Annotated in this window: 52 protein-coding genes (1 of these 52 running past the window's edge); 37 read left to right on the top strand and 15 right to left on the bottom strand. The window is 46.9% G+C overall.

Going from position 1 to position 57,671, the window contains the following annotated elements; all coding sequences use genetic code 11:
- The 4 genes from JNC77_RS14520 to JNC77_RS14505 form a co-directional block, all read left to right on the top strand.
- On the top strand, window positions 1-333 hold the final stretch of the coding sequence (locus JNC77_RS14520) for an ABC transporter permease (RefSeq protein ID WP_374833751.1). The gene continues 1,464 nt to the left of window position 1, outside the view; 333 of the gene's 1,797 nt are visible here — the last part of the coding sequence; its start codon lies off the left edge, out of view; its stop codon occupies window positions 331-333.
- On the top strand, window positions 333-1,418 hold the full coding sequence (locus JNC77_RS14515; RefSeq protein ID WP_374833749.1) for an ABC transporter ATP-binding protein: 1,086 nt from the start codon (window positions 333-335) through the stop codon (window positions 1,416-1,418). The genes JNC77_RS14520 and JNC77_RS14515 overlap by 1 nt, the downstream gene beginning before the upstream one ends.
- Before the next feature lie 47 nt (window positions 1,419-1,465).
- Entirely contained in the window at window positions 1,466-2,611 is a 1,146-nt protein-coding gene (locus JNC77_RS14510; RefSeq protein ID WP_374833747.1) for an ABC transporter substrate-binding protein, read from the top strand.
- A 221-nt stretch (window positions 2,612-2,832) separates the two neighbouring features.
- The gene (locus tag JNC77_RS14505; RefSeq protein WP_374833745.1) at window positions 2,833-3,882 is read left to right on the top strand and encodes an LLM class flavin-dependent oxidoreductase; all 1,050 of its coding nucleotides are present in this window, start codon (window positions 2,833-2,835) and stop codon (window positions 3,880-3,882) included.
- 54 nt (window positions 3,883-3,936) lie between these two features.
- On the opposite strand, the gene JNC77_RS14500 is transcribed toward JNC77_RS14505, so the two are convergent.
- The 4 genes from JNC77_RS14500 to JNC77_RS14485 all read right to left on the bottom strand — a co-directional run bounded on the left by JNC77_RS14500 (window position 3,937) and on the right by JNC77_RS14485 (window position 7,479).
- The gene (locus tag JNC77_RS14500) at window positions 3,937-4,860 is read right to left on the bottom strand and encodes a LysR family transcriptional regulator (protein ID WP_374833743.1); all 924 of its coding nucleotides are present in this window, start codon (window positions 4,858-4,860) and stop codon (window positions 3,937-3,939) included.
- A 24-nt stretch (window positions 4,861-4,884) separates the two neighbouring features.
- Window positions 4,885-6,069, bottom strand: coding sequence for a M20 aminoacylase family protein (locus JNC77_RS14495; RefSeq protein ID WP_374833741.1), 1,185 nt, complete (start codon window positions 6,067-6,069; stop codon window positions 4,885-4,887).
- An 84-nt stretch (window positions 6,070-6,153) separates the two neighbouring features.
- Window positions 6,154-6,669, bottom strand: coding sequence for a hypothetical protein (locus JNC77_RS14490; RefSeq protein WP_374833739.1), 516 nt, complete (start codon window positions 6,667-6,669; stop codon window positions 6,154-6,156).
- A 15-nt stretch (window positions 6,670-6,684) separates the two neighbouring features.
- The gene (locus JNC77_RS14485; protein ID WP_374833770.1) at window positions 6,685-7,479 is read right to left on the bottom strand and encodes a DUF3100 domain-containing protein; all 795 of its coding nucleotides are present in this window, start codon (window positions 7,477-7,479) and stop codon (window positions 6,685-6,687) included.
- A 328-nt stretch (window positions 7,480-7,807) separates the two neighbouring features.
- On the opposite strand from JNC77_RS14485, the gene JNC77_RS14480 reads away from it, so the two are divergent.
- Together JNC77_RS14480 and JNC77_RS14475 are read left to right on the top strand one after the other, a co-directional pair.
- Entirely contained in the window at window positions 7,808-8,698 is an 891-nt protein-coding gene (locus JNC77_RS14480) for an NAD(P)-dependent oxidoreductase (protein WP_374833737.1), read from the top strand.
- Between the two features lie 14 nt (window positions 8,699-8,712).
- Window positions 8,713-10,251 (top strand): aldehyde dehydrogenase family protein, encoded by a 1,539-nt coding sequence (locus tag JNC77_RS14475; protein ID WP_374833735.1) that lies wholly within the window; start codon window positions 8,713-8,715, stop codon window positions 10,249-10,251.
- A 47-nt stretch (window positions 10,252-10,298) separates the two neighbouring features.
- On the opposite strand, the gene JNC77_RS14470 is transcribed toward JNC77_RS14475, so the two are convergent.
- The gene (locus JNC77_RS14470) at window positions 10,299-11,240 is read right to left on the bottom strand and encodes a sugar-binding transcriptional regulator (RefSeq protein ID WP_374833734.1); all 942 of its coding nucleotides are present in this window, start codon (window positions 11,238-11,240) and stop codon (window positions 10,299-10,301) included.
- A 136-nt stretch (window positions 11,241-11,376) separates the two neighbouring features.
- Here JNC77_RS14470 and JNC77_RS14465 point away from each other — a divergent pair, with 136 nt between their 5' ends.
- The 6 genes from JNC77_RS14465 to JNC77_RS14440 are packed head-to-tail and all read left to right on the top strand — an operon-like array spanning window position 11,377 to window position 17,130.
- Window positions 11,377-12,702 (top strand): extracellular solute-binding protein, encoded by a 1,326-nt coding sequence (locus tag JNC77_RS14465; protein WP_374833732.1) that lies wholly within the window; start codon window positions 11,377-11,379, stop codon window positions 12,700-12,702.
- Entirely contained in the window at window positions 12,689-13,693 is a 1,005-nt protein-coding gene (locus JNC77_RS14460) for an ABC transporter permease subunit (RefSeq protein WP_374833730.1), read from the top strand. Before JNC77_RS14465 ends, JNC77_RS14460 begins: the two co-directional genes overlap by 14 nt.
- Before the next feature lie 2 nt (window positions 13,694-13,695).
- Window positions 13,696-14,616 carry an ABC transporter permease subunit gene (locus JNC77_RS14455; protein WP_374833728.1) on the top strand — a complete coding sequence of 307 codons (921 nt, stop codon included), beginning with the start codon at window positions 13,696-13,698 and terminating at the stop codon, window positions 14,614-14,616.
- Window positions 14,617-14,640: 24 nt separating this feature from the next.
- Window positions 14,641-15,381 (top strand): glycerophosphodiester phosphodiesterase family protein, encoded by a 741-nt coding sequence (locus tag JNC77_RS14450; RefSeq protein WP_374833726.1) that lies wholly within the window; start codon window positions 14,641-14,643, stop codon window positions 15,379-15,381.
- Window positions 15,378-16,082: an HAD family hydrolase gene (locus JNC77_RS14445; protein WP_374833724.1), complete on the top strand. Its 705-nt coding sequence runs from the start codon at window positions 15,378-15,380 to the stop codon at window positions 16,080-16,082. Before JNC77_RS14450 ends, JNC77_RS14445 begins: the two co-directional genes overlap by 4 nt.
- 1 nt (window position 16,083) lies before the next feature.
- Window positions 16,084-17,130 carry a sn-glycerol-3-phosphate import ATP-binding protein UgpC gene (locus JNC77_RS14440; protein ID WP_374833722.1) on the top strand — a complete coding sequence of 349 codons (1,047 nt, stop codon included), beginning with the start codon at window positions 16,084-16,086 and terminating at the stop codon, window positions 17,128-17,130.
- Window positions 17,131-17,238: 108 nt separating this feature from the next.
- On the opposite strand, the gene JNC77_RS14435 is transcribed toward JNC77_RS14440, so the two are convergent.
- Complete coding sequence (locus JNC77_RS14435) at window positions 17,239-19,596, bottom strand: helix-turn-helix transcriptional regulator (protein ID WP_374833720.1); 2,358 nt, start codon at window positions 19,594-19,596, stop codon at window positions 17,239-17,241.
- Window positions 19,597-19,732: 136 nt separating this feature from the next.
- Between JNC77_RS14435 and JNC77_RS14430 the strand changes: the two genes are divergently transcribed.
- From JNC77_RS14430 to JNC77_RS14385, 10 genes are all read left to right on the top strand, one after another.
- Window positions 19,733-20,761 (top strand): ABC transporter permease, encoded by a 1,029-nt coding sequence (locus tag JNC77_RS14430; RefSeq protein ID WP_374833718.1) that lies wholly within the window; start codon window positions 19,733-19,735, stop codon window positions 20,759-20,761.
- Window positions 20,761-21,642, top strand: a complete 882-nt coding sequence (locus JNC77_RS14425) for an ABC transporter permease (protein ID WP_374833716.1) — start codon at window positions 20,761-20,763, stop codon at window positions 21,640-21,642. Before JNC77_RS14430 ends, JNC77_RS14425 begins: the two co-directional genes overlap by 1 nt.
- A gap of 3 nt (window positions 21,643-21,645) precedes the next feature.
- Window positions 21,646-23,292, top strand: a complete 1,647-nt coding sequence (gene nikE / locus JNC77_RS14420; protein WP_374833714.1) for a nickel ABC transporter ATP-binding protein NikE — start codon at window positions 21,646-21,648, stop codon at window positions 23,290-23,292.
- A gap of 18 nt (window positions 23,293-23,310) precedes the next feature.
- Window positions 23,311-24,867: a hydantoinase/oxoprolinase N-terminal domain-containing protein gene (locus JNC77_RS14415; protein WP_374833712.1), complete on the top strand. Its 1,557-nt coding sequence runs from the start codon at window positions 23,311-23,313 to the stop codon at window positions 24,865-24,867.
- Complete coding sequence (locus JNC77_RS14410) at window positions 24,860-25,993, top strand: S-methyl thiohydantoin desulfurase family protein (protein ID WP_374833710.1); 1,134 nt, start codon at window positions 24,860-24,862, stop codon at window positions 25,991-25,993. The genes JNC77_RS14415 and JNC77_RS14410 overlap by 8 nt, the downstream gene beginning before the upstream one ends.
- Before the next feature lie 40 nt (window positions 25,994-26,033).
- Complete coding sequence (locus JNC77_RS14405; RefSeq protein ID WP_374833708.1) at window positions 26,034-27,629, top strand: ABC transporter substrate-binding protein; 1,596 nt, start codon at window positions 26,034-26,036, stop codon at window positions 27,627-27,629.
- A gap of 63 nt (window positions 27,630-27,692) precedes the next feature.
- Window positions 27,693-28,769, top strand: coding sequence for an S-methyl thiohydantoin desulfurase family protein (locus JNC77_RS14400; protein ID WP_374833706.1), 1,077 nt, complete (start codon window positions 27,693-27,695; stop codon window positions 28,767-28,769).
- A 211-nt stretch (window positions 28,770-28,980) separates the two neighbouring features.
- Window positions 28,981-29,514 carry an RNA polymerase sigma factor gene (locus JNC77_RS14395; protein ID WP_374833704.1) on the top strand — a complete coding sequence of 178 codons (534 nt, stop codon included), beginning with the start codon at window positions 28,981-28,983 and terminating at the stop codon, window positions 29,512-29,514.
- The gene (locus tag JNC77_RS14390; protein WP_374833702.1) at window positions 29,511-30,500 is read left to right on the top strand and encodes a FecR family protein; all 990 of its coding nucleotides are present in this window, start codon (window positions 29,511-29,513) and stop codon (window positions 30,498-30,500) included. Before JNC77_RS14395 ends, JNC77_RS14390 begins: the two co-directional genes overlap by 4 nt.
- A 127-nt stretch (window positions 30,501-30,627) precedes the next feature.
- Complete coding sequence (locus JNC77_RS14385; RefSeq protein WP_374833700.1) at window positions 30,628-33,048, top strand: TonB-dependent receptor; 2,421 nt, start codon at window positions 30,628-30,630, stop codon at window positions 33,046-33,048.
- Window positions 33,049-33,115: 67 nt separating this feature from the next.
- On the opposite strand, the gene JNC77_RS14380 is transcribed toward JNC77_RS14385, so the two are convergent.
- The 4 genes from JNC77_RS14380 to JNC77_RS14365 all read right to left on the bottom strand — a co-directional run bounded on the left by JNC77_RS14380 (window position 33,116) and on the right by JNC77_RS14365 (window position 36,763).
- The gene (locus JNC77_RS14380) at window positions 33,116-33,577 is read right to left on the bottom strand and encodes a copper uptake system-associated protein (RefSeq protein WP_374833698.1); all 462 of its coding nucleotides are present in this window, start codon (window positions 33,575-33,577) and stop codon (window positions 33,116-33,118) included.
- A 24-nt stretch (window positions 33,578-33,601) separates the two neighbouring features.
- Entirely contained in the window at window positions 33,602-35,209 is a 1,608-nt protein-coding gene (locus JNC77_RS14375) for a copper resistance CopC/CopD family protein (protein ID WP_374833696.1), read from the bottom strand.
- A 61-nt stretch (window positions 35,210-35,270) separates the two neighbouring features.
- Window positions 35,271-35,801 carry a YcnI family copper-binding membrane protein gene (locus JNC77_RS14370; RefSeq protein ID WP_374833694.1) on the bottom strand — a complete coding sequence of 177 codons (531 nt, stop codon included), beginning with the start codon at window positions 35,799-35,801 and terminating at the stop codon, window positions 35,271-35,273.
- A 581-nt stretch (window positions 35,802-36,382) separates the two neighbouring features.
- Window positions 36,383-36,763, bottom strand: coding sequence for a c-type cytochrome (locus tag JNC77_RS14365; protein ID WP_374833692.1), 381 nt, complete (start codon window positions 36,761-36,763; stop codon window positions 36,383-36,385).
- Between the two features lie 235 nt (window positions 36,764-36,998).
- On the opposite strand from JNC77_RS14365, the gene JNC77_RS14360 reads away from it, so the two are divergent.
- The 3 genes from JNC77_RS14360 to JNC77_RS14350 all read left to right on the top strand — a co-directional run bounded on the left by JNC77_RS14360 (window position 36,999) and on the right by JNC77_RS14350 (window position 39,839).
- Window positions 36,999-38,264 (top strand): ATP-binding protein, encoded by a 1,266-nt coding sequence (locus tag JNC77_RS14360; protein WP_374833691.1) that lies wholly within the window; start codon window positions 36,999-37,001, stop codon window positions 38,262-38,264.
- Window positions 38,254-38,787 (top strand): response regulator transcription factor, encoded by a 534-nt coding sequence (locus JNC77_RS14355; RefSeq protein WP_374833689.1) that lies wholly within the window; start codon window positions 38,254-38,256, stop codon window positions 38,785-38,787. Before JNC77_RS14360 ends, JNC77_RS14355 begins: the two co-directional genes overlap by 11 nt.
- Window positions 38,788-39,167: 380 nt before the next feature.
- Entirely contained in the window at window positions 39,168-39,839 is a 672-nt protein-coding gene (locus tag JNC77_RS14350) for a L,D-transpeptidase (protein WP_374833687.1), read from the top strand.
- A 120-nt stretch (window positions 39,840-39,959) separates the two neighbouring features.
- Here JNC77_RS14350 and JNC77_RS14345 read toward each other — a convergent pair whose 3' ends face one another.
- Window positions 39,960-41,078, bottom strand: coding sequence for a sterol desaturase family protein (locus JNC77_RS14345; protein ID WP_374833685.1), 1,119 nt, complete (start codon window positions 41,076-41,078; stop codon window positions 39,960-39,962).
- 10 nt (window positions 41,079-41,088) lie between these two features.
- Window positions 41,089-41,694, bottom strand: coding sequence for a phosphatase PAP2 family protein (locus tag JNC77_RS14340; RefSeq protein ID WP_374833683.1), 606 nt, complete (start codon window positions 41,692-41,694; stop codon window positions 41,089-41,091).
- Window positions 41,695-41,859: 165 nt separating this feature from the next.
- On the opposite strand from JNC77_RS14340, the gene JNC77_RS14335 reads away from it, so the two are divergent.
- Genes JNC77_RS14335 through JNC77_RS14320 form a run of 4 tightly spaced genes read left to right on the top strand, consistent with a single transcriptional unit; the run spans window position 41,860 to window position 45,979 of the window.
- The gene (locus JNC77_RS14335; RefSeq protein ID WP_374833681.1) at window positions 41,860-42,870 is read left to right on the top strand and encodes a 3-oxoacyl-[acyl-carrier-protein] synthase III C-terminal domain-containing protein; all 1,011 of its coding nucleotides are present in this window, start codon (window positions 41,860-41,862) and stop codon (window positions 42,868-42,870) included.
- A complete protein-coding gene (locus tag JNC77_RS14330) occupies window positions 42,870-43,847 on the top strand; it encodes an NAD-dependent epimerase/dehydratase family protein (protein ID WP_374833679.1) in 978 nt (325 codons plus the stop codon). Before JNC77_RS14335 ends, JNC77_RS14330 begins: the two co-directional genes overlap by 1 nt.
- Window positions 43,848-43,902: 55 nt before the next feature.
- Window positions 43,903-44,688: an MBL fold metallo-hydrolase gene (locus JNC77_RS14325; protein WP_374833677.1), complete on the top strand. Its 786-nt coding sequence runs from the start codon at window positions 43,903-43,905 to the stop codon at window positions 44,686-44,688.
- A gap of 1 nt (window position 44,689) precedes the next feature.
- Window positions 44,690-45,979 carry a F390 synthetase-related protein gene (locus tag JNC77_RS14320; protein WP_374833675.1) on the top strand — a complete coding sequence of 430 codons (1,290 nt, stop codon included), beginning with the start codon at window positions 44,690-44,692 and terminating at the stop codon, window positions 45,977-45,979.
- Between the two features lie 3 nt (window positions 45,980-45,982).
- On the opposite strand, the gene JNC77_RS14315 is transcribed toward JNC77_RS14320, so the two are convergent.
- Window positions 45,983-46,204, bottom strand: a complete 222-nt coding sequence (locus JNC77_RS14315) for a hypothetical protein (RefSeq protein ID WP_374833673.1) — start codon at window positions 46,202-46,204, stop codon at window positions 45,983-45,985.
- A 220-nt stretch (window positions 46,205-46,424) separates the two neighbouring features.
- On the opposite strand from JNC77_RS14315, the gene JNC77_RS14310 reads away from it, so the two are divergent.
- The 6 genes from JNC77_RS14310 (at window position 46,425) to JNC77_RS14285 (ending at window position 52,135) form a co-directional block, all read left to right on the top strand.
- Window positions 46,425-46,607, top strand: a complete 183-nt coding sequence (locus JNC77_RS14310; protein WP_374833671.1) for a hypothetical protein — start codon at window positions 46,425-46,427, stop codon at window positions 46,605-46,607.
- A 12-nt stretch (window positions 46,608-46,619) separates the two neighbouring features.
- A complete protein-coding gene (locus JNC77_RS14305; RefSeq protein WP_374833772.1) occupies window positions 46,620-46,985 on the top strand; it encodes a hypothetical protein in 366 nt (121 codons plus the stop codon).
- Window positions 46,883-47,452 (top strand): ATP-binding cassette domain-containing protein, encoded by a 570-nt coding sequence (locus JNC77_RS14300; RefSeq protein WP_374833768.1) that lies wholly within the window; start codon window positions 46,883-46,885, stop codon window positions 47,450-47,452. Before JNC77_RS14305 ends, JNC77_RS14300 begins: the two co-directional genes overlap by 103 nt.
- Window positions 47,453-47,707: 255 nt before the next feature.
- Window positions 47,708-48,235, top strand: a complete 528-nt coding sequence (locus tag JNC77_RS14295; protein WP_374833669.1) for an RNA polymerase sigma factor — start codon at window positions 47,708-47,710, stop codon at window positions 48,233-48,235.
- Window positions 48,236-48,340: 105 nt separating this feature from the next.
- Entirely contained in the window at window positions 48,341-49,279 is a 939-nt protein-coding gene (locus tag JNC77_RS14290; RefSeq protein WP_374833667.1) for a FecR family protein, read from the top strand.
- Between the two features lie 114 nt (window positions 49,280-49,393).
- Window positions 49,394-52,135 carry a TonB-dependent receptor gene (locus JNC77_RS14285; RefSeq protein ID WP_374833665.1) on the top strand — a complete coding sequence of 914 codons (2,742 nt, stop codon included), beginning with the start codon at window positions 49,394-49,396 and terminating at the stop codon, window positions 52,133-52,135.
- A 55-nt stretch (window positions 52,136-52,190) separates the two neighbouring features.
- On the opposite strand, the gene JNC77_RS14280 is transcribed toward JNC77_RS14285, so the two are convergent.
- Together JNC77_RS14280 and gad are read right to left on the bottom strand one after the other, a co-directional pair.
- On the bottom strand, window positions 52,191-53,339 hold the full coding sequence (locus JNC77_RS14280; RefSeq protein WP_374833663.1) for a linear amide C-N hydrolase: 1,149 nt from the start codon (window positions 53,337-53,339) through the stop codon (window positions 52,191-52,193).
- Window positions 53,340-53,762: 423 nt separating this feature from the next.
- Complete coding sequence (gene gad / locus JNC77_RS14275; RefSeq protein ID WP_374833661.1) at window positions 53,763-55,151, bottom strand: glutamate decarboxylase; 1,389 nt, start codon at window positions 55,149-55,151, stop codon at window positions 53,763-53,765.
- Between the two features lie 496 nt (window positions 55,152-55,647).
- On the opposite strand from gad, the gene JNC77_RS14270 reads away from it, so the two are divergent.
- Both JNC77_RS14270 and JNC77_RS14265 read left to right on the top strand, forming a co-directional pair.
- Complete coding sequence (locus tag JNC77_RS14270; protein WP_374833659.1) at window positions 55,648-56,715, top strand: mechanosensitive ion channel family protein; 1,068 nt, start codon at window positions 55,648-55,650, stop codon at window positions 56,713-56,715.
- A gap of 47 nt (window positions 56,716-56,762) precedes the next feature.
- Window positions 56,763-57,572 carry a hypothetical protein gene (locus tag JNC77_RS14265; RefSeq protein WP_374833657.1) on the top strand — a complete coding sequence of 270 codons (810 nt, stop codon included), beginning with the start codon at window positions 56,763-56,765 and terminating at the stop codon, window positions 57,570-57,572.
- The last annotated feature ends 99 nt before the right edge of the window (window positions 57,573-57,671 follow it).

The following is a 57,671-nucleotide window of genomic DNA, read 5'->3' as shown; positions in this document are numbered from 1 at the left end:
CTTGGTAAAGCACCGGAAGAAGCAGGCCAGATTGTGGGTGCCGGCTTCTGGAGACGCTTGGTTTCCATCGTTGCACCTATTCAAAAAGGTTCGCTTGTTTCCGGAATTCTGCTGCCATTTATCTCCGGCATCAAAGGTTTAAGCCTTGTTGTCGTGCTGGCCGTTCCGGGTACTGACGTTCTCACCACTTATGCATTGCGCCTTGTTGATTACAGCTATTCTCAGGCTGCCAATGCTGTCGTCTTGATGATTTGTGTGATCGCTTTTGGCGGCACGATCATCGTTCAAAAACTCACCAACAGTAAATTATCTGACGGATTGGGAGGCAAATAATGTCGAGTATTACACTTCGCGATATCAGAAAAAGCTACGGCAAAGCCACCCGCGCCGCAGTTGAAAAATTAACACTGGAAATTCCAAAATCTGAATTTCTGTGCCTGCTGGGCCCGTCCGGTTGTGGTAAAACCACCACCTTGCGGATGATTGCCGGATTGGAATTTCCAACCGAAGGCCAAATTCTGGTTGATGGCAAAAAGATCGTCTCGGTGGATGATGGCATTTATCTGCCGCCGGAAAAACGCGGTATGGGTCTGGTGTTCCAGAATTATGCGCTCTGGCCGCATATGACGGTGGAGGAAAATGTCGAATTCGGTTTGAAACTGCATAAAGTTGCAAAGCCTGAACGCGAAAAGATCATCAATGACGTACTGCAAAAACTTGGCATCGAGCGCTATCGTGATCGTTTACCTGCGCAGATGTCCGGTGGTCAGCAACAGCGCGTGGCTCTTGCCCGAATGCTCGCTTTGAAGCCTGAAATCATTCTGCTTGATGAACCACTTTCTAATCTGGATGCAAAACTGCGCCTTGAAATGCGTGCGGAGTTGAAGCGTATCCATCAGGAAATGGGTTCAACAGTTGTTTTCGTGACCCATGACCAGTGGGAAGCAATGACGCTTGCAACCACGATTGCGGTGATGAGTGAAGGCGAATTACAGCAGCTTGGTACACCAGACGATATTTATGAGCGTCCGGCCAATCGTTTTGTGGCGGAATTTATCGGTAACCTGCCGATCAATATCACCGAGCTGAATGATACCAACAAAGGCGCATTGGCAGCATGGGTTCGCAGCCTCTTGGCCGCACAAAAAATCGATGTGGCCAAGGTTGGCTCCGTTGGTATCCGTCCTGAATCCGTACGCATCAGTGCTCAAGCAATTGATGGTGGCTGCCTTGCCAAGATCGTGGATGTTGTGCCGACGGGCGGTAGCTGGATCGTTGAATTGTCCGCTGACGGCGAGCAATATTTTGCAATCATTTCAGAAGCACCCGTACAAAAGGCGGGTGAAGAGATCTGGATCACAGTTGAAGCAAACCACATTCATGTGTTCGACGGTGAAGGCAAACGCATAAGCGGTTGAGAACCGCGCAACTCTTTTCGAATTTACGTTTAACCCTGGAGGATAGAATGACTTTGACCATTCGTAATATCGCTGCTCTCTCATTGAGCGTAGCACTTTTGTCCGGCACAGCAGCATTTGCTGAGCCTGCTGGCGAAATCGGCATCAAAGATGCTGATTATTCACTCGAAGCTTTGATTGAAGCTGCGAAAAAAGAACCGGCGATTACCGTTGTTGATGCAACCGGTAAAATCGTTGCTATGGCTGATGCTTTCACCGAAAAATACGGTGTAAAAGCAACTGGCGTGAAAATGAACGGGCAGAACCAGGAACAGGTTATCCTGCGTGAAGCGGCAGCAAATAATGTGCGCACCGATGTTTTCAACATGAGCAACCTGCCATCGGTTACCTCTGAAATTATCGTTCAGGGTGCAGGTTTGAGCTGGCTGCCGCCGGATCTGAAAGATCAAATTCCGGCAGAATATCAAGATCCGGCTATCACCAGTCTTAATCCTTGGGTTTGGGCCTATAATTCTGATGTTCATGGCGATAAATGCCCGATTGATAATATCTGGGCGCTGACCACCGAAGACTGGAAAGGCCGTGTGGCTATACCTGATCCGTTGCTGCGCAATGAAACCATGTTCTGGTTCAACCAAATCGCAGAACATGACGATGCCGCAATGGCTAAAGCTTACGAAGATTTCTTCGGTGAGCCTTTGAAAACAGACGAGAAAAGCGCAACCGCTGAATGGGTCAAGCGTTTTGCCAAAAACCGTCCTAGTGTGACGCGTTCCGACACCGATGTTGGCCCGATTGTTGGTGCCAAGGGTCAGGAAAAGCCATTCATGGGCTTCTTGAGCACATCGATCTTCCGTGATGCTAAGAAAAACGACTACACAATGGGTATCTGCGCTGGAATGCAGCCATGGGCCGGTCAGTTGACTCCCCGTGTAGCCGTAATTGCAGCTGGCACCAAGAGCCCGAATGCAGCCAAGCTTTTCGTTCATTATATCATGACCGAAGAAGGTATGGCACCACAGTTGGCCGATGGTAAAATCTCCTCCAACAAGAATGCCAAAATTCCTGAAGGCGAAGTATCTGGTATCGTGAAAGTCATGGATCAGATGCATGTCCCGCATTCTGAAACAGCTGAAAGCGATTACGCGAAGCTTCAGGATTGGCAGGATTTTTGGACAATTCATTCCCGTTAATTGATAATGGCCCGTTAATTTAAATGGATCAATCAATCATCAAAAGGGCAGCTTGCTGCCCTTTTGGCGTTTTTATTCAAATTTATAAAATTGAAGAATATTTCTTGGATGACGAAATAGTGAACAATGCGTTCGCGTATCCATAGCTGTTGTAGTTACTTTTATATACTATATGTCATCCAACAGTGATGAAAGCCGCAAGAGGCGGCAGGAGATATTCCATGAGAGCTTTTGGTTTTTTAAGTTTCGGCCATTATATGAATTCGCGTGGGTCTCAGACCCGCACGGCTGGCGAAATGCTGAAGCAGGCTGTGGAACTTGGCGTTGGTGCTGATGAACTTGGCGTCAATGGTGCCTATTTCCGCGTTCACCATTTTGCACAGCAGCAAGCTTCACCAATGCCGCTATTAGCAACCATTGCCGCGAAAACCAAGCATATTGAAGTGGGAACAGGCGTTATTGATATGCGCTATGAAAACCCTCTTTATCTGGCGGAAGAAGCCGCAGCGCTTGATATTCTGGCTGATGGTCGTATTGCGCTTGGCATCAGCCGCGGCTCGCCGGAAACGGTTGTGCGTGGTTATGAAGCTTTTGGCTATACCGGCTCTAATGATCCACGCGGTGCCGACATCGCTCGTCCAAAATTTGACTTGTTCATGCGGGCAATTGATGGAGAACCGCTGGCATTGGGTGATCATTCGATGGGCTATCGTGGGCCGGTACCAATTGAGCCACGCTCCGGCACTTTGCGTAATCATATCTGGTGGGGCTCCGGCACACGCGAAACTGCTGAATGGACAGGTCGTCAGGGCTTGAATATGATGTCTTCAACACTTTTGACTGAAGATTCCAGCATGCCTTTTGACGAGTTGCAGGCAGAGCAGATTATTCGTTTTCGCGAGGCTTATCGTGAAGCAGGCCACAAAGGTGCGCCGCGTGTTTCAATCAGCCGCAGTGTTTTTCCGATCATGAATGATACCGACAGAGCTTATTTTGGCAGTGCGGCGGAAAAACATGATGCTATCGGGATGATTGACGGTTTCCGCTCCACCTTCGGACGAACCTATGCGGGCGAGCCTGATATACTGATCGAACAGCTTAAAAACGACAAGGCAATTGCTTTGGCGGACACGTTGATGCTGACGATTCCAAACCAGCTTGGGCCGGAATATAATCTGCATATTCTGGAATCTTTCATCAAGCATGTGGCACCAAGCTTGGGTTGGAAACCAAACTGGGAAGGCCCTGTCATTGGTGATCAGATCAACTGATTAAAATCCTTTAACCTCCCGGATCAGTAATGGTTCGAGAGGTTTTATATGCACTTAACGAAATGCAGTCATGTTGAATGCCAAAAAACTGCCCAAACGTTCAACTGATGCAGGCAAACGACGGCGCGCGCGTACCATCAGATGGGCACTGGCATCATTGAAAACAGGGTCGGATAATTCACGTATATTCACACTGCCGTTTTCCAGTTCGGTAGCAACCGTAAAGCGGGGCAGGAAAGTGACGCCAAGCCCTGCCATGACAAAATGTTTGAGCACATCAATGGAAGACGTTTCCAGTAATGTAATCAAAGCAATACCCTGATCAGCGGCAACGCGCGTGACAAGTTGGGTAATACCGTGCCCTTGGCTGAGCAGGCTGCAAGAAAGGCCGTTGCAATCGGCCATTTGCAGGTTTTCTTTTATTAAGAGTGGATGATGCGGCTGCGCGACCAGACATAAAGGCTGGCGGGAGATCGCAAGAGAACGTACACGCGTATCGATTGTCGGATTGTAGGCAATGCCGATATCCGCATCGCCATTGGCAATCGCATCCAGCACACCTTGCGTACTTCCAAGCTGCAAATCATAGCGGATTTCCGGATAGATTTTGACAAAAGCGCTCAACCCATGCTTGAGTACATCGGCCAGAAAACCTTCACCGCACCTTATCCTGACCCGTTGTTGCTGCACACCGCGTAAAAGCCCCAATTGCTCGGTGAGCAGGCTGCTCTCTTCCAAAATTCGCCGCCCGTAATCCAGCACCAATTCACCAGCCTCAGTCAGGCGCATGCCACGTGCAGTGCGTGAGAAGAGTGGAAGCCCTATAACGCGTTCGGTATCGGCAATCTGACGGCTGATAACCGAAGGTGCAACCTGCAAATATTCGGCCGCACCACGAATGGAGCCAATCCGCACCACTGCCATGAACATACGTAGTTCCTTGGCATCAAGGCTTTCCATTGCAGGTTGCTGTTTCAAAATGCTCCTACTTTATTTTATTGCTTAAGCACCGTTGAGTTCGCTTTTGACAAGCTCCACCCAGAAACGTGCACCAGTTGCCAAAATGGCATCATTGAAATCATAATAGGGTGAGTGAAGGCCAGGGTTGTTACCATCACGCCGCGCGCCGAGCCAGAAATAGCAGCCGGGTTTTTTCTGAAGCATAAAGGCAAAATCTTCTGCCGCCATACTCGGATCAACATCCAGCACTTTTAAATTCAATGCAGGCGACGCTGCAATTCTGCGGATGATTGCCGCCTCTGCCGGAGTATTAATAGTTGACGGGTAGCGCTCTTCATAAATGAGTTTGGCGTCACAGCCAAATCCTTCAGCAAGAGATGCCGAAATTGACTTGATGCGCTGTGAAATCATTTGACCAACTTCCGGCTTGAACCAACGTGTGGTGCCCCGGATAATCATGATTTCAGGAATGATGTTCCACGCATCGCCGCCATGCATTTGTGTCACTGATACGACGGCAGAATCGAGCGGTGAAATATTGCGACTGGCAATGGTTTGAAGGGCCGACACAATCTGGCTTGCAGCAATCACCGGATCAGCGCCTTCATGAGGCATGGCACCATGGGCGCCCTTACCGATAATGGTGATTTCAAACGTACCAAATGCCGCCATCATCGCATCGTCACGTGCAACGCATGTGCCGACATCCTGCCCCGGCCAGTTATGTAAACCGTAAATTGCATCAACCGGAAACTTGTCAAACAAGCCTTGATTGACCATCTCGCGTCCGCCACCCTCGTTTTCTTCGGCAGGCTGGAAAATGAAACGCACAGTACCATCAAAATCAATTTTTGTGCAGGCCTTGGCTGCCGCCAGTGCCATTGTGACATGGCCGTCATGCCCGCAGGCATGCATTTTTCCGATTGTTTCAGAAGAATATGCCACGCCGCTTTTTTCTTGTATCGGTAACGCATCCATATCGGCGCGAATGCCGATAACGTGCGTTGAAGTACCCCGTGTGAGACTGGCGATAATGCCCGTTTTGGCAAAGCCTTCCACTACATCATAGCCCCAGCTTTTCATTTTTTCAGCAATGAATTGTGCTGTATTATGTTCTTCAAAACCAAGCTCTGGATTGCGGTGCAGCTGATGGCGCCATTCAATGGCTTCAGTAATATCATCTGGTTCAACATAAGCGGTCAAGGTCAGTTCTCCGGAGCGTTTCATGCAGTCGGTTCCTGCTGATTGTGACAGCAGGCAGACAAACGGGCAAGTCTTAACCTGCCCGTTTTACTGGTTTTAAAGATGGAGTTAGCCCATGATGCGTAAGGTTAAATCGGCAATCACAACGGAGCCTAAATAGGTGCCGAGCATTACGCAAATGGCAATAATAACGATTTTCCAGCCTGAGTGACGTGCAATTTCAAATTCATTGCGGGTTAAAGCCAAGCCACCATAGGCGAGAGCAGGCGTTGCAAGCGATAGGAAGTTAAGTTTATCGACCTGAGCAACGACATATTCATTGCCGGGAACACCCGGAATGGTGATGATGATCGCAAGCAGCGATACCCAGGCGACACTTGGCAGATAAAATGGTGCATAACGCGCCAGAAACAGGCCGCCAAGTGAAGCCAGATATAAAATCGCCATGCCGGGGAAAGCTTCTATAATGCCCACACCGGTGCCGACCAGATTGGAAAACAGGCCCAACGCACAGGCAATCAGCAGCAAAACCGCATTTTCACCAATATTGATTTTACGCTCATCGGTTGATTCAACGGAGAGGGTCAGCTTATCGGCAGCTTTTTTAATGGATTGTGATGTCATAATTTTTTCTCCCCCTTAATTCTCTTCCCGGTATAAATCCGGCCGACATTTTTTAAACAGCCATTCAGTGAGTGGCAGAGCCACAAACAAGCCGACATAAAGTCCGGTTGCATAGGTGAGAATATTACTTGCTGCAGCAAGAGCGAGGATGATGTCTTTTTGTTCAGGCACAACACTCACCAATCCGCCTGTACAGGCGGCCAGCATACTGCCGGAACCAACACCGCAAGACATGGCCAGCGCACGAACATCAAAAATACCGAGTGCATGAACCATTGGTGGCATGATCGCAAAAATGAATGTGCCGATCAGGGTGCCGGTTGCGTAAACACCCATAACGCCAGCCCCTTCAGGGCTGTCCAGGCCATATTTATCAACGATGAGTGCCAGATTGGGTTCACGGTCGATGGAGTAGACGGCGCCGACGGTTTCACGTCCCATACGAAGTAAATACACTGCAATCGGAAAGGCTACAACAATAGTGCCAAGATTACCGATTTCCTGCAATACAAGCGCCGGACCCGCGGCGATAATGGCTTTGATCTGCGGGCCCACAGTGGTGCCGAATTTTGCAATAAACGGCATGATCGCTATGGTGATCATGGTGCCGGAAAGTTTAACTGAATCGGACTTGATGAATTTTCCTGTCGCTTTCAGAATATTGGGGTTCAAAAATATAGCCAATGCAAATGCATAAAGCATTGGCAGAAAAATAACGGCTCCAATACCGATATTGATACGTTGAACGCCAATCAATTCTGAAACCAGAATGATCAGTAATACCAAGCCATGTAACCACAGATGGTGCATACTAAAATTATTTTGCCCCTTCACGATGCCCTCCTTCAAATGCAATGCGTTATGTCGTTAACCGGCAACAGATCCCCCTCCGTTCCGGTGATAGGCGCATACATTACTATAGGGGTAATAAGAGTGATCTCCCGTCCCCTTTTGTAAAATGCAAGTATGATGGGATTTTAGTTCTATACCAGACCCATCATTGACAACATTGCGTTGCTTAAACAGCAACGCTTGAAGTGTTGCTGTAAATGTAACGCTTTGTTGCTGTCTGGCTGGCTATGCTGATGTGTTTGTTAGTGACAGGCTTCACCATCATGTCTTGGTGAAAGGAACCACTATGTCGGAGCAGAACAAAATCATTGTTGGTGTTGTTGGTCTGGGCAGTATGGGGCTGGGGATGGCAGCGACATTAGCCTCCAAAGGCTTTGAAACTTTAGGCTTTGATCTTTCAGCGGAACGTCTTGAATTATCAGCAAAAGTAGGGGTAACTGCCATTAAAGATCTGAGCGATTTGTTCAGAAAGTCAGATTTTCTTGTATTTTCATTACCAACAGCGCGTGACGTGGAAAATGTCGTCAATGACTATGGTCATCTGCTGGGCGCTGAGCGTCAGAACCGTGTAATTATCGTAGATACCTCGACCTCGGAGCCTGATGTTAGCCGCCAGTTGGCGGGTAAGCTCGATAAGATGGGGCACGGCTTTTTGGATGCACCTGTCAGTGGGGGACCGGCAGGGGCTGCAAGTGGCGCTTTGACCATGATGATTGGCGGCACTGATGCAGATTTAGCCTTAGCTCGCCCTGTCATTGAAGCGCTTTCGGCTAAAGCATTGCATGTGGGGCCAAGTGGTGCGGGTAATGTGGCCAAGCTTGTCAATAATATGTTGGCGGCCGCGCATATGATTACCACTGGTGAAGGACTTAAAATTGCTTTGGCTGCAGGCATCAGTCCTGAATCGGCACTGCGTGTCATTAATGCAGCTTCCGGCAAATCCATGATCAGCGAAGTTCATTTTCCGACATGGGTGATGAATGATCGCTTTGATAGCGGTTTTTCAATGGGGTTGATGCGCAAAGATGTGCGTTTGGCGCAAGCTCTGGCTGAAAAAAACAATGTTGAAAATCCGTTGACTGCCATGGTGGCCAAGCTTTGGGCGTGTTCAGAACACCTGAAAGACACCGATGATTTTACCCGTATGGGTGCTTATCAGTCCGATACGGCAAAGTAAGAAGGGAGAGAGTTATGACAGAAATTTTGGATAATCAATCCGAGCGGATTTCACAAATTTTTAAAAGCTTTTTCCCACAAGCTGAAATCGGTAGTTTTATCGCCGGAACCATTATCGCTGGCACCGGTGCTGAATTGAAGCTGACTGATCCGGCAACAGGAAAAACCTTCGCCAGTTTTAAAGATGCAGATCAGTCCGTAATCGATACCGCAATGGCAGAAGCTGCACGCGCTCAGGTAGAGTGGATGCAGTTGACTGCATCGCATCGTGGTCGTGTGATGTATGAAATCGCACGACGTATTCGTGAACATGCGCCATTGATTGCAGAAATTGAAAGCCGTTCTGCCGGACGCCCGATCCGTGATATTGGCGGCGAGGCCGTGCGTGTTGCCGAAATGTTTGAATATTATGCGGGCTGGTGCGACAAGCTTTATGGCGATGTCATTCCGGTGCCAAGTTCTCATCTCAATTATACACGCCATGAACCGATTGGTGTGGTTGCACAAATTACACCGTGGAACGCACCGCTCTTTACCGGTGGCTGGCAAATTGCACCGGCTATTTGCGCCGGTAATGCGGTGGTCATCAAACCATCCGAGTTAACGCCTCTAAGCACGCTTATTTTGGGTTTTCTATGTGAGCAAGGTGGGGCGCCGCGCGGTCTCGTCAATGTGATTGCAGGGGCCGGTTTAACCGCCGGACAGGCAATGGTTTCGCATCCGCGCACGTCTTTGGTGGTATTTGTCGGTTCGGCACAGGCAGGTTCAGCCATTGCTGCGACAGCTGCTAAAAATGTTGTGCCATGTATTCTGGAACTGGGCGGTAAATCGGCCAATATCGTCTTTGCTGACGCGCAGATGGATCGCGCGATTTTGGGTGCGCAATCCGCTATTTTCAGCGGAGCAGGGCAGTCATGTGTGTCAGGATCACGTTTGCTCGTCCATCGCTCAATCCATCAGCAATTCGTGGAACGTTATGCTGATGCTGCCAACCGCATTGTGGTGGGCGATCCTTATGACCAGAACTCGCATATCGGCCCTATCAACAATGAACGCCAATGGCAAAAAATTGATCAGATGGTGCGTGAAGGCGTAAAAGAAGGTGCGCAACTGGCCGCAGGTGGTTTAAAGCCGGCAAGCTTGGAAAAAACCGGTGGCTTCTATTATGCGCCAACTATTCTTGATGCGGTTAAACCATCAATGACAATTGCGCAGGAAGAAGTCTTCGGGCCTGTTGTGGCGGTGATGCCTTTTGACGATGAAGCTGAAGCCATAGAACTTGCCAATAGCACAGCTTATGGTTTGGCGGGTGCCGTCTGGACGCAAAATGTTGCACGTGCCCATCGCGTGGCAGGTCAAATCCGCGCCGGAACCTTCTGGATCAACAGCTATAAAACAATTTCGGTGATGTCGCCCTTTGGTGGTTTTGGCCGTAGCGGTTATGGCCGTTCCAGCGGACGCGATGCTTTGCTGGCCTATACGCAGACAAAAAGTGTTTGGGTCGAAACAGCAGAAAATCCTGCAATTACATTTGGTTATTCGCCAGAAGTTTAAATTTTGCTTTAACAAGCTTGGCTGGGAGTTGAGAAAGCTTCCAGCCGTCAGTTTTCTTGAGCAAGAATGGACTTTGCACTTTCGGCATCAATAGCCAAAATTGTTGGATAGCTGCCGCGTAAAACAGCTGTAACAATAGGCACTTTATGTGCTCCGCCACCGACAATCAGCCGGTGGCGGATTGTTTTCAAGCTAGTCAATTCCGGTGCCAGAACCTGTCGGTTAATCGTATGGTCAAGCTGCTTGCCTTCAGCATTCAAAAAGCGCCCTGCCAGATCACCAACGGCGCCATGTTCTTGCAATTCTTCAATATCTATCCCTTCCGGCAGACCATAGCGTACTTGTAATGAACGGTTGGAGGCATCGCCAACACTGAAATAAGCCAGATCAACATTACAGATCGTTTCATAGGTACGGCGGAAGACGGTTTGCGAAATGATTGCATCACGTGATTCAGGTGACTCCGCATAAATTGGTGCCACAAAATAACGGCACTTGGCCGAGAAAATTTGAGCAAAACCACGCACGATTTCAAATGTATTGATTTCAGTGCCTTGTGTCAGACCGCCGGTCATGGAGTGAACTTCCATATCAGCACGCGGTTGTGGTGTCATAAACTGGATGGTCTCACGCAATGTCGAGCCCCAAGCAACACCAAAAGAGCGAATATCATGCGCTGCAATGAAGCGTTCAAGATAGGCTGCAACAGCCCGCCCCATGATTTTATGGATCTGTGAAGCATCTTCCGGTGTTGGCACGACGATTGCATCTTCAAGGCCAAACCGCTGGCAAAGCTCTGCCTCCAATGCCACGCAATCGGCCAGCTTACTATTGAAAGATACCTTGACCACACCATCACGATGCGCTTGTGCCAGCATTTCATTGACCCGTCGTCGCGTTAAATGAAGGCGGTCGGCAATCTGCGCTTGGGTTAAACCTTCTACATGATAGAGCCACGATGCTCGCACAATCAGGTCATTTTGCTCCATCATATTTTCCTTAAGTTACATTTGTCATTTGAGTGTAACATATGTGCGTTAATCGTCATGCATCATCGCTGTGGCACGATTCTTCTGATGATAACCGTTTTACAGCTCATACAATCATGCGTCTTAAGGATCAAATATGACGTCGCTCTTTAAAAAAATCCTGACCAGTACAGCGGCAGGTAGTGTTCTGCTGGCAATGACAATGCCGGGCTTTGCCGCAGATCGGATAAAGGTTGAATGGTGGTATGCAATCAGCGGCAAACTGAGTGAAACCGTACAGGAGCTCATTGCTGATTTTAACGCTTCGCAGGATAAGTATGAAGTTGTCGGTATCCATAAAGGAAATTACGAAGAAACAATGGCTGCGATGGTTGCTGCATATCGCGCAGGCCAACACCCGACCATTTTGCAAGCGGCAGAGCGCGGTTTTCTAACCATGCTGAACTCCGGAGCCATTATTCCGGTCAACAAGCTGATGGCGGATCAGGGTTATAAAACCAATTGGGGTGAATTTATTGAACCAGTCGCCAGTTTCTATGTGGTGAATGGTGAACCGGCTGCATTGCCATTCAATTCTTCAACGCCAATCTTCTGGTTTAATGAAGACCAGCTGAAACAGGCTGGTTTTGATGGCCCAGGAGAAACATGGCAAGAGGTTGATGAGCGCCTTTACGTTTTGAAGGAAAAAAACATCACCCAGTGCCCGATGGCATTGGCTGCTGATTACCATTGGAGTTTGTTTGAAAATTATTCCGCCATCAACAATCAGCCGTTTGGCTCCAAGTCCAATGGTTTTGATGGTCTTGATACTGAATTTGTTTACAATAAAACGTCAGTTGTGCAGCAGACAGAACGTCTGAAACGCTGGATTGATGATGGTATTTTGCATGTAGCGGGTGAGGGCTTGAACCCGGCGCAAATGTTTACCTCTGGTACCTGTGCAACTTTGATCAACTCGACTGCGAGCCACTCAAGTGTTGAATCTTCGGCCGATTTTAAATGGAACGCGACTTATCTACCTTATGAAGAGGGTGTTGAGCCGCAAAACTCTACCATCGGTGGTGCAGCCCTTTGGGTGCTTGGTAATAAATCTCAAGAAGAGCAGGCGGGTGCCGCAGCATTCTTGGACTTTGTGGCTAAGCCTGAAACACAGGTTTGGTGGAGCAAGGCCACCGGTTATGTGCCCGTTACCACAGCTGCTTATGAAGCTTTGAAAGCAGAAGACTATTTCGAGAAAAATCCAACCCGTGAAATCGCTATCAAGCAGCTTTCACGTGGCACGCCAAATGAAAACTCACGAGGTTTCCGTTTTGGTAATCACAACCAGACCGGTGCCATCATGCTGGAAGAATTGCAGGCAGTTTGGACAGGTCAGAAATCCGTGCAGGATGCACTCGATTCGTCCGTCAAACGCGGCAATGAAGTTCTCCGTCAGTATGAGCGGATCAATGCCGGTAAATAATGATAGTATGACCATATCTGCTGGCGCTTTTTTGCGCCAGCAAAAGGCGGGCAAATTTAAGTTTTCGGGCTGGCTTACGAAATTGACGACGCCGTCGCTGACCGGTTTGAAACTTGCGCATTATAAACGAAATGGTGCCGGTTTTCTGCTGCTGGCACCTCAATTGCTGATCCTTTTATTTTTCTTCTACATCCCTGCTTATAAAGCTTTGTCACTGGCTTTTGTCGAAACAGACCCGTTCGGAATGAGTGTCATTTTTGTAGGGTTTAATAATTTTATTCGTCTCTTTGCCAGCCCTGAATATCGCTTTAGCGCAATGCTCACTCTTGTGCTTACCGTTGTGCAAAGTGTGATTACGCTTGGTCTTGCCGCAATGCTTGCTTTTGCGACTGATCGTGTAATCCGTGGCCGTGCTGTTTATCGTCGCATTATTTTGTTGCCCTATGCGATTGCGCCGGTTGCGTCCGGTACAATTTTTGCATTCATGTTTAATGCCAATGTTGGCCCTGTCGCCCATTTCTTGCATGATCTCGGCCTGCCGTGGAATCCGGCTTTGCGCCCAATGGATGCGCAAATTTTGGTGGTGCTGGCATCTGTATGGAACCACCTTTGCTACGATTATATTTTTCTGGTCGCAGCCATTCTGTCTGTTCCCAATTCATTGATGGAAGCAGCGGCTCTTGATGGTGCTCGTCCTGTGCGCAGATTTTTCACAGTGACTTTGCCGCTGATCATGCCGACCTTCTTCTTTTTGATGATCATGAATTTGATCTACGGCCTGTTTGAAACCTTTGGCCTTATCGACACCATGACGCGTGGTGGGCCTGCGGCTGCTACCAGTACGCTTGTTTATAAAGTTTATCAGGATGGTTTTGTGCAGCTTGATCTGGGAACCTCAGCCGCACAATCGGTTGTGCTGATGGGTATTGCCATTCTTTTCACAATTTTTCAGTTTCGCGCGGTTGAACGCCGCGTTAACTACGGGGGCTGATCATGGTTGAACGCTCACCCATTCTGACCTTCTTTTGTCACACAATCTTGCTGATCGGAGCGGTGATTGTCTGCCTGCCACTTTATATGGCTTTTGTCGCCGGTTCGCTTGATTTTGCCAGATTGCAACAAATGCCCTTTCCGTTGCTACCGGAAAGTGAGTTTTGGAATAATATGGTAACGGCATGGACAACGGTTGATTTTTCGCAGCTCTACATCAATTCCATCATCACCACGACGCTGATTGTTGTCGGCAAGGTGACGGTTTCGCTGATGGCAGCTTTTGCCATCACTTATTTCCGCTTTCCTTTCCGCATGACAATGTTCTGGATCATTTTTATCTCGCTGATGCTGCCGATTGAGGCGCGCATTATCCCGACCTATGAGGCGCTTGCCGATGTGGGCGGGCCATTGCGTGATTTTTTCCACGTCACGGGCATCAGTTGGCTGGTGGAATTGGCGACCGGATATCGGCTGGAACTTGGGCTGCAATGGAATTTGATCAATAGTTATAGCGGGCTCATCTTGCCGTTGATTGCCTCTGCTTCCGCTACATTTCTATTCCGCCAGTTTTTTCTAACAGTGCCGGATGAATTACTGGAGGCTGCAAAGATCGACAATGCGGGACCGCTGAAATTCTTCGTCGATATTCTGCTGCCCCTATCGGTGACAAATATTACTGCATTGGTGGTGCTGCTTTTTATCGGCAACTGGAACCAATATTTATGGCCGCTATTGTTCACCACCACACCGGATATGAAAACCGTTGTGCTTGGGTTGCGTAGCCTCGTGCCAGGGCCTGATGAGCCACCGGCATGGAACATTGCCATGGCTGCTTCTTTCTTCGTTATGCTGCCGCCGACGCTTGTGGTTATCTTCTTGCAGCGCTGGCTGACAAAAGGCGTGACGGATGTTGGCAAATAATCTTTTCTCATAGGAAAACTATAAATGACTTTTATTATCGGCCATCGTGGCGCCCGTAATCTCTGGGCAGAAAACTCCCTGACTGGATTTCGAAATCTGTTGGATTTGAATGTCGAGGGTGTCGAATTTGATGTGCATCTGACCAAAGACGGCGAATTGTTGGTGATGCATGATGCTTTGCTGGATCGTACCGCTGAAGCACAAGGGCCAGTTTCGGAATTATCAGACGGCGAACATCGTCAAATCCGCTTGAAAAACAGCACTGACACTATTCCAACCCTTGATGAAGTGCTGGCAATCTACGCAGAAACAAAGCTTGAGCTGCATATTGAACTGAAAAAAGACGCTAAAGGCCAAGCCTATCAAGGTTTGGAAGCAAAGGCTGCGGCCGCAATTGACAAGTTTGGGCTGGCAGATCGTGCTTATTTGACCAGTTTTTCCGTTGATGTGTTGAAAATCATTCGTGCTGTTGCTCCACATATTCGCACATTAAATTCTTACCATATGCCGGACGCTGAAGCAGAAGGCGTGGTGGAAGGATTGAAAACGCGCCTTGCGGTTGCCGACATTGTTGCTGTTGAAAAACAACTTTTGGGCAAATATTGGGACCAGATTACTGCTGACGCACCGTTATCGCGTCTGGGTGCTTGGGTGCCCAATGAACAAGCTGATCTTGAAAAATGGATGAATTGTGGGCTACGCCAGATAACCACCGACAACCCAGATACGGCTCTTGCAGTTAGAGGCTCCGGCAAAACAGTATGATGAATAAACCTGAACTTGTTATTTTCGATTGTGACGGGGTTTTGATTGACAGCGAGATTTTGTCGAGCAGAACCTTGTCCGAAGCACTCCGTCGTGCCGGTGTTGATCTGTCGCCGATGGATGTGCATCTGCACTTTACCGGAAAATCCGAACGCGACATCCGCCTTATTTGCGAAGATGAATATGGATTGACTAATACCGATGCGGTCTTCGCATCATGGCGTGAAACGATCTATCAAGCTTTTGAAAAAGATCTGCAACCGATGGCCGGCATGCCCGATTTGGTGCGTTCACTTCAGGTTAAAAAATCTGTGGCCTCCAACAGCCGCTATGAGCGCCTTTTATTAAGTCTGGGGCGAACCGTATTATGGGAAAATCTGGCACCCCATGTTTACGGTGCCGATAGTGTTAAAAATCCAAAACCTGCGCCGGACCTGCTGTTGCATTGTGCCGTGCTGCATGATGTGCGGCCTGAAGCGAGCGTCATGATTGATGATAGCCCGCACGGGATTAGCGCTGCGATTGCGGCCGGTATGATGCCGATTGGTTTTATTGATCTCAATGATCCGCGACCGAACCGTGAAATGATTTTGCGTAAGGCTGGTGCTGCCCATATCGCGAATGGCGCAGAAGAATTAGGCGATATTCTGCACATGCTTGGTTGTATGCGCGAATTTGTGCCGGATGAAATGAGTAGTTAGAATGGCTAGTATATACCTTCAAAATATACATAAAACATATGCCGGCGATGTCACAGCCATTCATGATTTAAACCTGAAAATTGAAGACAGCGAATTGCTGGTTTTGGTTGGACCTTCCGGTTGTGGTAAATCCACATTGCTGCGGATGATTGCAGGTTTGGAAAGTATTTCCGGCGGTTCCATCAGCATTGACGGAACGGTTGTGAATGACAAGGAACCGGCAGAACGTGACATCGCTATGGTGTTCCAAAATTATGCCCTCTATCCGCATATGACCGTGCGTCAAAACCTTGAATATGGCTTGAAAAACCGTGGCACTCCGCGCGCAGAAATTGATCGTCGCATTAACAATGCCGCGCAGATTTTGGAAATCTCGGCATTTTTAGATCGCAAACCACGCCAGCTTTCAGGTGGGCAACGACAGCGTGTAGCAATGGGACGTGCGATTGTGCGCGAACCTAAAGCCTTCTTGTTTGACGAGCCGCTTTCCAATCTGGACGCAAAACTACGTGGTCAGATGCGCATCGAAATCCGCCGTTTGCAGCGTGCACTTAAAACTACAAGCGTCTATGTCACCCATGACCAGTTGGAAGCCATGACTTTGGCCGATCGTCTAGTGGTGATGAATGGTGGGCGCATTGAACAAGTTGGCAAGCCGATCGAGCTTTATGACCGTCCGGCCACTGTTTTTGTGGCGAGTTTTATTGGTTCTCCGCCGATGAACTTGTTTACCGTCAATGAATTGGCAGCAATTGAAGGCATCCGGTTGCCATCCGGTTTACCTGCACAGGCAGGACTTGTCGGTTTCCGTCCTGATCATATCTCTCTTCATAAAGATGATGGTATTAATCTTTCTGGTCTGGTTGAACTGATCGAGCAAGTGGGTGGTGAGAGCCATGTCTATGTGCGCATGGAAGGTCTTGATAAACCATTGGTAACGGTGTTGCAGGGCAGACTGGTTTTAAACGAAGGTGATATACTGCGTTTCACAGTGCCATATGCCAACTTGCATTATTTCAATCAGCAAACCGGTTGCCGGATTGATTAAAAGAAACGACTGAGTGCTGGAAACCTGTATGCAATAAGGGTGATGCGCTTTATAAAATAGTAGCTAACCGACATTAAAAAATACCGGTTAGCTCATAGCATAACTCGATTAAATCCAGCCAAGAGCAAGTGCCGATTTAAGTGCTTCACTGCGTTTGCGGCAGCCCATTTTACGATAAAGATTGCTTAAGTGAAACTTAACAGTCACTTCCGAGATGCTTAATGTATGGGCTATGCGTTTGTTGGACATACCTGAACACAAAAGCTGCAACATTTGTATCTCACGTTGTGACAGCCCGCCTTGAATGGCGCGAGCCTGCGGGGAGTCAATGGCTTTGGTTAAAACGGTCAATGCCGTTTGTGCTTCAGGAGATGTTTCGATGAAACTACGAATGCGTTTTTCTTTTAAAAGCGGTGATAAAAATATCCGTTCTTCTGACAAGACACCGTAGCAGCCAAGGCGCTTGGTTGTTTGCAAGGTTGAGAGCAGACCGGCACGTGCTTCAGCAATCTCCCCGCGCCGAAAGGCTGCAAAGCTAAGCCATAACTGCAATGCCACTTTTTCACGGTTGGTCACTTTAGGATTGACCAATAAAGCATCCAGCTGTTTGGGCAAATAAGAACGTGGCGTCCATTGGTGTACGGCATCACGCAACCATGCCATGGCGAATGATATTTCATCGCGGCGGCTGATACGGCTTAATTCATCAATCGCACTTTCTACGCCGGTTCGCCCCATCGGCATACGCACGGCCGCAAGCGTCAAGGCTGCATCTTGCCAACGATTGGCATTTTGATAAGCAATTGCAGTGCGGATTTCCATCATCGCATTAAATTGCAAGCCCTCGGACAGGTGAATCCATAAATGATCCAGAAAGCCGGGGCGAATGGCAACCGGAAAATTGTCGGCCAGTATTTGTGATGCATAGTGAAGAGCAAATTGCATCAGGCTTGGCCATATTTCAGCAGCAGCAAAGGCTTCAAACTCATTATTTACAAATGCGAGAAGATCACCTGGTTGGCCTGCTTCATAGTCAAGGCAGGCTTCAGCCAAACGTAACATCCGAAACTCTTGGACTGCGGGATGCGAGACCTGTTCCAGCCTGCTTCTGGCTTCAATGGCCGCCTGACAGGCAAGCAAAACATCACCATTCATCAAGCGCAATACAATTTGATGTAAATGGATGAAAAAATCCAATAATGGCCGGTCGCCGCTACGTTTTAAATACATCAATGCACGCGCGGCGGCCGCCTCTGCTTCACGAAAATTTCGCCGTCGCACTTCGAACTCGATAATTGAGTTGTAATAGCCTGCCCATCGCCCATAGGCGCGCATTGGATAGTCAGCCATAAACTCACCAAGTCTGGATATCATCGTATCGCTTGGTGTTAAATCTTCAGAAATCATCAGCGTCAGTCGGAAAGTTTTAGCTGCGAATGAAAATCGTGATTTACGGGTCAGCACCTTAAGAGGATCGATATAATCAGCGCCCATATGGCGCATCAAAAGGTGGCGCACGCGCTGTAATTCCCCTTGTTTTAACAGTGTGCGGGCAACTGCAAAAAGTACGGTTTCATCATCCGATAACATCTGCGTGGAAAACCGCATGATGATGTCCTGAAATGACTCCAGATCGGACTCATAAATAAGCTCGCGGCCTTGTGCACGTTTTAAAATTTGCGCAGCATTATGCTCATGATTTTCATCAAGCAAAAGCCGCATAGCCTCAAGCGGTTGCCCGGCTTTTTCCAAAGCTTTTGCGATCTCAAAAAGATTTTCATCCTTGCGGTAACCTTCCAGTTTTTCTTTTACTGCTTGCTTGAGAAGGTGTCGCAGAAGATGATTTTTGTCCAAATTTTTAATCAAGGAGGGGGGCAATAAACTGTGCCAACGCGCACGACCTTGCTGCTTGGGATTGTCAAGCCATATGGATAATTCGATAATTTCTGCGGGATGGAATTGTGCTAAAAAAACCTCATCCAAATAAGCAATACAATTCCTCTCATCCATTTTTTTTGCAAGCGGAAGAAAGGATGGCCATTGTGCAAATTCCTGCATGACCATTTGTCTCTGTTTAGGTGCAAGCGCTGTCAATTCACTGGATTTGAAACTGAAATGCTCGCCACCATAGACCGTAACACCATGATGAAGACCATGACGTGCTAGTCCTCGAATATGTTGATCGGGACGGCAGGCAATATAAAGTTGCATGTTATCAGCAATTAAATCTGGCAAAATTTCCGCTTCTATTAAATTAATAGGAACATCCCATAATATCTTGTTTTGTTGAATATATTTTTTATTAATCTGAGCTGAACAACAAATATTTACTCCAAAATCTTCTGCCAGAAATTCCAGTAAAACAGATTTTCCTGCACCACTGGGCGCGCGCAAAAACACAACGGCAGCCGTGTCTTGTATGATGCGTTTACGAAGCAATTGCCTTGGCAGAAGATTTTTTTTCATGTTCAAACTCATAAAATATTCTTATAAAAATACCTATACTAATTTTGAAAAAAACTATACTTTTTGGCGGTTGTGCCTTGGGCATCATGCGCAGATTGTTACTGTCTGAAATGATGATGCAGAGGAGGAGGCGCCAATGCAGCAACACCCTTTATTCGCTATCGTGACGAGATTAGGCACATTCATTCTGGTGATGATTGCCTTGTCAGTTATGATTTTTATGCTGGCACGTGTTGTGCCGGGCGATCCTGCGCGTATGGCTTTAGGGCCTGCCGCAACATCTGAGCAGGTTGATGCTCTTCGCTTGTCGATGGGACTCGATCAGCCATTGATTGGCCAATATCTGGAATATATCCGTAAAGCCTTTCATGGCGATCTGGGTATGTCGCTTGTTTCGCAGCGTCCCGTAACAACCGATCTGGCAAGCACTGTTCCGGCAACCGTTGAACTGGTGCTGGTCTCGGTCATTTTCATGTTTCTTGTGGCAATTCCGTTAGGGGTTATCACAGCGCATTACCGTGACCGGGCACTTGACCATATTGGTCGTGTATTGTCGCTGACCGGTGTGATTATTCCAAGTTTTCTGTTTGCGATTACGCTGCAATTGCTGGCTGCACGCTATTTGAACAATTGGCCTATTATTGGCCGCATCGATCATAATCTGAATTGGCACGGCGGTCCGACCGGCTTTCTCATTCTTGATGGTTTGCTGGCTGGTCGTTTTGATGTGGTGGCGAGTGCTTTTCAGCATCTGGCACTACCGGCATTTGCCCTTTCAATGGCTGGTATCGGACAGATTACCCGTATCACCCGCTCATCAATGATTGAAAATCAGCGTAAAGACCATGTGTTGACTTTACAAAGCTTTGGTGTGCCGGAGCGTGTGATTATTTTTCGTTATTTGCTGAAACTGTCGTCCATTGCGCCGCTGACAATTATGGGGCTCGAATTTGCATCTCTCATCGGCAATGCCTTTGTGATCGAGATGATCTTTGCCTGGGGTGGTTTTGCGTCCTATGGCCTCAACTCTATCCTGCAAAAAGATTTGAATGCTGTCACCGCTGTGGTGCTGGTGGCTGGCTTATTCTTTATCATTGCCAATCTGATCGTTGACATTCTGATTTCGATCATTGACCCGCGTCTTCGTCATAAGGAGGCTCGCTGATGGCCGACATTAAAATGCTTGATGCCAATGATCGCGGACTGAGTGCCAGCTATATGATGTGGTACCGTTTCTCTCATAATCCAGCGGCCGTCATTGGTACTTTCATTCTGCTTTCTGTGGTGTTTCTGGCAATCTTTGCCCCTTGGGTAACACCTTATCCGAAGCATATCGGTGCAGTTGTTGATTTTCGTGCAAGGCATCTGCCGCCTGATCTGACACATTGGTTTGGGACTGATAAGGCCGGACGTGATATTTTTACCCGTACTATTTTTGGCCTTCGCATTTCATTATTGCTGGTCATTGGCGTGCTTGGTATCTCGGTGCCAATTGGTGCAGTACTGGGGTTGGTTGCCGGTTATTTTGGTGGCTGGACTGAGAAGATCATCAGCGGTCTGACCAATGTCATGCTGGCGATGCCACCATTGGTGATGGCGCTTGCTGTTTCCAATTTGCTGGAACCAACCTTGATGAACGCAATGATTGCCATCACTTTGCTGTGGTGGACATGGCATGCACGCCTGATCTATGCGGTTTCAAAATCGGTGGCATCTGAAGATTATATTGAGGCGGCACGTCTGGCCGGTGCTGGACCATTGCATATACTTTTCCGTGAAATCCTGCCCAATTGCGTGTCGGTTATCTCGGTTAAAACCACATTGGATGCGGCTTTTGTCATCCTTTTTGGAGCAACACTCAGCTTCCTTGGCTTTGGTGTCAAACCTCCCATTCCTGATCTGGGGTCTATGGTTGCCGATGGCCGTCAGTTCATGCCGGATTTCTGGTGGGAAGTCTTGTGTCCGGGATTTGCCGTTCTTTATGTGACGCTTGGCTTCAACCTTTTAGGTGATGGATTGCGCGATATGTTTGATGTGGAGAATTGAGCTTTGACAGAACCACTTCTTAAAGTCGAAGGCCTCAATGTTACCTTCACCACTTATGGCCGCAGCCGTCAGGTTTTGCAAAATGTGAGCTTTACCGTTGCTGCCGGCGAACGAGTAGCGCTGATCGGTGAAACAGGTTCTGGCAAGTCCGTTACAGCCAAAGCAATTATTGGCACTTTGCCGAAAAACGCAAATGTTACTTCTGGTGCAATCTTTGTTAATGGCCGTGATGTTTTCACGATGAACCGCAATGAGCGTGATGCGCTCAAAGGTTCGGCTTTTTCACTGATTATGCAGGATCCGCTTTCATCGTTTAATCCAGTTTTCCGCATCGGCACGCACTTGGATGATGTGATGCGCTTTGCTGATAAACGCAACGGCATTAAATCCTCTAAAAAGGAACGCCGCGAACGTATTGCCGCCGTGCTGAAACGTGTGCAATTGGCAGATACCGAGCGCATCATGAAAGCCTATCCGTCGGAGCTTTCCGGCGGCATGCGCCAGCGAGTACTGATTGGCTTGGCGCTGTTGCATCAACCGAAATTGCTGATTGCCGATGAGCCAGGCACGGCACTGGATGTGACGACACAGGATGAAATCCTCAATCTGATCAACCAACTGGTTGCCGAAGAAAATATGGCATTGTTGATGATTACCCATAATCTCGGTGTGGTGCGTAAAGTCGCCGATCGTGTGGTGGTGATGCATCATGGCGATATTGTTGAAACGGGGAAATGCACGGATATTCTGCTCAATCCGCGCGAAGACTATACGCGATCACTCTTGGCTGCTGTGCCGCCGCTCTATGGTGACAAGGTCACAACGATTGCGCAGACAACGGGCAAGCCGATCATCACCATCGACAAGCTCAATAAAATTTACGGGCGCCGTGCTGGCTATCATGCGGTGCGTGATGTCAGTATTAGTTTGAAGGAAGGTGAGATTTACGGGCTGGCCGGTGAATCCGGCTCCGGTAAAACCACAGTTGCCCGTATCATCATGGGGCTGTCACAGCCAACCACCGGTGACGTCACCATTCATGCGTCAACACCGGAACGTGGTAAAAGACTGACCCAGATTGTCTATCAAAATCCGGGCACGTCTTTGAACCCGAAACGTACAGTCCGGCAGACTTTAACCTTGCCATTAAAATCAATCGGCATGGATAAGGTTAGGCTTGAAGCTCGGCTGGAAGAGCTGATGAGGCTTGTTCGGTTGCCGCAGTCATATTTAGGCAAATATCCGCATGAATTGTCGGGTGGCCAGAAACAACGCGTGGCAATTGCGCGTGCGCTGGCCGCTGAGCCTAAAATCTTGATTTTAGATGAGCCGACAGCAGCGCTTGATGTGTCGGTGCAAAAGACGGTCATTGATCTGCTTTTGCAGCTTCGTGAAGAGCTGGGGCTCACTTATCTGATGATCTCGCATGATCTGTCTTTGATGCGCAATTTCTGCTCACGCATTGCCATCATGCTGCGGGGTGAACTCGTGGAAGAGGGTGCAACGGCAGATGTATTTAGCCAGCACCGACACCCTTATACCCGTGCGCTGATTGCCGCCATTCCGGTGGTAACAGACGCGGAAGAGCGCCTGAAACCAACTGTGACGGAGGAAGAGCGCATGCAATTCCTTGTAAAAACAACCGATTGATTGGAAGAGGAAACGAGCGTGTATCGCGTTGGAATCGATGTCGGCGGCACCAATACGGATGCTGTCATATTACAGGATAAAACGGTTTTGGCAGGGGTGAAGGCTTCTACCACCAAAGATGTAACCTCCGGTGTTATTCAGGCGCTGGAAAAAGTAATTGAGGTGTCTGGCATTGATCGCAGCCGTATCGGCGCGGTGATGATCGGAACCACGCATTTTACCAATGCGGTGATTGAGCGCCGTCATATGGACGAGGTGGCTGCAATCCGTTTAGGTCTGCCGTCCGGTGCAGGTTTGCCACCAATGGTGGATTGGCCGGATGATTTGCGTGAAATTGTCGGTAATCACGCCTACCAAGTAAAAGGTGGCTATGAGTTTGATGGCCGTGAAATTTCGCCGCTTGATGAAGATGCAATCATCCGCATTGCCGGAGAAATTCGTGCCAAAGGCTTGAAGGCGGCGGCTGTAACAGGTGTTTTCAGCGGCATCAATGATACGATGGAAGTGCGTACCAAAGAAATCTTGCAGGAACATTGTCCGGGACTGCCGGTTGTGATGTCCAAAGATATTGGCCGACATGGTTTGCTGGCGCGTGAAAGTGCGGCGATTATGAATGCAAGCCTGTTGTCACTGGCCGACCATACGGTGGAAGCATTTGGCAAAGCTTTGCGCAGCGCCGGTATCAACCGGCCTTTCTATATTACCCAAAACGACGGCACCTTGATGGCTGCTGATGTCGTTCGTGCCTTTCCGGTGCTGACATTCGCATCGGGGCCAACCAATTCTATGCGTGGTGCAGCATTCCTCACTGGTCTCAAAGATGCGGTGGTGGTGGATATTGGCGGTACGACAACTGATGTCGGCTCGCTGTCGCACGGCTTTCCGCGTCAGGCTTCCACCACAGTTGATATTGGTGGCGTGCGTACCAATTTCCGTATGCCGGATGTGTTTTCCATCGGGCTTGGTGGCGGCTCTTTGGTGGTTGAAAAAGAAGATGCGGTTAGTGTTGGCCCTAAATCTGTCGGCTACCGTGTTGCAGAAGAAGCTTTGTGCTTTGGCGGCTCGACTTTGACTGCAACCGATATTGCCGCAGCGACCGGCAAAACAGATATTGGCGATGCTGCATTGGTGAAGAAAACCGATGCAGTACTGATCGAAAAAGCCGCAGCAAAAATTGACCAGATGCTGGAAGCTTGTGTTGAGCGCAGCCGCATTTCATCGGCACCTGTACCAGTCATCGCTGTTGGCGGCGGTTCGATTTTGATGCCTGAAAAGGTTGGCGAGTTGAATGTTATCCGTCCGGAAAACTTCTCAGTTGCCAATGCTGTTGGTGCAGCCATTGCCCAGATCAGTGGTGAAACCGACCGTATTTTCACTCTTATTGAAGGTCGCACCCGTGAAAGCGCATTGGCAGAGGCTGAAGCTGAAGCTCGCGAAAAGGCCATTGCTGCCGGCGCAATGGCCGATACTTTGGAAGTCATTGAACGTGAAGATATGCCGCTTGCCTATTTGCCGGGCAATGCCACCCGCATTCATGTGAAAGTTGTTGGAGAAATGGGAAGCTATGATGCCTGAGGCTCGCAAATTGAAATATGATGAAGCTGATTTACGCGTTTTGACGCGTGAAGATCTGGACGCACTGGAAATTGGTTCGGGCATTTTAGGCACTGGCGGCGGCGGCAATCCTTATCAGGGCAAGCTTCTGGCACTTGAAGCCATGAAGGAAGGCTATGAGCTGAAAATTCTGGCAACCGACAAGATCGAACCGGATGCACTTTGCATGTCGATTGGCGGTATTGGTGCGCCTGTTGTCGGCGTTGAGCGCTTGCGTGAAGGCCGCGAAGGTGTTCGTTGCCTGCGTGCTATGGAAGAGCTGATCCGCACTTCAATTGATGCGGTTGTTTGTGAAGAAATTGGTGGCGCCAATTCAATGAACCCGCTTGTGACCGCTGCTCTTGGTGGTTTGCCAATCCTTGATTGTGACGGCATGGGACGTGCATTTCCTGAAATGCAAATGACCACTTTCTCGATTTATGGCCATAGTTCAACACCATCCGTCATGTGTGATTTGCATGGCAATTCAGTGGTCTTCAGTCATGCGGCTTCTGAGGTTTGGCATGAGCGCATGGCGCGGGCCTGCGTGGTGGCACAAGGTGGCGGCGCGATGCTGGCAACGGCTCCGATGCAGGCGCATTATGTCCATCAATATGGCATTCCGAAAAGCTACACCAAGGCAATTGCTTTAGGTGAAGCGGTGATCAAAGCCCGTAAATTTCAGGAAGATCCGATTGCTGCCATTTGTGCGCTTGAAGGCGGCCGTCGCATCTTCAATGGCAAAATCACCGATCTGAAACGCCATTTGCGCGGCGGTTTTGCGGTGGGCGATATTGCACTTGCCGGTTTTGACGAATGGAATGGTGAAACTGCTGATGTCGCTATTCAAAACGAGTTTCTGATTTTCCGCCGTGAAGGCAAGGTTGAAGTCTGCGTACCAGATCTGATTGTGCTGTTGGATGTGGATACCGGTTATCCGATCACAACGGAAATGCTGCGTTATGGCCAGCGCATCGCAGTTGTAGCGATCCCTTGCCACGATCTGTTGCGCACCGAACGTGCCTTGGAAGTGGTTGGCCCCGCAGCCTTTGGATATCCGGATGTTCAATATTCGCCACTGCCAGCATTTAAGCCCAAAGCTGATTAACGAAAAGCGGGACAACCCGCAAGAATAGAGGAGAACTTTGATGAAAAAAATAACTTGTAAATCACGCCTTGCAGCGCTTTTTTTAAGCGCTGCAATCGCTCTGCCAAGCTTGATCTCGACAGCATCTGCTGACGACAAGGTTTCTATCGCCGTCAATACGATGCAGATTTTCAGCTCACTTGATCCGGCAAAAGTTACCGATTACACCGGTTATATGGCTGTTGTGAATATGTATGACGGCCTGACAACCGTGAGCCCGTCCGGTGAGATTGTACCGCATTTGGCAAAATCGTGGGATGTGTCGGAAGACGGTTTGACTTATACATTCCACTTGCGTGACGATGTGAAGTTTCAGGATGGCACGCCAGTTAAAGCATCCGACATTACCTGGTCGGTTCAGCGTCTGATCGGCATCAACAAAGGCCCGTCCAACCTGATCGTTGATCTGCTGAAACCGGAAAATATTACAGCACCGGACGATCAGACGGTTGTCTTCAAACTTGATCGCCAGTTCTCGCCATTTATGGCGGTCACACCGATCATGGTAGCGCTCAATGAAAAGCTCATCACTGCCAATGCGGCCAGCGACGACAAATGGGGCGAAGCCTATGTTGGCGAACATTCTGCCGGTTCGGGCCCTTACTCACTGGTAAGCTATAACCGTTCCGCTGATATGGTCATTACCCGTAATCCGGATTATTTCCTTGGTTGGAACAAGGGGACACCGATTGATCAGGTGCGCTTTGTCCAGACAAGCGATGATGCAACCGTCAAAGCGCTGGCTGAAAAAGGCGAACTTGGCCTGACATCTCATGGTCTTGGCAACGAAACTTATGAATCCATTGCCCGTATGCCTGGGTACAAGCTGTTGCAGACCCGCACAGCCGGCGGTTTCATCATCAAGCTGAATACACAGACCTATCCAACGGATGATGTTCATGTGCGCCGTGCCATTGCATATGCCACGGATTACCAGACCATTCATGAAATCATCTATCCGGGTTTTGACATGCAAGGCCCGTTGTCTCAAACCTTTAAAGATGCGCATAATGATGCGATTGAACCGGGCGTCTTTGACCTTGAAAAGGCCAAGGAAGAACTGGCAAAATCCAAATATGCGGGTCAGGAAATCAAGCTCGTCAACAGCTATGTCGCCTCCCTTGCATTTGAAGCAGAAGTGGCACTGATGATGCAGGCCAATCTCGAACAGATCGGCATCACACTTGATATTAAGCCTGAGCCGTGGAACCGTATTGTCGAACTGTCATCCAAGCCGGAAACCACACCTGCCTCAACACAGGTGAATATGTCGCCGACTTATCCATCACCGGATGCGATGTTCTATAATCAGTTCCACTCCAAAGCATCCGGCACATGGATGTCGATGGAATGGTTGCAAAATGCTGAAGTCGATGGCCTGATCGACAAGGCGCGCGCCACAACCGATGTGGCCGAGCAGAATGCAATTTATAAGGAATTGCAGCAGAAAATCGTCGATTTGCAGCCGGATGTCTGGGCTGTGGCGCCAAATCGTCGTTTGGGTGCAAGCAAATGTTTGCAAGGCTATCAGTTCATTCCGATGCAAAGCTGGGATCTGAACTTCTCCAATTTCCATTGGGATTGCACCAAAGACTAACCGACTTTTATCAGACAGGCTCCGTTCTCACGGAGCCTGTTTTTTGCATGAAACAGGTGAATTATGCTTCAAGACTTTGCTTTGGACGATATTGAACCATTGGCAACAGGTGCGTGGATTTTAGGAACCGGCGGCGGCGGAAATCCTTATCTTTCAACGCTGAACTTGCGCCGTCTTTATGAGCAAGGCAAGCGCGTTCAGATCATGGATCCGATGGATCTCGATGACAACGATATGGTAGCCGTCGTTTCTAAAATGGGTGCGCCTCTAGTGGGGCAGGAGCGCTTGGGCGATCCGGCACATCTGGCGCGTGCTGTGGAAGTGATGGAAGATTATCTGGGCAAGAAATTTCGCGCTGTTATGAGTGTTGAAATTGGAGGCTCCAATGCTTTGTCGTCATTTCTGACCGGTGCCATGCTTGATCGTCCGGTAGTAAACGCTGATGCGATGGGGCGTGCCTATCCGGAAGCACAGATGACCTCTTTTGCTATCGGAAATTTGCCGATGTATCCGCTCTCCTTGGTGGATGTGCGTGATAATGAAGTGATTGTCACAAAGGCGGCTTCTTGGAAATGGATGGAACGTGTTTCGCGCTCGGTCTGCACGGAAGTGGGCTCGACGGCTGCCACCTGTAAAGCGCCGCGCACGGGGCGCGAGGTGAAAGAATGGGGCATCCATTATACGGTGACCAAAGCCACTGAACTTGGACGCACAGTTATCAATGCCCGCGCCCGACATGACGATCCGGTTCAAGCAGTGCTCGATTATGAGGGCGGCAAATTATTGTTCAGGGGCAAGGTTGTTGATGTTGCGCGAGAGACAACCGGCGGCTTCTTGCGTGGCCGAACGCTGATTGAAGGTATTGACGCTGATAAAGGCTCAAATCTGGAGCTGACGTTCCAAAATGAATGGGCGGTTGCTTTTCGTGATAAAAAAGCGATAGCGATGACACCGGATTTATTATGCTTGCTGGATACAATGTCGGGCGGTGCGATTGGTACGGAATCTGTGCGTTACGGTCAAAGGGTGAGTGTTATCGCCTTACCGGCACCAGCGCTTTTAACATCACCTGCTGGTATAGCGGCTGTAGGCCCGCGCGCTTTCGGCTATGAACTTGATTTTAAGTCCGTATTTGCTTGAAAAACGTAATAAGTGACAGGGTGCAGGTGAGATGCACTCTGCATCCTGTCTCATAAATTTAGCATTGCGTGATGCAGATAAATTACATCAATCAGCGAATATTTTGGACAGTGCCGGATATAAACTTGCATTAAATGGTCAAGTTTATTAAAAGCCCGTTCAGTTCTGAAGATATCAGCTTTTATGGCTGCGATGGAAATCTGTTGATTTGATGATGTGGGATATTGCTTCACTTTTTCGAAGCTATAGTGCAGATCTGCAGCGTTTTTTACAACGTCGTGGCTCTTCGCATGATGTTGCATGCGATCTGACGCAGGAAGCATTTCTTCGTCTGATGATTTCGCAAAAGAAAGATAGTGCGCATCCGTCCTTGGTTCATCATAAAGCCTATCTCTATAGAATAGCTGCAAATTTGCAAATTGATCATGCACGTCATCTGAAGACCTTACCGTTTTCAGCCTATGACAGTTTGCTAATTGAGATGATCGCCGATCCGTCGCCGCTCTCTGATGATCTTATCATTTTCAAGCAAACTATGCAGCTTGTTGAGCAGGCATTGGCTGAAATACCTGAAGCTGTTCGCCAAATTTATTTTATGCGATTGGATGGACAAACTTTTGCAGACATCGCCAAAGAATTGAATATTCCGTTGCAAACGGCTTATAGCCAATGGGGGCGCATTATGATGCACCTGCAATACAGGTTGCAAAAGATGCATATAAGCCCGACGGATAAAAAGCGATGACCGAGGTAAAATCGTCCAAAGCGCGCGAGCCTCATCCGGATTTGTTTAATACAAATTGGAGCACGGAGGCAGAAGAAGCGATTGATCCACTGATGCAGGAAGCAATCAACTGGTTTTCGATGCTTAGCGACGGGCAGGCCGATGCCGAACAGATGGCAAAACATCAAAACTGGCTGGAAGCTGATCCGCAACATGCTGAAGCCTATGCGCAGCTAGCCCGCATGTGGGGCAACCTCACTCATATGTCAGCGATCAAGCGCAATAAGAAATCCACTGCAACGATCAACCGGCGCCTTTTTGGCCAATTAGCTCTCATGGCCGTTATTGGTGGTGGTTCAGGAGCGATTTGGTTGAAAAATCGCGGGCATGATTATCAAACACTGACCGGAGAAATCAGACAGTTTACATTAGCTGATGGCTCTATCATTGAGCTTTCGGGTGAAAGCGCTGTTTCGGTCGATTTTAATGCAAAAGCACGCATTGTCATTTTGCATTATGGTGAGGCCTATTTCACTGTAGCGCGTAGCGACAAGCCATTAGTCGTGAAGGCAGCTGAGGCACAAATAACGGCATTGGGAACACAATTTAATGTTGCTGTACTCAATGATCAGGCCAGTGTTATTGTGACCGAACATGCAGTGCGCATTGATTATGCGCATCAAACCGCAACCCTGCATGCAGGTGAAAAATTGATTTATGCGAATAATATAATCAATCCGCCCACACCCTCGGATGATGAAACCGATCTGGCATGGCGAAATGGCAAGCTGATATTTATTGCACGTCCCTTGGCCGAGGTTTTACAAGAGTTGAACCGTTGGAGCCCGGTGCGTTTACGGTTGATTGATGGAGGGCTTTCAAACCATCAAGTTACTTTGATTGTTAATATTAGCGATATTGCTGATATTGTTCCCCAGCTCGCCGGATCTCTGCCAATTCGTACGCGTTTTATCCCTTTGATCGGCACTCTCATTTATCGCGCATGATCTTGAAAAAAACGTCTTTTCGGCTCAAAAAATAATTTTTAATAAATATGAATTTTTTTATCATAAAAACTGCGGGGCATTCCGTCTTGTATCCGAGACGAAGATTTTTCACCTCCGGAGACATGAGATGCCTGCCCAAAAACAATATCACGCTTTAGTAAAATATGGCTGGTTGAATGGTGGAATATCAGCCACAGTTCTGGCTAAAATGCTGCTTTGCACCGTTGCTGTTACGGCGCTAGCTTTGCAAGTCACTCCAGCTAAAGCACAAGATAGGGCAGATCGGCTGGTATCTACAGGCAAAACGATACAGTTTTCTATTGCCGCACAGCCTTTAGCATCGGCGATTGTAAAATTTGCCGCTCAAAGCGGATTGAATATCATCGCCGATGGTACAATGTCGCCTTCCGTGCAAGCCTCATCCGTAACAGGTGATATGTCTGCCAGCCAAGCTTTGGCACAAATGTTGAGCGGTACAGGCTACGGTTTCAGGCAGAATGGTTCGCGCTCATTTACTCTGATGCGCCAAGATGGAATTGAACGAGCAACAAGCGATAGCTCTGCTATTCAGTTGGAGACGATTACAGTTTCGCGTGCAAGCTCAAGCATGAGCGGTTTGGTTTCGGATAAAGAAGGCACCTATCGTACGGCAGCAGCCGTTACGACAACCGACGGCGCAACTTTACAGGAACGCAATGCCGGCAACCTTGATAATGCGCTGCGGTCGGCACCGGGCACATTTACCCGTAAAGCAATGTCCGGCGCCGGTGTTGCGGTCAATATTCGTGGCATGGAAGGTTATGGTCGCGTCAATATGATGATTGATGGGGCAAGACAAAATATCCGTGTGATGGGGCATGGTGTTTCTGGTGGCTCTACTTTCATAGATACAGATCTGATCGCCGGCATGGATATCGGGCGAGGCGCTTTGGGCGGAGCGGCAGGTATCGGCGCATTAGGTGGAGCGGCCAATTTCCGTACCATTGGCATTGATGACGTGATTTTACCAGGGCACTCATATGGTGCCATGACCACCATTAAATACGGTAATAATGAATATAACTGGTCAAAATTGGTGGCTGGCGGAATGCGCATGAACGGTGTGGGCATTATGGGTGCTTTCAATCGTCGTGATTCAGGCGCCCCGCTTAGCGGTGTTGATGAAAAGGGTAATCGTCTGCGCAATAATAATATGATCGAAGACTTGAAGTCTGGTCTGGCAAAACTGGAGCTGGGCGATGGTCAGGATCATAAATTGCTGTTGGGTGGTGTCTGGTATGATAATGTTTCCGCCATCCGTGGCGAGCCGCAGGATTATCGCAACCAGACCTATACAGCACGTTATAATTACACGCCCGACAGCGATCTGATCAATTTGACGGTTAATGCTTTTTATAATGATGCACGGGTTCGTTTTATTAAAGGCAACTATAAAGGCCAATTCAATCGCGATAAAGGCAAAGGCATTGATGTAACCAATAACAGTCAGTTGGCGCTAACTGATGATATCGGTTTGAAGCTAACTACGGGTGCAGCCTATTATCATGATGATGTGACAACAGGTCAGGCTTGGGGAACTGGCGGGCCGGGTGATGGTACGCTTGGCATCGGAAGCGTATTTGCCGATGCAACCTTTACCTATGGTATGTTCGATCTGACCACCGGATTTCATTATGATCATTTCCAGTTGAACGGTGATGTCGTCAAGAAAATCAATGGCGTCACGACGACCGAAGAGGTTAAACGTAACCAATCAAGTTTCAATCCTCGTGTGACATTGGCTGTAACACCTCTTGAGGGGCTGCAATTTTATACCACTTACGCCAAAACATTCCGTCCGCCGAGTGTTACCGAAACCTTTTTCCCCGGTGCCCATAGTGCGACACCTTCTGACATCACACCGAATCCCGATCTGGAGGGGGAAAGCAGTAAAGGCTGGGAGCTTGGTGTCAATTTGGTTGAAAAAAACCTGCTGGTAGCCAATGACAGGTTGTTGTTGAAGGCTAATTATTTCAACAATAATGTTGAAAATTACATTACCTCCGGCGCCTACTCGATGCCGAACTTACCTGGTCTGAAGTTCATCAATGTTCCGGGAAAAACCCGTATCAGAGGTTTCGAACTGGAAGCCAATTATGACAGCGGCTTTGCTTTTGCTGGTCTTTCATATGCAAAAACAAAAACACAACTGCCATATGGCATGTGGTCAGGTGATTATGGTGTGGGTGCCATCAATAATCTGCCGGATTTCATATTGACTGTGAATGCAGGTTTCCGTGCATTGGATGAAAAACTCACTATTGGGGCACAAGTGCGTCATATCGGTAAAAGTGAAGCACTCAAGCCGCCATTTGGTCCCGAGCTGGTTGATGTCGACAGTTATACTTTGGCAGATGTTTTCGCATCCTACAAATATAATGAAAATGCGACTTTCTTCGTCAATATCGAGAATTTGAGCAATGTCGCTTATAAACCTGCACAATATATGGATACGCGTAAACTGGGTCGCGGGCGCACAATCATTGGCGGAATGACGTTACGTTTTTAAGTCAGTTTATATTACTAATCCGCTGTCTGTTTTTCATGGCAAACAGCGGATTTAAGAGACTAAATATTTAATGAACTGGCGGATGACTGCCGTCATCATTCATCACCATCACACCGTCAAACAAAGAAAACTTCTGCACCAAAGCAGGGTCGAGTTTTGCTTCTGCATTAACGATTGATTTGGCCATTTCCTCTGCTTGGTCAACAGTCAAACCAAATTGCTGCAAAGCCTTTGCTTCACGTATGCTATCACCACCGCATAAAACGATGTGCCACTGGCCTTTTTGTTGGCGCAGCAATGCCCGTCCGCCCGTTTCACCCTGCGCCCATCCGGCAAGTGCTATATCGCCTTTGATGACAACAGGGGCCACTGTCAGCCTCTGTTCCGGCTGGTCAAACATCTCCATCAAAACATGGCGGATGGCCGCGGGGCTGTTATCATTTTCAGCTGCACTTGCCGGATTACCATAAATACCAATGGTCATGACAAGCCCGATAAATAGAGGCTGCAAATACTGATTGACAGACATGATTATTCCTTTGTGCGCAACCCGTTATGGACGGATCTGGATATCTTCTTCCAAGCGGGCGAGTTCAAAATCATTGATGAGAATATCGAGGCGTATTTTCCATTTTCCAGCCAAAGGCAGCAGCACATCATCAGATTGCCAACTCCCATTTTCTGCCTTTTTTGCTTTACGGCTAAAAGGTTCGATGCCTGCTTCCGGTTGAGAGAAAACAAAAGTAACTTCCTGTGCTTCCAAAGGCGCGAAGTCACCGTCCATCAAAATGGCGGAAACACTGACAGGACCGCTGCGTCCCGGTGTGATTTTGACATCCGCCATCGCTTTGTTTGTATGAATATGTATTTCAGCCGGTTGTGCCTCAGCGATCGCTATAGAGCGCGGCGGCGGCGTAAAACGCCAGCCCGAGGCAATGCCAAAGATGACAAAAACCAGCAATGTTTCAATTATAATAGCGCGGGCAAGTTTATGATTGGCGCGCACATCTCCATGCATCACTGGGTCGGTCAATTTCCAGCGATTGTAAGCGGCCAGTAAAAAAAGTAAGAACAAAACAGCTAATTTTGCGATGAGCAATTTGCCATAGGCCGTACCAATCAAAGCGGCGCGATGCTCCACTTGAATGATGGTCAGCGTGGTCCCTGCAACAATCAAGATGATAAGCGCAAATGGGATGAAGTTTGAGAAGCGGCGCAGACCATCTCTCAGATCATCATTGTTGCGACAAAGTGCTAAGCCTAACGGAATAAGTGCACCAATCCAAAGGGTGATCATCAGTGCATGCAGGAAGACGGATGGACGGGTAAGCCATCGTGGCGGGGCTGCGCTGGCATGTCCGGAAAGTGCAAGTGCAACTGCACCAAGTAGCACTGCGCTTAGTGAAAAAAATTGAGCTAAACCTTTGCTTTTTATCAATAAAGATAAAAAAGCTATGATAACTGCGCCAACAAGCGCAAAAACTGTTTGCCCGTAGCTGGTTTCTATTCCTGTTTGCCAGACCTGTGGGGCAAAGAAATGTGTCAGATCGGAGCCCAGCGCATCCAACCCTTGCAAACCAAGCGATAAGATAGTGGCAATAAGCCCGCCGCCAAGAACGTAAAAAATAAAAACGCGTGCAGGCTTTTGAGCTGGCCATAACCAGTGAATAGCAAAAGCACCGCCAATGCCGACAAAGAGTGTGATGTAAAGCAGAAGCTTGCCAAACCAAACAAGGCTGCTGATTGTAAGATCAGTACTTTGCACCAATTGTGGCGGGGCTGCACTTGCTGCGCCGATAGAAAAAACAACTGAACCACCAACCGGATGACCGTCTGATGAGACCACCCGCCATGTCAGCACATGGGTTCCGTTATCCAAATCTTTTGGCGCGACGATATCAAGTGTTTGATCATGGAGAGTAAATTCTTTCAGCTCCACCGCCGATCCGTCCGGCCGGATCAGCTTTAAAACCAGTGGTGAAACAGGCTCGCTGAATGCCAGACTAAAATTTTTCGGTGCAGATTCCGTCACCGCGCCATCAACAGGCGTCGTGCCTGTCAGAGAAGCATGTGCTGATGCTAATGTTGTCAAAATCAACCATAAAAAGAGGCTGATTGAGCCAAGGCGTGTGAAGCGGGATAGATCAGATATTCTCGGCATGAAGCTCTCGGTTTAGTATTAGATGAGACCGGCGCAATTGATGCGCCGGTAATCATTGTTTTTAGTGACCACTCGTTTTTTCCAGCAGTTTAAGTCCTGGAGCTGGTAGCTCCAGATCATCGGATGTCTGGCCATCTCCCGGAATTTCAATCCAACGTTCCGCCAGATCGCCCGGGCATTGTTGCACAACAGGGAAATAGAGCATGTCTCCGGCTTTCAGGTCAGTAGTCAAGTAACCACGCAAAACAAATTCATCATATTCGTCATCACCGATATTTCCGCCGCTCCAGATAACCTCTGTGACACCTTCGGTAGTTGCAGTGCCGTAATAATCATAGCTTTTGCCATATTGACCGCGTTTTTTTTCCAGTTCCCATCCGGCTTTTGGCATTGGTTTGACTGCAATGACACCTTCAGGAATTTTCACACGCACGACATTGGTCGGTTTGCCTTCACAACCATGCGGAATACGCAAAACTGCTTTATAGGTTGAGCCGACCAGCGCTTCAGTTTTTTCAAGGCTTACATGGGCAAAAGCTGTAGAACTGCTGATGGTAGCCATGAGGGAGGCAGTTATTAGTTTTTTGATCATTTTCAGATTCCCATAAGAATTTGACCGGTTTTCCGGCAAGTGTTGTGGCATTAGAACATGCGATAGCCAGACCGAGTTTTGCTGGTATCTTATGTCGTCAGACGGGGGAAAGGTTGGTAGAGAGTTTGATGATCATCAGATGAAGATGCACCGCTTTGGCCTGTTATTGGCAATTACATAATTTGAGGGGGGGGGCGCGGGCTTCCGGGTCTGCTTGCGACAGCAGAAATATTTAATGGTGATCCTTTTACCAAACTAAAGCTTGCAGCGTCAGAAGGCAGCGGATTAAAAAGCCAGTGACTGGTGGGCCCAGCAGAATTTTCTGATGCAAACATGCTGCAATTAACACTGCAACAATCAGGAATGAGCGGACGATCATCCTGATCTGTTGAGGTGTCGGATGATGAGGATAATGTTATGCAAATTGGGTTGCCAAATGCGTCAAGCACAGGCGATGCGGCAGCATAAGAAGCGGCAAACGCAATAATCAGTGACTGGAAGACGAGCAAGCATACCGCGGCAAGCGCTATAGCTTTTACCCGTAATATCCGCCACGAATTGTACAATTTTCTCTCCGCTTATCAGTTGGCTTTTGCAGGATCAGTTAAATAAGCAATCAGGTTGCTCAAGTCTTGCGGTTTTTTCACACCGGCAAACGCCATTGATGTGCCTTTGACTGTAGCTTTCGGTGCACTTAAAAACTGGATCAGCAAATCTTCATCCCAGCTTTTGCCATCATTTGCAAATTCTGTCATGGCTGGGGAATATTTAAAGCCTTCAGCTGTCGCTACAGGACGTCCGACAATACCAGCCAAAGTCGGGCCGACGCGATTGGCACCATCAATTGTGTGGCAGGCCTGACATTTTTTAAAGACATTTTTACCAGCTACAGGATCACCGTCTGCCAATGCAGGTACAATAAAACTGATCAGAGCGGCCAGTAAGGTGAGTTTCATTTTCATTTCAATTTCCTGTTAAATCAACGCTCTTGCTACGATAACCATAACGTTTTTCAGCAAAAATCGTTCATTTCAGATTACAATTGACACTAATATCAATGCCGGCTGAATGCGCCCTTGGACAAATTGTCCAAGCCAGGAAAGAAATTTGGTGGTCATTTTGTCTGAGAAGACATTGAAAACATACAGTGGTTCATTGCATATCATCATTCATTAAATGCGGATTTTTGAAAAAAACATGCCTGCTCATATCCATAATCTAACCGATAAACAGCATTTTTTGCTATTGATACAGTTGCGGTGGCTTGCCATTGCAGGGCAGGTGGCAACCATTTTTCTGGTAAGCCATTGGATGAAAATCAACCTTCCAGTTACCTTGATGGCAGGGGTTGTTTTCTTTCTCATCGTTTTGAATATTCTTAGTTTTATTCATTATAAAAAGCAGAAATTTATCAGTAAATTACAAATCTTTGCCGAGCTTTTGCTGGATGTTCTGGCGCTCTCCATTCAATTTTATCTCAGTGGCGGTGCTTCCAATCCGTTTATCACACTGTTTTTGTTACAAATCATTCTTGCCGCCGTTTTGCTGGAAGCATGGGCAACATGGATACTGGTTTTCGTAACAAGTGCTTGTTTCATTGTTCTGACGATTTATTATCTGCCCATTGATATTCCCCACCATCATGGCAGTGATTTTTTCAACCTGCATATACAGGGCATGTTTATCTGCTTTGTGCTGGCCTCAATATTGTTGGTCATATTTGTAACCCGTATTCAGCGAAATTTCAGAAAGCGTGATGCTCAATCAGCTGAAGAAGATCATATCGTGCGTATGGGTCTGATGGCTTCAGGTGCTGCACATGAACTTGGAACACCAATGGCCACGGTTTCAGTTATCCTCAGTGATTGGCAGAGAATGCCGGTTTTCAACAAAGATCCGGAGTTGCAAGAAGAACTAACTGATATGCTGGTGCAGATTGATCGCTGTAAAACGATTGTATCCGACATTTTAATGTCGTCCGGAACAATACGCGGCGAAGGTACTTTACGCACGACAATCAATGCGTTTTTGGATGAGCTTGTCGCCGAATGGCAGGGGATTCATCCGGCATTACAGACAAATTATATCAATCATTGTCATCCGGATGTGCCGATTATCTCGGATATTGCTTTAAAGCAGATAATTTTCAATGTGCTGGATAATGCAAGGGCAGTTTCAAAAAAAATTATTGAAATAACTGCGCGCTGTGAAAACGATGATCTAATTATTGCGATAACTGATGAAGGACCGGGCTTTAACGCCGAGGTGTTGGCTGAATTTGGCAAACCTTATCACTCGACCAAAGGACGGCCGGAAGGTGGCCTTGGACTTTTTCTGGTCAGTACAGTTGTTCGTAAGCTGAACGGGCACGTGACGGCCAAAAACAACAAACCAAAAGGTGCTACCGTAATTATTAATTTACCGCTTGCTTCACTTCGTGATGGAGACAAAGATGGACATTAAACGCTCATTGTTGATTATCGAGGATGATGCATCTTTTGCCCGCGCTTTGCAGCGCTCTTTTGAGCGGCGTGATTATCAGGTATATTTGTGCCAAGATATTGCACCAGTTCATGATTTGTTGGCCAGTGTTTCCCCGTCCTATGCAGTGGTGGATTTGAAACTTCCGAGTGGTTCCGGATTGGAGTGTGTCAAGCTTTTGCATGAACATGATAAAACCATGAAAATTGTAGTGCTGACCGGCTTTGCAAGTATTTCGACAGCAGTGGAGGCGATCAAGCTGGGAGCTTGTCAGTATCTGCCCAAACCTTCCAACACCAATGATATTATCGCAGCTTTTGATAAGATTGATGGCGACGCCACCGTGCCATTGACGACCCGCCCGACATCGCTAAAAAATTTGGAATGGGAGCGCATTCACGAAACCCTGGTCGATGCGGAGTTCAATATTTCAGAAACAGCCCGCCGTCTTGGCATGCACCGTCGCACATTGGCGAGAAAGCTTGAAAAACAACGGGTAAAATAAATCCGCATATTTAATTTTAAAGCCAAATCAAAACTATCTACAAAGTTGCAGTGTGACCATAAGTATACAGTCGGTTTAAAGAGTTTTCGTAGGTAAGCCAAAAACTCTGGTAATTGAGGGGCTGCATGACATTTGCCCCAATAGGAACATATTTATAATCCTATTCAAGACGCGAATGCATCACGGTTTTTCGCTTTAATTTTGTCGGCTATATGAATTGAGATACTCTCCCTTTTCGTATCAACCGGCACAATTGCGTAAAGCTTTGCTAACACATCATATTTCGTTAACCATGGCTGGTCTATTGTAAACGCAAACAGGATTGATGTGTTTACATTGCACCAATCGCGAATAGTTATTGATTGTAGGATAATTATAATATGTCTCTGACACGTAGAGCATTTGTTGTTGGCTTGCCCGCCGCACTTGCAGCTTGTACATCAACACAAGCTTTAAAAGATGGGCCTCGGGTTTCCGAATATCATAACGCGATGTATGCAGCCGTAGAAGGTGAACCGTTTGCGGTTCCTGCACCTAACCTGAAAAAGATCGAACCTCAATATTATCGACGTGAAGTTGCTTATGCGAGTGGCTACCTGCCTGGCACGGTTATTATTGATACGCAGAAGCGCTTTCTCTACTTGCAACAAGAAAACGGTCGCGCATTACGTTACGGCATCGGTGTCGGTAAAGCCGGTCTCGAATTTGAAGGTGAGGGCACGATCCAATATAAGCGCCAATGGCCAAGTTGGACACCAACCCCTGACATGATTAAACGTGAGCCTGAGCGTTATGGTCCATTGGCATCCGGTATGGCGCCGGGTCCGACAAATCCGCTTGGTGCGCGTGCGCTTTACCTCTTCAAAGATGGTCGTGATACACTTTATCGCATTCATGGAAGTAACGAAGATTGGTCGATTGGTCGCGCAATTTCAAGTGGTTGCATCCGTTTGCTTAACCAAGACATTATTGACCTTTATACACGCATTCCAAACGGCACCAAGGTTGTTGTTTTGCAAGGTAACTCTGGTCAGATAGCCTCTGCATCTTGACGACTATGATCATGTGCCGGGCTGATTGGTTAAAATTCTGCCTGGCACATAATGATTTTTAAAGAGCGAAACAAACCAAAAAACCGACAGCTGATTAGCTTGAATTTCTTGAACGCGTAATCATGGTGCGCTTATTGCTTTGCGTCCCCAGCCCCAAAAAACGGCTGTACTATGAATGACGAGGATAAGCATAAACACCATCCAAAATGGGTTATGCCATTTAAAATAAACCGCAAAACTTAGTAGCATCAACCAGGTAATACCGAGCCAGCTGTTGATACCCCATCGTTTGCCCTCACTAATGCCTCCCAGCGCCACAGAGCCACTGGCCAAGAGCAAAAAAAGCACGATTTGTTCCGTTAATGACTGGCTGATTTGATAGCCATATAGCCAGATATATCCGGTTACCAGTATGAATAAAATCACCGCACCGCTGAGTACAGTGAAACCGGAGCTGATGAAATCAGGTGTTTTAACTGCTCTTTTCTCACGGCGTTTTTGCAAATAGTCGCGAAAAGGTTCATTGCTGGCGACAAACGGATTTTGCGACGGTTTTTTGCCTTTTACACCATAAGCAAAATCTGTTTCCGGCAAATCAGGCCGGTATGTACCAAATAAACGATCCCAAAAAGCAAAGCTGCCAGCATAATTTGCATCGCTATAGTCACGATCATTAACATGATGAATGCGATGATGAGCGGGGGTTACCAGAATATATTCCAGCCAACCCAAACGTGGTGTCAAAGCACTATGGTTCATCAGCTGAATTGAATAATGCAAAACTGAAACGGTAATGAAAACCGGCAGCGGCACCCCCAAAAGCGCCATCGGGATAAAAAAGGGAATTGAAGCCAATGACGAATACCATGAATTGCGTACAGCCAGCGACAAATTAAAATGTTCGCCTTGATGGTGAACCACATGCACTGCCCAAAGAAGTGCAAATTTATGATGTAAACGATGTAGCCAATAAAAACAAAAATCCCACATTAAAACCGCAAGCAGCCATAGCCAAATTGGCGGCCAGTCGGAAACCACATTCAGACTGAAATGAGCAACAATAAAGCCATAACAGGCAAGTTCCAGACCGCGAAACAACCAAAGCATCATATGGCCGGAATTCAGATTAAAAACGACATCGTGCCAGTCGACTTTTTCTTTGCCGGTTCTGATTAAAATGAACATTTCGCCGAGTACCAAAACGATGAGCAGCAGGATCGGGAAAGCAATTGCCATCATGGCACAGGCCTCATAATATTTTTTTATTCAGTTTCAGAATATAATGTGCAAGTAACCCTGCACTGATTGCCAATGCCGTACCGCTAATAGCATCGATGAATTGATGGCGATGCAATTGCAAAATGGAAACAGTAATTGCGACAGCCCATAAAGCAAGAAAAGCGCTACGAAGCAAATGTGTTCTATCCCAAAATGCATAAAGCGAAAGCAGTGTGAGTGTAACATGCAGGGACGGCAGGCAGTTTTGCATGGAATCAACAGCGATCAACATTTTTAGAGCAGCTGTACTGATTGTATCGTGTGTAATGGATGGAAATTCCATGGTTGTTGGCCATAGAATAAAAATAATGCCGGCACCTATAGCCGAGAATTGCATGGAGCGCGCCAACCACACAAGTTTCTGATTTTGGCAAAACAAATATGCTAAAGTGACATATGGGAAAAATGACAAATACAGCCAGATTGCATTGGGATCAAACGCAAACCATTGATCAATAAATGAAGGTTGCAGCATGATGGCAGATGCCTGATCCTGACTACTCGTCAGACTATAAACAAGCCCGACAGATCCCCAGCCGGTCAGCATGTACCAAAAGCGCAAATATAGCGAATACATTTAGTCTCCAGATAGCAAAATATGTTTGAAAACAAAGTATTTCGCTTAAAATCGGCTTTGTTTCTTAGTCATTTTTCAGAAGCTCAGAAAATAAAACACCTCTTGACGGCTGTTAGCTATCATGCGACTGCGTAAATGAACACCATAAATTAAGTGCAGATATTGATGACAATCATTGAAAATGGTGCGGGGAAACCCGGATTGAAAATTGCAGGAACCGGCGCATATCTTCCAAAAACCCGGCTTCTTTCCAGTGAAATTGACACGCAATTAAACTGGCCTCTGGGCACAGTCGAAAGCCGTTTTGGTCTTCATGCGCGCTATGTTGCAAAAGGGGAAGAGACAAGCTCCTTCATGGCGGAAAAAGCGGCACGACAGGCATTGCATGCAGCAGGTATAGCGCCGCAAGAGCTTGATCTGATCCTTGGTGCTTGCGGCGTGATGGAACAAGTCATCCCATCAACCGCTACTTTGGTTCAGGCGCGGCTGGGTTTGGGTAAATCCGGCATTCCGGCCTATGATGTCAACGCAACCTGCCTGAGTTTTATTCAGGCACTAGACTTGGCTGCCATGAAAATCCAGCTTGGGCTAGCCCGTAATATCTTGATTTTTTCCGCTGATATTGCTTCTGTCGGTTTGAACTGGCACGAACCGGATGTAGCAGCCATTTTTGGTGATGGTGCAGCTGCGATTGTTTTAACCGCTGATGGTGACGGATTGATAGCCAGCCGCTTTGAAACTTATTCAGAAGGCGGTGATGCTTGTGTTCTGGCAGGCGGTGGCACACGTATATCAGCGGCTATTGATCGTGATGCTGCTGCAGAAGCTTCTTATTTTCGTATGAATGGGCAGGCGGCGTTTCGCATTACTGCCCGCTATTTGCCTCGCTTTTTAAAACGATTATTTGCACAAGCCGAAATGCAGTTAACTGGTATCGATTGTATTATTCCACATCAAGCCAGTGGACCTTCACTCACTCACGGGCTGGCGCGTCTCGGTCTCAATCCGGATAATGTCATCCAGACATTTGCACGATATGGCAACCAGATTGCTACCTCAATACCAATGGCATTACATACGGCAATTACGGAAAATCGTCTGAAACGAAATGATGTGGTTTTGCTGGCCGGCACTTCGGCCGGTATTTCCATCGGCGGCGCGATCTTGCGGTATTGATGGCAAAAGTTTTTGTAACAGGCGCAACCGGATGTCTTGGTAACTATTTAAGTCGCTATTTATCCGCGCAAGGACATCAAGTCGTAGCTCAGGGACGCGATATTCAAGCCGCGCGCGGGTTAGTAGCTGCAGGTATTACGTTCCTTCCATTTGACCTGAGAGGGGACTATCCAGATGCTGCTTTCAAAAGTGTAGATATAATCTTTCATTGTGCAGCGCTTTCTTCTGCCTGGGGGACGGCAGAGGCGTTTCAGACGATTAATGTCACCGCAACGCAGCGCCTGCTTTCAGCCGCGACCAAGGCGCAAGTTCAAAAATTTGTGTTTGCATCATCGCCCAGTATTTATGCCAATGGGAAAGACCGTTTTAATTTGAGCGAAGAAGCATCATTACCCAATCATTTTCCAAGCCACTATGCACGAACAAAATATGAGGCGGAATGCTTGGTGATGGCGGCTGATCAGCAAAACGGAATGCGTACAACCGCGATACGCCCAAGAGCCATTTATGGGGCAGGGGATCGCTCCTTGATGCCACGTCTGTTGGAAGCTATTCAACGTGGTCGTGTACCGATGATTAATGGTGGTGAAAGTTTGATAGATATCACGCATGTCACGGATGCGGCACGCGCTATGAGCTTGGCAGGTTTTAAAAATGAGGTCGGCGGTGAGATTTTCAATATCACTTCAGGTGTAGCGTTTCGCTTTTCTGAATTGCTTGCAGCAGTCTGTGCTTTAAAGAATGCAAAACCGCGTGAAATACACATCAAATACGAGAGCGCAATGCGGCTGGCCAAAAGCCTTGAATTTCTGCATCGGATTTTTATGCCCGCAAAAGAGCCGGTCATTACCTGTCAGGCTGTTGCATCGCTCGGACGTAGCCTGACATTGGATATCAGCAAGGCTAAAACTTTGCTCGGCTATGTACCAATGATGGCAATGGAGGATGGTATTCGAGATTATGCCAACAGCCTCTGAAATAATATTGGACTTCATGAGTTTTCATGTTGGTTATTGCCGCGGACCCTTGGCAATGACACAGCGTGGTGCGCCATGGCGCATGGGAAGCTTTCCGGCAGGCGTTGCAGTGTTTCGCCATCCACTGCATGGGACAGTTTTGTTTGATAGTGGTTATGGTGCATTATTTGCAAAAGCGACGAAACCGTTTCCCGAACGAATTTACCGTTGGCTGACGCCGGTTCATTTCAAATCAGAGGATAATCTTGCCAATCAATTAAAAAAACGCGGTGTTGCCTCACCCAATCTGGTTTTTCTGTCGCATCTCCATGCCGATCATGTTGCCGGTTTATTTGATTTATCGGCCATTCCGCCCGTTATCACATCGAAAATCGCGATTGACAAATTATCATGCAAGCGGCTTGCCAGTTTGCAGGCAGGCTGTCCGGCTATCATCCGTGACAGTTTATCGTCGTTGCCATTACAGCCAACGGAAGATTTTCCAGTCCTTGATCTAAAACCTTATGACCTGCAAGCTTTCGGCTGTGGCTATGATCTGCTGGGCGATAAATCTGCCATCGCAATCTCTCTGCCTGGTCATGGTTTCGGGCAAATGGGTCTCTTTTTACCTGCAACCTCACAAGGTGCGATATTTTTAGTCGCTGATGCAATCTGGAGCCTTGCGTCAATCCGCAGTAACTTGCCGCCGCCACAGATAACCTTAAAACGTCTTGGGAATGCAGCTGCTTTTATGGAAACATTTGCAAAATTGCATGCTTTTCATAAAACGCACCAGAATGTCAAAATCATAGCATCCCATTGTACTGAAAGCTATCCAATGCAGATGCGCCGGAGATTTTAGAATGAACTCGCTTGGTGTATTTTTGCGTGCTCGTTATGGCAAAGGCTTTTCAGCACGGGCAGACATTGAGGAGCACCAAAAAAAAGCATTCTTGCATTTACGTAAAAATATCATGCCACGTTCGCCTTTTTATAAAAGCTTTGCCGATAAACCACTCAGTGACTGGCCATTGATGAACAAGGTGCTGATGATGCAGCATTTTAGTGACATTAATACTGCAGTCATCACCAAAGACGAAGCCTTGCGCATAGCACTTGCCTGCGAAGAAAAGCGTGATTTTGCTCCTATGATTGGAAAAATTGCTGTTGGGCTTTCTACCGGAACATCAGGCCAGCGCGGGCTTTTTGCCTCCAATAAGCGTGAACGTGCTCTATGGGCAGCTTTAATGCTCGGTCGCTTCTCGCCATCTTTTTTACGTTCGCAGCGCGTCTCTTTCTTTTTGCGTGCCAATAATATGCTCTATGAGCGCTTGGGAAACATTCTTATCAGTTTTGAATTTTATGATTTATTGCGTACTTTTGAAGAGCATTTGAGGCGTTTGACCGATCAGAAACCCACTGTGCTGATAGCACCTGCACAAATTTTAGGGCTTTTGGCAAAAGCTCAAAAGGATGGTGTTATAAACATTGTACCTCAATGTATCATATCAGTGGCCGAAGTCCTTTCTCCTGAAGATAAAAGATATATCGAGACCATTTTTAAAGTTAAGGTTGATCAGGTTTATCAATGCACCGAAGGTGTGCTCGGCATGACCTGCAAAGCAGGCAATCTGCACCTTAACGAGGCTTATGTGCATATTGAGCGTGACATTCTTGAACCTATAAGCGGAGCTTTTGCTCCTATTATTACAGATTTGACACGCGAAACATTGCCGATTTTAAAATATCGCCTTGATGACATATTGATACCGGACGACGCGCCTTGTCCATGCGGATGTGCCAGCCAGCGTTTAAAACGTATTGAAGGGCGTTGTGACGACATTCTCTATTGGCAAAAGTATGATGGTAAATTGCAAATGATACCATCAGATGTCATCCGTCAAAGCATCGCTACAGCGAATACGCCTGTCCAGGATTATCGTGTCATTCAATATGGTCAGGAGCGACTGGATATATGGCTTGAAACAGATAATTTACAACAAGCTTGCCGTGACATTGAATATAATTTGCAAACTGAGGCCGGAAAACTTCATGCGCACTTGCCAAAGCTGCATTTTCATCAAGATATAGAGCTGCAGATCGATCAAAAACGAAGACGCGTCATATTTAAGAAAAGCTCGTCGGCAATCTGAACTTTATTTTATCTGCTCATCATTTTTCATGGATGGCAGCATTGTTAAAGCACCTGTAATCAATGCACGGACACCTAATATATAGGTTAGGGGAGTACCCTGCTCGATTGTTTGGCTTTCTTCTGTGCGAGGTGGAATAAGTGTATCCGCCACAGCCACACAGGCATGCGAAACCGTTAAAAACAGCCAGTGTGATTGCTCGGTTGTCATTTGATAGCTGTGCATCAACGCTTGCTGATGCTCAATGCTGCAACGCCCACAATAGAAATGGACGGAAGACCCACAATTTGTGCTGCCTGCCAAAGAAAAGCGTGTCCTTTATCTGGATTCCTCCAAAGTTTTCACGTCAAGTATCGCCAGCGCCAGACATACATTGGATGCGCTGGATACTTGGCACAATGCCTGCTTAAACAGACTTCTCCGATCGTGAAATTGGAAAACGAATATGAGTGCTCCAGACAAGACTAAACCTGCACCGAATATATGGCAGATCATAAATCCCGTACGTGGTAATCGTTATTATGCCATGTTTTTATCGGCTCTGGCTGCACTGGCGACAGTACTGGCACTTATTGCACTGGCATGGGAGATACAACTTCTTATCAGCGGTCGGACAAGTATTCCTTAGGAGCCGTTAGCCGTGGCGGCTGTTTTTACCGCTATTGCTTATGGCCTGTGTCTGTTGGCGTTTAATTACCCCCATTACGCAGCTTTTCGGCTGGAAACCCTGCTGCGTAAAGGTTTGGCTGATCGCCTGGCTCAGGTGCCGCTCGTTTATGTACAGCAAAATGGAGCCGCAGGACTAGCAAAAGTGATGATGGATGATGTGAAAAATCTACATGCTTTTGTGGCTGACATCACGCCCCTTTATGCTTGCGCCATGCAGATCCTCAAAAGGGTGTTGTGCGCATTGGCGGGCATGATATCCGCTCCATATCGCCTGAGGTCCTCAATAGTCTGGTGCCTGTTGTATTTCAGGATGTCTATCTGTTTGATGATACGGTAATAGCCAATATCCGTATGGCCAAACCATCAGCTACCGATGAGGAAGTGGTTGCGGCTGCCCGTGCAGCTCATGCACATGATTTTATCAGCCATTTGCCGGCCGGTTATGAAACCCGCATCGGCGATTTTGGTGGCCGGTTATCCGGCGGGGAGCGTCAACGGATGAGTATTGTGCGTGCAATGCTAAAAGATGCACCGATTGTTATTCTGGATGAGCCGACAGCAGCCTTAGACACCGAAAGTGAAGTGGCAGTGCAAGCTACAATTGATGCATTGGTACAAGAACGTACAGTGATTGTCATTGCGCATCGTTTGTCCACGATCGCAGCCGTAGACCATATTTTGGTGATTGAAGACGGCAAACTTGCAGAGCAGGGCACACAGTCTGAGCTTATGCAACTCAATGGTCGTTTTGCTAAAATTTGGTATACCCAGCAGCAGACACAGAACTGGCATGCCTCTAATTAACTAATATTATTTTTAAGGTTTATGTTCAAATGGCGGTTAAAAACCGCCATTTTCTTCGTCGAGGAGTATGAATTTAAACTTGACAAAATGACGCATCTATTGAATGCATGAGCTTGCAACCGCCACTTACAGATTTAAAATTAAACCAAAATGCTGGAGAAAATCTTTTTCTCAAACAGGCAGGTCAGATTTTAGCAGCGATTGTGCATCATGGCATTCTGCATAGAATGATATTATAGCAAAGCGAAAAAGTTTGTGTCATCTTTAGTTCTTTCTGACGGCGAAGACCCGAACACATCATTCACTAAAATTATTGAACGTTTTTATGGCGAGTTGAAAAACTATGCCCGCCATAAAGTGGGTGATGACGCCATTGCAGAAGAACTGGTACAGGAAGCCTGTCTGAGATTGGTGAGTTCGGGAGAAGAAATCCCCCATAATCCAAGAGCTTACCTCTATCGCATTCTGGGTAATCTCGTCACTGACCATTATCGGCGGAAGGCGCGTTTCAATAATAATTTTTCTTTTGCTGAAGCGGTCGAGCCGGCCGATGAGCAGCCTGACATTGAACGCGAAATGATCGCACGCCAAAGGCTTGCCATTCTGGTTCAAGCTGTGTCAGAACTGCCGCCAAGGTGTCGGGAATGTTTCATACTCAGACGTTTCGACGAGCTTTCGCATGCAGAAATTGCAGAACGGATGAAAATAACACGCAGCGCCGTTGAAAAACATCTCGCCGTTGCAACTGTCTATTGTGCACGGCGTTTGAAGGCCCATGAATAGTTTTAGGTCAGGCATGAGGTTTTCAGTTTTTCAAACGTCTTATAGATTGACCGTTTATAAAAACCGGTCTGTTCTTTCCTCGAAGTGTGGGGTAAGCCGGTGACGATGTCGGGCTCAGCAAAAACAGATAAATTGAACGAGGCGGCAGAATGGTTTTTTCGCCAGGATGGTGTGCGTTTATCAGTTTCCGATGAGATTAGTTTTCAAAGCTGGCTCGCGGCTAGCGATGAAAACCGTGCAGCCTATGCCGAAATATCAGGCACTTGGGACGAGCTTGCGCAAATACCGCAACCCGCTGTCATGACCGCGCCGATAGCGCGCCATAATTGGTGGTCTAAATCTGTGTCCGCGGCTTTTGCTTCTGTTTTTCTCTTGGCAGCAGGTGCGTGGTACAGCGATGTTGCAACACGTATATCCGCCGATGGTTATACGGGTACAGGAGAATTGCAGACGATGCATTTGCCTGATGGCTCAATTGCCGAGATGAATAGTGGCACTGCAATTGCGCTTAGCTATTCACCCGATGAACGGCGCATCCGTCTTTTAAAAGGGGAGGCGGTTTTTACGGTCAGTGCTGATCCGCAACGCCCCTTCATCGTAGAGGCCAATGGGGGTGAGGCGGTAGCCCTTGGAACCGTTTATGGTGTACGCGATGATGATAATGGTGCCACTGTAACTGTCATTGAAAGCCATGTTGCAATTTCTGCTTCAGCCAATGGTCAACAAGTCAAGTTGGGACAAGATCAGCGTATTTCGTATATGGACGGCAAACTTGCTTCAATACAGTCGGTTGATGCTGCGAGTGAAACCGCATGGCGGCGCAACAAGCTTATCTTTGTCGACAAGCCGCTTGGCGAGGTTGTTGATGAACTGAACCGTTATCATAAAGGCATGATACGCATCATTGATGGTTCAATCCGCTCACGTCGTGTCAGTGGTGTGTTTGAAACAACCGATATTATTAAGGTCATTGATACCTTGAAAAAGTCATTCGGCCTCAATGATACGAGGCTTGGTGAGATGGTCATTTTAATCCACCAATAATTTTTTTATTATTTGTTGATTTTTTTACTCCGGTTTTTGTCGCCCTGATCGTCATAGCAATCGAAAGCACTGTCATCCGGCTTGTGGGATGACATTTGAAGACAGGGGTTCTTGATGAATTTTCGATTTGAAATGCCGCGTAGATCATCACGCAATTTAATCGCACTGCTGATGGCAACGGCTTCCATATCTGTTTTGATGAGCGTGGGAACAAAGCCGGTTCTTGCACAAAATACGGCCCAACAAGGGGCTGCTGCCGTGCAATATTCCATTCCGGCGGGTCCTTTACCACAAGCACTAAACCGTTTCGCGGATATTTCCGGCCTACAGCTTGTTTATGACGCAGGCGTCACGAGTAAATTACGTACAAAAGGTTTTTCGGGAAAGGCGACAAATACAGAAGCCCTTTCTTCACTTTTGGCAGGAACGGGTCTCATCTGGCGCTCTGCCGGCAACCGTTCAGTAACAATTGAAAGTCCTGCCCAAAATAGTGCCGAAGGAGCTTTTGTCGCCCCCGATGGTGATATCACACTTAATACCATTACTGTCAGCAATAATGGCAGTATTTTAGGCAGTCACGACGATACATACACCACTGCAGGCTCTGTCAATTATATTTCAGCGCAGGAAATCGAACAGAAACGCGGAACATCGGCTGGTGATTTTATCGCCGGTATTCCGGGCGTTTTGAACGGTGACAGCCGAAATTCCGGCGCGCTGGATGTCAATATTCGCGGCCTGCAAGGGCAGGGGCGCGTGCCGGTTGTCATTGATGGCGCCACACAAGAGCAAACAGTTTACCGCGGATATAACGGTGCCCGCTCCGGTAGTTTCGTCGATCCTGATTTTATCAGCGAAGTTTCGATTGAAAAAGGCGCAAGCGGAGCGGCTGATGCTAATGGTGCCATTGGTGGTGTTGTACGTATGACAACGCTGGGTGTGCATGACATTCTACTGCCGGATCGTCAGTTTGGTGTCCGCTTGCGTGGTGGGTTCAATACCAACAGCACGTCTGCTCCGCCTGTTCTGACCGAAGGTGGTATGAAAGGCGGTTGGCACCAACCTGGTACTCCACCCAATGTTCGTGATGGCGGCAATATGGATCGGCCATCTTTTTTAAAGCCGACCGGTGGAAATGGCAGTATTGCCGCCGCATTCAGCTCGGAATCTGTTGATCTTGTTGCTGCTTATGCCAAACGTAAAAACGGTAATTATTTTTCAGGCAAACATGGCAGCGGTCAGCCATATTTTGTTGATAAAAGTACAGATCCTGATTTTCCGAACATTGGTTATGAAGGCCTGTCGCCCTGGAAGGGCGGAGAAGAAATTCTCAATACGTCAATGGAAAACGAATCCGTCTTATTTAAAGGCAACTTCCAACTTGGCATTGATCACGCATTGGAGCTGAGTTTCATGCGTTATAGGAGTGAATTTGGTGAAATTATGCCGACACGCATCGGCACCCACACCAGTGCTGTTGGCGTTTTCCAATCCGAGCCGGATACGCTTGACCTTAAAACCTACAATGCCCGCTATCGTTGGTCACCTGAAACTGATCTTATTGATTTGAAGATCAACGCTTTCCGCACCGATATGGATCATCGCGCAACCAATTTGCTGCCCGGATGGGGTGGGATAGTGACGACAAGTGTCAACTATGCGCAAACAATTCGTAACGGAATTAATGTTTCTAACGAAAGTCTGATTGAAGCTGTACCAGGCGATTTTCGTTTGGAATATGGTGGTGGCTGGCAATATGAAACGCTTGGGTTACCTAAAGATATTGATGATAAACAATGGGTTATCAACCATTCTGAGTTTCCGCCACGTTCCGGTAAGCGCACCGAGAAGAATGTCTTTATGAACGGCAAATGGGAAATCAATCCGCAATGGACGGCAACAGCCGGTATTCGTTACTCAAGCTTCCGCACATCCGACGACAACAACAGCATGAAGATGATCAGTAACTGGCCGGATTTTGAATATGAACTTATTCCGGGCAAGGTGATCCATGTTTCAGGTCATGGCATATCCAATCATGCATCGTTGAACTGGGAGCCTCTGGATGATTTACAGCTTTATGGTCGCTATTCGGACACTGTTCGTATGCCGAGTATTTTTGAAACTCTGAAAGGTTTCTCAACGGCCTATCTGCCAGAGGGGCTTAAGCCTGAAAAGGCCAGAAGTTTTGAATTTGGCGTGAATAAAACCTTTGAAGATCTAACCGGACACAGCGACCAGTTCAGAGTACATGCAGCTTATTATAATAATCACATTGATAACTATCTGACGCGTTCAAATATCATTTATGATGAACCGATTGGAGGGTATGTGGGCGGTCTCGGCATGATCAATCTTGATTATGCCAAGATGGCCGGTATTGAGTTGAGCGCGGATTATAAGCTCGGTAATTTCACCGCAAAACTGGGCTGGAACCATACATTAACATCACGTTTTTGTGCCAATCCTGGTTCATTATGGAAACAGGACCAACTATGCAGTGAAGGTGGTTTTACCAATAGTTATGCGCTCCAGCACGTGCCGCCGAAAGATACGGTTTCATTAGAACTCGGTTACAAAATGTTTGATGATCGTTTGACACTTGGAACGCGCATTTCGCATTATTCACATCGTTTTGTCGAAAGCACAGTGGAAACGACAACGGAAATTCAGCCAGGCAAATGGAAGCCTTATACATTGGTCGATGTTTTTGGCAGCTATAATTTCAATGAAGCAACACGGCTTGATTTTGCGATCGATAACCTGACGGACAGATATTATATGGACGCGTTGAATGCGGCCTTGATGCCGGCACCTGGACGCACGTTCCGAATGAATATGACAGCCAAGTTCTAATCATAATTTTAAAAGCAGGGTGTGAATCCACACCCTGCTTATTTTTATAGAAAATTTATTTCATCAAAACATCAGTGGCATCAAAAATCTCTAATTGTGAGATTTTCTCAAGCGGTGCGATTTTAAGTTCCGAAAGAGCGAATAAACGGTTCAAGTCAAATTTGGTAAAATTAATGCCGCTATATGTGCGCACATAAAATTGGTTATTGGCCAAATCGCCAAGCACTGTCCATGATGTGTATTCGGATTTGTATTGAGCGTCACCAATTGCAGAAGCGCTTTCAATATCAAGCCCGCCGGAATTAATTGGATCAATAGTTATACCTCGAGGACGGTCAAAATTATTCATAATATGACCAAGCATACGGATTGCATATTGAGACGGCGTCTTTTCAGCAAAATTTGCATAATAAGCAGCACGTACAAAACGTCCGACAGAGGTATTGGATGAGGGCAATCCAGCTGTAGCAATGCCTGAGTCAGGCTGGGAGACTTCTAAATTTCCAAATTTTCCTTTTGAATAATCGAGATTGTTCAAAAATGTATAATTGTTGAGATTGGTCAGGTGCCATTTGAAATCAGGGCCATTTGTCATCACACCAACAGGATTATCATAGACATTTTGTTTTTCATCTGAAAACTCAACAACAATAGACTTGCCTGAGCGGTCATGAATAACAAAATGAAACGGGGTTACCGCTCCTTTTAAAGGTGCGAGTTTAGTAAGAATGACGATGTTTTCTTCTAATGCAGCTTTTACATCCGCAGCAGTGGCATACTGGCCAAGAACCCATGCACCAAGATCAACAGCAGCAAGCATCGCTTTGTTCTGTTCTGCTTTGTCGACAGGCCCTGAAGCACCAGCATAAGCCAGAACACTAAAGGTCAATCCCTGATCATTTATTCCTTCCAAAATCTTAAGATCATTCAGGCTGCCATTGGGAATCGCAATTGCGAAAATAGCATGGCTGGTCTGAAAATTGAGAGCCGGATGATCATCTGCCGTCGATGTAAATTGATGCCCTTTAGGGATACTGGCTAAGACATATGGAAGCTCAACTGACAGTTCCATTGTCCGTCCTGCATATGCATTTCCTTCTTTGCTGCGGAATAACAAAGCCGTACAGGCGAGCAGAACATTGCTGGAAACATGATAGGATGCCGTGTCGGTCAAAAAAGGCAGAAATGTTGAAATCAAAGACATATCATACTCGCTTTTATCTGGTTTTACTTCGAAGACTTGTAAATCTACCTGCTTTATCCATACAGAAATACATGTATATTTTCTATATGAATGGTACTGAAAAATACACGATATGAGCCAGTCTGCTTCATATTTGCCATAGCGGCTTTCCGAGTGCGGAAATCGCCCTGATGTGTCGTAAAAACAAATCCATTGGGTAGATTGTCAATAATCTGCATCATCAAAAACAGTTCGGGTTACACGATTGCGGTAAACTTCTTCAATTTTGTTTGATTGTATAAATCTGCGTATAGGTAAATACGCAGACCTGATTTTTATTTCTTCCGTCAGGGCGACGGGAGAAAACATAGTGTCGCCCTGAATGAACAATCTAAGACAAATAAGGGGCAGGACCCGCATGCCCTTTGCCTGAATTTGTTCAACTTAGCCGTGATTAAAGCCAGTTGCTTCTTGTTTCGACAATGGTTTGCTTACCGGATGCTTTTCGAAATAATCCAGCGTACGTTTGATATCATCGAGCAAAAGACTTGCCAGATCATAGCTGACACCATGGCGTACCAATATTCGCTGAACAACCAGATCTTCACGGTCTGCGGGCATGGAATAGGCAGGCACTTGCCAGCCGCGATTTCGAAGCCGATCTGCGAAATCGTACAAAGTATAACCGCCAACTACAGCACTTTCTTTCAGCTTCCAGGCAAGTGCCGGAATGCCCTTTTGGCTGTCACCGTCGAAGAGGATCTCAAATGGACCCATTTTTCCAATCTCGCGCGCAAGGTACTGTGCAATTTCATAACAAGCATTATGAATTTTTGCGTAGCCTGTGCGGCCCAAGCGCAGAAAATTATAATATTGTGCGATAATCTGGCCACCGGGGCGCGAAAAGTTCAATGCAAAGGTCGGCATGTTTCCGCCGAGATAATTGACATTGAACACCAACTCTTCAGGTAAGTCAGATACTTCGCGCCATACGACCCATCCCGCTCCAAGCGGAGCCAAACCAAATTTATGGCCTGAAGTATTGATAGATTTGACGCGAGGAAGACGGAAATCCCATTCGAGATCAGGCGCACAAAATGGAGCTAAAAAGCCGCCGCTTGCACCATCGACATGGATGGGAATATCAAGTCCAGTTTCGGCCTGGAGTTTGTCAAGTGCGTCATGTACAGCCTTAACCGGCTCATACTGGCAGGTAAATGTAACGCCAAGTGTCGGAATAACCCCGATGGTGTTTTCATCAACGCGTTTGAGAACTTCTTCAGGACTCATGATGAGTCGATCACCTTCAAGCGGGATTTCGCGCAGTTCAACATCAAAATAACGCGCAAATTTATGCCAGCAAATCTGTACAGGACCACAAATCAAATTAGGTTTATCGGTGGGTTTTCCTTCTGCTGCACGGCGTTTGCGCCACTGCCACTTCAGCGCCAATCCACCAAGCATCGCTGCCTCAGAAGAGCCGGTTGTTGAACAGCCCATTGTGTTAGCAGCATCTGGAGAATTCCACAAATCAGCAATCATATGCACACAACGCGCTTCAATTTCCGCTGTTTGTGGATATTCATCCTTGTCGATCATGTTTTTATCGATCGATAAATCCATAATTTCGCGAATTTCTTCATCAACCCAGGTTTGACAAAATGTAGCAAGGTTCTGGCGCGAATTACCATCGAGCATCAATTCATCACGAACTGCCGCAAATACATTGCGCGGATTTCTTTCTTCATCCGGAAATTTAGTTTTCGGCAGAGAAGTTGACAACTCTAATGACGCATAAACGTCATCAAATTCACTATATTTGTTATCGCTCATTGCAGAGATCCTCACTAGTGATTGAATGGTTATCTTTATGCATATTTTATTGTAGGTGATTTTTTATTTTTATATTTCGTAACTTTAATTTGTTCAATTCTTAATATTATCAAAGGTTATAAGTCAAAAAATCCTCTGCCTCGATATTTACCATGTCAAAATATTGAAATTATTGCATTTTTTAAAGAAAATCTTTAATAGCGTGTCTTAACTATGACAAGTAAAAATCATGAATCTCCAAATTAAGGTTAACATTGCTGATGATTTACAACATTGGCCGTGTTGCTTGCTTTGATTGAAATCAAAGCGTGTTCATTTTAACCATAAATTTCGTCTATAAACATCAAAACTGATATTCTTAAAGGAGTGTCATCGGTATATTATTGTTATTGAAGTTTTTATGATACTGCTTTTAAAGTTATATCAATGGCTTTGAACCATCTTTTATGTATGGCTTAATACCATTGGACGTTCGCATTTTTGCAGCGGAGAAAGTATGACTGAATATTGGATTGCCGCAGGTATAATTTTACTTTTAACAAGCACTGCATTTACCATCTGGTTTATGATGCGGCGCGAACGTGCTTGGTCATCCAGCATTCTGGCGCATATTATCTATATGATGTCATTATACGGGGTCATACTGACCTTAAGACAAGTTGTCTTCATGCTGCTGCAAGCTTATAAAATAAGCGCTATCACGCCTGATATGATAAATACAGCGGCCATTGCATTCATTGCTATTTTAACCCTCCAGCAGCTTTTCCAATTAATAAATCGATTGACGCACGCACAGATTCGCAAGGGAAGTGATCCGACATCGGCGCGTATGATTTCGCGCATTTTGAAGCTTTCACTTTTTTTGTTTCTTATACTCATGTTCGGGGAGCATTTCGGTATCGGTCTTTCCGGATTGCTGGCATTTGGCGGCATAGGTGGCATTGCAATCGGCGTTGCCGGCAAAGATATGCTGAGCAATCTGTTTTCAGGTGTGATGTTATATTTTGATCGTCCCTTCAATATTGGGGATTGGGTATGTTCACCTGACCGTCAGATTGAAGGTATTGTCGTTGAAATCGGTTGGCGGATTACCAAAATAATAACATTTGATAACAGACCCCTATATGTGCCCAATTCTCTATTCTCAACGATCAGTCTTGAAAACCCCGGGCGCATGACCAACCGCCGTATCAGCACTACAATTGGTCTGCGTTATGACGATGCGGATAAGGTTGCAGCTGTGATAACAGACATCAGAAAAATGCTTAAAACCAATCCGTTAATTGACCAAAGTCAGGATTTATTAGTTTATTTTAATGAGTTTGCTGATTCATCGCTCAACATAATGGTTTATTGTTTTACAAAAACAACACATTGGGCGGAATGGTTGGATATTCAGCAAAATGTCTATTTGCAAATCATTCAGATCGTGCAGGCGCATGAGGCCGATTTTGCTTACCCGACACAAACATTGTTGATCAATCCTGAGCCTGCTGTGCCGGTACAAAACCCAGCAGCTAATCTTTCAGTAGGAGCAGGGGAGGGAAACGCTCATTCGTTATAAATACTGTTATAATTTTAGTCTTAATTATAAAGCTATGATGCGGCATAATGAAAAAATTCAGACCCTTTATTATCAAACATAAGTTTATTTTTAACGGCGAGGAAAAAACATTTCTCTCACGCGTCTATCGTAAGGGACTCGATTTTTCCTCGCGCCTGCATGACGTAGAAACAACAGCTTTTTGGAAAACTTGCACCTATAATCGTTTTATCGGCATTTCATTCTCAGTCGGTGCCTTTTTGTTCGGCTTTGCAAGTGTTTTGATGTTTTGCTCATTGAAGTGGGGTTGGTTAAGTAACTTGACCAATCTGATTTTTTTTGCGGGCTCAATACCTTTTACGCTTGCAGCAGGATTACAGCATATTCAATCGGCAAACTTTTCGCCGACACCTGATCACAATAATAATAATAATAGATTTAAATTGATTGGCTGGTCACCTGCTAACGCGGGCTGGTTAAGCACCTTCACTCAACTCCTTGGGACACTTGCATTTAATATCAGTACTTTTAATGCCATAGCGCCACCATTGAAAGCCATGTTAAGTGTATTGGAAATATGGACACCAAATTTTGAAGGTTCGGTACTATTCTTGATATCCGGTTATCTCGCATTTATTGAGGTTGATAATCGTTATTGGAGTTGGAAGCCTAAAGATATATCCTGGCAGGCGGTATTTGTTAATTTGTTTGGTTGTATTGCCTTCATGATATCTGCTGTCGCACCTCAAACGCCGGAGGATGATAAGACAAATTGGATTTGGTTATATTCCAATACTTATACGCTCATTGGTGCGATATGCTTTTTCATTGCTGCTCAGTTACTTATCAGAGAAAGTAAACAAGCTTCTCCTGATTAATCGACTTGTTCCATAATCCATCTTATCAAATTCATATTTATAACAGCTATATAGAGATGCGACACTTGGGCAAATTAGAGATGCGACAGATTTTGCAGC

The organism is Paenochrobactrum pullorum (assembly GCF_041929845.1).
In the GTDB taxonomy this organism is placed as follows: Bacteria; Pseudomonadota; Alphaproteobacteria; order Rhizobiales; family Rhizobiaceae; genus Paenochrobactrum; species Paenochrobactrum pullorum.
Note: the sequence above shows the minus strand (reverse complement) of the source record. Positions and strands in the feature narration are given on the sequence as shown.

Bases quoted from the DNA above. Each gene is read 5' to 3' on its own strand.
- JNC77_RS14480 (WP_374833737.1), top strand. From the start codon at position 7,808: ATGTCGGAGCAGAACAAAATCATTGTTGGTGTTGTTGGTCTGGGCAGT.
- JNC77_RS14380 (WP_374833698.1), bottom strand. From the start codon at position 33,577: ATGTCTGTCAATCAGTATTTGCAGCCTCTATTTATCGGGCTTGTCATG.
- JNC77_RS14510 (WP_374833747.1), top strand. From the start codon at position 1,466: ATGACTTTGACCATTCGTAATATCGCTGCTCTCTCATTGAGCGTAGCA.
- JNC77_RS14265 (WP_374833657.1), top strand. From the start codon at position 56,763: ATGAAAAAATTCAGACCCTTTATTATCAAACATAAGTTTATTTTTAAC.
- JNC77_RS14505 (WP_374833745.1), top strand. From the start codon at position 2,833: ATGAGAGCTTTTGGTTTTTTAAGTTTCGGCCATTATATGAATTCGCGT.
- JNC77_RS14395 (WP_374833704.1), top strand. From the start codon at position 28,981: ATGATGTGGGATATTGCTTCACTTTTTCGAAGCTATAGTGCAGATCTG.
- JNC77_RS14385 (WP_374833700.1), top strand. From the start codon at position 30,628: ATGCCTGCCCAAAAACAATATCACGCTTTAGTAAAATATGGCTGGTTG.
- JNC77_RS14290 (WP_374833667.1), top strand. From the start codon at position 48,341: ATGTCGGGCTCAGCAAAAACAGATAAATTGAACGAGGCGGCAGAATGG.
- JNC77_RS14310 (WP_374833671.1), top strand. From the start codon at position 46,425: ATGAGTGCTCCAGACAAGACTAAACCTGCACCGAATATATGGCAGATC.
- JNC77_RS14465 (WP_374833732.1), top strand. From the start codon at position 11,377: ATGACGTCGCTCTTTAAAAAAATCCTGACCAGTACAGCGGCAGGTAGT.
- JNC77_RS14365 (WP_374833692.1), bottom strand. From the start codon at position 36,763: ATGAAAATGAAACTCACCTTACTGGCCGCTCTGATCAGTTTTATTGTA.
- JNC77_RS14375 (WP_374833696.1), bottom strand. From the start codon at position 35,209: ATGCCGAGAATATCTGATCTATCCCGCTTCACACGCCTTGGCTCAATC.
- JNC77_RS14315 (WP_374833673.1), bottom strand. From the start codon at position 46,204: ATGCACAGCTATCAAATGACAACCGAGCAATCACACTGGCTGTTTTTA.
- JNC77_RS14285 (WP_374833665.1), top strand. From the start codon at position 49,394: ATGAATTTTCGATTTGAAATGCCGCGTAGATCATCACGCAATTTAATC.
- JNC77_RS14280 (WP_374833663.1), bottom strand. From the start codon at position 53,339: ATGTCTTTGATTTCAACATTTCTGCCTTTTTTGACCGACACGGCATCC.
- JNC77_RS14445 (WP_374833724.1), top strand. From the start codon at position 15,378: ATGATGAATAAACCTGAACTTGTTATTTTCGATTGTGACGGGGTTTTG.
- JNC77_RS14455 (WP_374833728.1), top strand. From the start codon at position 13,696: ATGGTTGAACGCTCACCCATTCTGACCTTCTTTTGTCACACAATCTTG.
- JNC77_RS14460 (WP_374833730.1), top strand. From the start codon at position 12,689: ATGCCGGTAAATAATGATAGTATGACCATATCTGCTGGCGCTTTTTTG.
- JNC77_RS14350 (WP_374833687.1), top strand. From the start codon at position 39,168: ATGTCTCTGACACGTAGAGCATTTGTTGTTGGCTTGCCCGCCGCACTT.
- JNC77_RS14390 (WP_374833702.1), top strand. From the start codon at position 29,511: ATGACCGAGGTAAAATCGTCCAAAGCGCGCGAGCCTCATCCGGATTTG.
- JNC77_RS14405 (WP_374833708.1), top strand. From the start codon at position 26,034: ATGAAAAAAATAACTTGTAAATCACGCCTTGCAGCGCTTTTTTTAAGC.
- JNC77_RS14410 (WP_374833710.1), top strand. From the start codon at position 24,860: ATGCCTGAGGCTCGCAAATTGAAATATGATGAAGCTGATTTACGCGTT.
- JNC77_RS14515 (WP_374833749.1), top strand. From the start codon at position 333: ATGTCGAGTATTACACTTCGCGATATCAGAAAAAGCTACGGCAAAGCC.
- JNC77_RS14340 (WP_374833683.1), bottom strand. From the start codon at position 41,694: ATGTATTCGCTATATTTGCGCTTTTGGTACATGCTGACCGGCTGGGGA.
- JNC77_RS14270 (WP_374833659.1), top strand. From the start codon at position 55,648: ATGACTGAATATTGGATTGCCGCAGGTATAATTTTACTTTTAACAAGC.
- gad (WP_374833661.1), bottom strand. From the start codon at position 55,151: ATGAGCGATAACAAATATAGTGAATTTGATGACGTTTATGCGTCATTA.
- JNC77_RS14370 (WP_374833694.1), bottom strand. From the start codon at position 35,801: ATGATCAAAAAACTAATAACTGCCTCCCTCATGGCTACCATCAGCAGT.
- JNC77_RS14360 (WP_374833691.1), top strand. From the start codon at position 36,999: ATGCCTGCTCATATCCATAATCTAACCGATAAACAGCATTTTTTGCTA.
- JNC77_RS14450 (WP_374833726.1), top strand. From the start codon at position 14,641: ATGACTTTTATTATCGGCCATCGTGGCGCCCGTAATCTCTGGGCAGAA.
- JNC77_RS14495 (WP_374833741.1), bottom strand. From the start codon at position 6,069: ATGAAACGCTCCGGAGAACTGACCTTGACCGCTTATGTTGAACCAGAT.
- JNC77_RS14345 (WP_374833685.1), bottom strand. From the start codon at position 41,078: ATGATGGCAATTGCTTTCCCGATCCTGCTGCTCATCGTTTTGGTACTC.
- JNC77_RS14330 (WP_374833679.1), top strand. From the start codon at position 42,870: ATGGCAAAAGTTTTTGTAACAGGCGCAACCGGATGTCTTGGTAACTAT.
- JNC77_RS14320 (WP_374833675.1), top strand. From the start codon at position 44,690: ATGAACTCGCTTGGTGTATTTTTGCGTGCTCGTTATGGCAAAGGCTTT.
- JNC77_RS14440 (WP_374833722.1), top strand. From the start codon at position 16,084: ATGGCTAGTATATACCTTCAAAATATACATAAAACATATGCCGGCGAT.
- JNC77_RS14435 (WP_374833720.1), bottom strand. From the start codon at position 19,596: ATGAAAAAAAATCTTCTGCCAAGGCAATTGCTTCGTAAACGCATCATA.
- JNC77_RS14430 (WP_374833718.1), top strand. From the start codon at position 19,733: ATGCAGCAACACCCTTTATTCGCTATCGTGACGAGATTAGGCACATTC.
- JNC77_RS14325 (WP_374833677.1), top strand. From the start codon at position 43,903: ATGACACAGCGTGGTGCGCCATGGCGCATGGGAAGCTTTCCGGCAGGC.
- JNC77_RS14425 (WP_374833716.1), top strand. From the start codon at position 20,761: ATGGCCGACATTAAAATGCTTGATGCCAATGATCGCGGACTGAGTGCC.
- JNC77_RS14355 (WP_374833689.1), top strand. From the start codon at position 38,254: ATGGACATTAAACGCTCATTGTTGATTATCGAGGATGATGCATCTTTT.
- JNC77_RS14400 (WP_374833706.1), top strand. From the start codon at position 27,693: ATGCTTCAAGACTTTGCTTTGGACGATATTGAACCATTGGCAACAGGT.
- JNC77_RS14475 (WP_374833735.1), top strand. From the start codon at position 8,713: ATGACAGAAATTTTGGATAATCAATCCGAGCGGATTTCACAAATTTTT.
- JNC77_RS14335 (WP_374833681.1), top strand. From the start codon at position 41,860: ATGACAATCATTGAAAATGGTGCGGGGAAACCCGGATTGAAAATTGCA.
- JNC77_RS14490 (WP_374833739.1), bottom strand. From the start codon at position 6,669: ATGACATCACAATCCATTAAAAAAGCTGCCGATAAGCTGACCCTCTCC.
- JNC77_RS14485 (WP_374833770.1), bottom strand. From the start codon at position 7,479: ATGCACCATCTGTGGTTACATGGCTTGGTATTACTGATCATTCTGGTT.
- JNC77_RS14470 (WP_374833734.1), bottom strand. From the start codon at position 11,240: ATGGAGCAAAATGACCTGATTGTGCGAGCATCGTGGCTCTATCATGTA.